The organism is Larkinella sp. VNQ87 (genome assembly GCF_049445795.1).
Classification (GTDB): Bacteria; Bacteroidota; Bacteroidia; order Cytophagales; family Spirosomataceae; genus Larkinella.
Genome location: NZ_JBMSDT010000003.1, coordinates 1 through 57,671 on the forward strand (window position 1 = coordinate 1; position 57,671 = coordinate 57,671).

Annotated in this window: 52 protein-coding genes and 1 tRNA gene (1 of these 53 running past the window's edge); 29 read left to right on the top strand and 24 right to left on the bottom strand. The window is 51.3% G+C overall.

The genetic code is table 11. The annotated features are described in order from the left end of the window. Positions 1-70: 70 nt before the first annotated feature. A complete protein-coding gene (gene rocD, locus ACO2Q8_RS05085; RefSeq protein ID WP_423343709.1) occupies positions 71-1,321 on the bottom strand; it encodes an ornithine--oxo-acid transaminase in 1,251 nt (416 codons plus the stop codon). Between the two features lie 97 nt (positions 1,322-1,418). Here rocD and ACO2Q8_RS05090 point away from each other — a divergent pair, with 97 nt between their 5' ends. Next, entirely contained in the window at positions 1,419-1,586 is a 168-nt protein-coding gene (locus tag ACO2Q8_RS05090) for a DUF5522 domain-containing protein (protein WP_423343710.1), read from the top strand. Between the two features lie 163 nt (positions 1,587-1,749). Continuing rightward, complete coding sequence (gene rpmB, locus ACO2Q8_RS05095) at positions 1,750-1,989, top strand: 50S ribosomal protein L28 (RefSeq protein WP_423343711.1); 240 nt, start codon at positions 1,750-1,752, stop codon at positions 1,987-1,989. 113 nt (positions 1,990-2,102) lie between these two features. On the opposite strand, the gene ACO2Q8_RS05100 is transcribed toward rpmB, so the two are convergent. Beyond that, positions 2,103-3,362 (bottom strand): aspartyl protease family protein, encoded by a 1,260-nt coding sequence (locus tag ACO2Q8_RS05100; protein ID WP_423343712.1) that lies wholly within the window; start codon positions 3,360-3,362, stop codon positions 2,103-2,105. A 236-nt stretch (positions 3,363-3,598) separates the two neighbouring features. Between ACO2Q8_RS05100 and tpiA the strand changes: the two genes are divergently transcribed. Then, complete coding sequence (gene tpiA, locus ACO2Q8_RS05105; RefSeq protein ID WP_423343713.1) at positions 3,599-4,363, top strand: triose-phosphate isomerase; 765 nt, start codon at positions 3,599-3,601, stop codon at positions 4,361-4,363. Between the two features lie 96 nt (positions 4,364-4,459). On the opposite strand, the gene ACO2Q8_RS05110 is transcribed toward tpiA, so the two are convergent. After that, on the bottom strand, positions 4,460-5,854 hold the full coding sequence (locus ACO2Q8_RS05110) for a DUF5723 family protein (RefSeq protein WP_423343714.1): 1,395 nt from the start codon (positions 5,852-5,854) through the stop codon (positions 4,460-4,462). Between the two features lie 7 nt (positions 5,855-5,861). Next, the gene (locus tag ACO2Q8_RS05115; RefSeq protein WP_423343715.1) at positions 5,862-7,781 is read right to left on the bottom strand and encodes a RecQ family ATP-dependent DNA helicase; all 1,920 of its coding nucleotides are present in this window, start codon (positions 7,779-7,781) and stop codon (positions 5,862-5,864) included. 116 nt (positions 7,782-7,897) lie between these two features. Between ACO2Q8_RS05115 and msrB the strand changes: the two genes are divergently transcribed. The 6 genes from msrB to ACO2Q8_RS05145 all read left to right on the top strand — a co-directional run bounded on the left by msrB (position 7,898) and on the right by ACO2Q8_RS05145 (position 13,280). Continuing rightward, positions 7,898-8,293: a peptide-methionine (R)-S-oxide reductase MsrB gene (msrB, locus tag ACO2Q8_RS05120; protein ID WP_423343716.1), complete on the top strand. Its 396-nt coding sequence runs from the start codon at positions 7,898-7,900 to the stop codon at positions 8,291-8,293. A 78-nt stretch (positions 8,294-8,371) separates the two neighbouring features. Then, positions 8,372-9,652 (top strand): D-alanyl-D-alanine carboxypeptidase/D-alanyl-D-alanine-endopeptidase, encoded by a 1,281-nt coding sequence (locus ACO2Q8_RS05125; RefSeq protein WP_423343717.1) that lies wholly within the window; start codon positions 8,372-8,374, stop codon positions 9,650-9,652. A gap of 120 nt (positions 9,653-9,772) precedes the next feature. Then, positions 9,773-10,246: a hypothetical protein gene (locus ACO2Q8_RS05130; RefSeq protein WP_423343718.1), complete on the top strand. Its 474-nt coding sequence runs from the start codon at positions 9,773-9,775 to the stop codon at positions 10,244-10,246. Positions 10,247-10,404: 158 nt separating this feature from the next. Then, a complete protein-coding gene (locus tag ACO2Q8_RS05135; protein WP_423343719.1) occupies positions 10,405-12,150 on the top strand; it encodes a GMC oxidoreductase in 1,746 nt (581 codons plus the stop codon). A 42-nt stretch (positions 12,151-12,192) separates the two neighbouring features. Next, positions 12,193-12,612 (top strand): four helix bundle protein, encoded by a 420-nt coding sequence (locus tag ACO2Q8_RS05140; protein ID WP_423343720.1) that lies wholly within the window; start codon positions 12,193-12,195, stop codon positions 12,610-12,612. 32 nt (positions 12,613-12,644) lie between these two features. Next, positions 12,645-13,280: a gluconate 2-dehydrogenase subunit 3 family protein gene (locus ACO2Q8_RS05145; RefSeq protein WP_423343721.1), complete on the top strand. Its 636-nt coding sequence runs from the start codon at positions 12,645-12,647 to the stop codon at positions 13,278-13,280. 24 nt (positions 13,281-13,304) lie between these two features. Here ACO2Q8_RS05145 and ACO2Q8_RS05150 read toward each other — a convergent pair whose 3' ends face one another. The 4 genes from ACO2Q8_RS05150 to ACO2Q8_RS05165 all read right to left on the bottom strand — a co-directional run bounded on the left by ACO2Q8_RS05150 (position 13,305) and on the right by ACO2Q8_RS05165 (position 16,041). Further along, a complete protein-coding gene (locus tag ACO2Q8_RS05150) occupies positions 13,305-13,817 on the bottom strand; it encodes a hypothetical protein (RefSeq protein WP_423343722.1) in 513 nt (170 codons plus the stop codon). Between the two features lie 587 nt (positions 13,818-14,404). After that, a complete protein-coding gene (locus tag ACO2Q8_RS05155) occupies positions 14,405-15,247 on the bottom strand; it encodes a helix-turn-helix domain-containing protein (RefSeq protein WP_423343723.1) in 843 nt (280 codons plus the stop codon). 18 nt (positions 15,248-15,265) lie between these two features. Continuing rightward, positions 15,266-15,814, bottom strand: coding sequence for a cupin domain-containing protein (locus ACO2Q8_RS05160; RefSeq protein ID WP_423343724.1), 549 nt, complete (start codon positions 15,812-15,814; stop codon positions 15,266-15,268). Between the two features lie 83 nt (positions 15,815-15,897). Beyond that, on the bottom strand, positions 15,898-16,041 hold the full coding sequence (locus tag ACO2Q8_RS05165; protein WP_423343725.1) for a hypothetical protein: 144 nt from the start codon (positions 16,039-16,041) through the stop codon (positions 15,898-15,900). 638 nt (positions 16,042-16,679) lie between these two features. On the opposite strand from ACO2Q8_RS05165, the gene ACO2Q8_RS05170 reads away from it, so the two are divergent. From ACO2Q8_RS05170 to ACO2Q8_RS05230, 13 genes are all read left to right on the top strand, one after another. Next, the gene (locus tag ACO2Q8_RS05170) at positions 16,680-17,321 is read left to right on the top strand and encodes a TetR/AcrR family transcriptional regulator (RefSeq protein ID WP_423343726.1); all 642 of its coding nucleotides are present in this window, start codon (positions 16,680-16,682) and stop codon (positions 17,319-17,321) included. Positions 17,322-17,809: 488 nt separating this feature from the next. Further along, positions 17,810-19,015 (top strand): serine palmitoyltransferase, encoded by a 1,206-nt coding sequence (gene spt / locus ACO2Q8_RS05175; RefSeq protein WP_423343727.1) that lies wholly within the window; start codon positions 17,810-17,812, stop codon positions 19,013-19,015. Beyond that, the gene (locus tag ACO2Q8_RS05180; RefSeq protein WP_423343728.1) at positions 19,012-20,133 is read left to right on the top strand and encodes a hypothetical protein; all 1,122 of its coding nucleotides are present in this window, start codon (positions 19,012-19,014) and stop codon (positions 20,131-20,133) included. The genes spt and ACO2Q8_RS05180 overlap by 4 nt, the downstream gene beginning before the upstream one ends. Next, on the top strand, positions 20,130-21,125 hold the full coding sequence (locus ACO2Q8_RS05185) for an NAD-dependent epimerase/dehydratase family protein (protein WP_423343729.1): 996 nt from the start codon (positions 20,130-20,132) through the stop codon (positions 21,123-21,125). Before ACO2Q8_RS05180 ends, ACO2Q8_RS05185 begins: the two co-directional genes overlap by 4 nt. A 59-nt stretch (positions 21,126-21,184) precedes the next feature. Further along, a complete protein-coding gene (locus ACO2Q8_RS05190) occupies positions 21,185-23,734 on the top strand; it encodes a DUF5686 family protein (protein ID WP_423343730.1) in 2,550 nt (849 codons plus the stop codon). A gap of 38 nt (positions 23,735-23,772) precedes the next feature. Then, the gene (locus ACO2Q8_RS05195; RefSeq protein WP_423343731.1) at positions 23,773-24,486 is read left to right on the top strand and encodes an NTP transferase domain-containing protein; all 714 of its coding nucleotides are present in this window, start codon (positions 23,773-23,775) and stop codon (positions 24,484-24,486) included. A gap of 15 nt (positions 24,487-24,501) precedes the next feature. Further along, entirely contained in the window at positions 24,502-25,365 is an 864-nt protein-coding gene (locus ACO2Q8_RS05200) for a hypothetical protein (RefSeq protein WP_423343732.1), read from the top strand. Continuing rightward, complete coding sequence (locus tag ACO2Q8_RS05205; RefSeq protein ID WP_423343733.1) at positions 25,362-26,336, top strand: CDP-alcohol phosphatidyltransferase family protein; 975 nt, start codon at positions 25,362-25,364, stop codon at positions 26,334-26,336. The genes ACO2Q8_RS05200 and ACO2Q8_RS05205 overlap by 4 nt, the downstream gene beginning before the upstream one ends. Continuing rightward, positions 26,317-27,342 carry a lysylphosphatidylglycerol synthase transmembrane domain-containing protein gene (locus ACO2Q8_RS05210; RefSeq protein ID WP_423343734.1) on the top strand — a complete coding sequence of 342 codons (1,026 nt, stop codon included), beginning with the start codon at positions 26,317-26,319 and terminating at the stop codon, positions 27,340-27,342. Before ACO2Q8_RS05205 ends, ACO2Q8_RS05210 begins: the two co-directional genes overlap by 20 nt. Before the next feature lie 12 nt (positions 27,343-27,354). Next, positions 27,355-28,095, top strand: a complete 741-nt coding sequence (locus tag ACO2Q8_RS05215; protein ID WP_423343735.1) for an HAD family hydrolase — start codon at positions 27,355-27,357, stop codon at positions 28,093-28,095. 38 nt (positions 28,096-28,133) lie between these two features. Next, positions 28,134-29,051, top strand: a complete 918-nt coding sequence (locus ACO2Q8_RS05220; protein WP_423343736.1) for a PfkB family carbohydrate kinase — start codon at positions 28,134-28,136, stop codon at positions 29,049-29,051. Positions 29,052-29,081: 30 nt separating this feature from the next. Then, positions 29,082-29,669 carry a DUF4833 domain-containing protein gene (locus ACO2Q8_RS05225; protein WP_423343737.1) on the top strand — a complete coding sequence of 196 codons (588 nt, stop codon included), beginning with the start codon at positions 29,082-29,084 and terminating at the stop codon, positions 29,667-29,669. A 1-nt stretch (position 29,670) separates the two neighbouring features. Continuing rightward, entirely contained in the window at positions 29,671-30,306 is a 636-nt protein-coding gene (locus ACO2Q8_RS05230) for a sterol desaturase family protein (protein ID WP_423343738.1), read from the top strand. A gap of 107 nt (positions 30,307-30,413) precedes the next feature. Here the strand turns inward: ACO2Q8_RS05230 and ACO2Q8_RS05235 are convergent, their stop codons facing one another. Then, positions 30,414-31,412: a glycoside hydrolase family 43 protein gene (locus ACO2Q8_RS05235; RefSeq protein WP_423343739.1), complete on the bottom strand. Its 999-nt coding sequence runs from the start codon at positions 31,410-31,412 to the stop codon at positions 30,414-30,416. Positions 31,413-31,555: 143 nt separating this feature from the next. Beyond that, complete coding sequence (locus tag ACO2Q8_RS05240; RefSeq protein WP_423343740.1) at positions 31,556-32,092, bottom strand: GAF domain-containing protein; 537 nt, start codon at positions 32,090-32,092, stop codon at positions 31,556-31,558. A 222-nt stretch (positions 32,093-32,314) separates the two neighbouring features. Here ACO2Q8_RS05240 and ACO2Q8_RS05245 point away from each other — a divergent pair, with 222 nt between their 5' ends. The 4 genes from ACO2Q8_RS05245 to ACO2Q8_RS05260 all read left to right on the top strand — a co-directional run bounded on the left by ACO2Q8_RS05245 (position 32,315) and on the right by ACO2Q8_RS05260 (position 36,640). Continuing rightward, the gene (locus ACO2Q8_RS05245) at positions 32,315-33,196 is read left to right on the top strand and encodes an alpha/beta fold hydrolase (protein ID WP_423343741.1); all 882 of its coding nucleotides are present in this window, start codon (positions 32,315-32,317) and stop codon (positions 33,194-33,196) included. Positions 33,197-33,765: 569 nt separating this feature from the next. Continuing rightward, complete coding sequence (locus tag ACO2Q8_RS05250; protein ID WP_423343742.1) at positions 33,766-35,112, top strand: tyrosine-type recombinase/integrase; 1,347 nt, start codon at positions 33,766-33,768, stop codon at positions 35,110-35,112. A 471-nt stretch (positions 35,113-35,583) separates the two neighbouring features. Then, the gene (locus ACO2Q8_RS05255; protein WP_423343743.1) at positions 35,584-35,907 is read left to right on the top strand and encodes a hypothetical protein; all 324 of its coding nucleotides are present in this window, start codon (positions 35,584-35,586) and stop codon (positions 35,905-35,907) included. Between the two features lie 10 nt (positions 35,908-35,917). Further along, positions 35,918-36,640 carry a J domain-containing protein gene (locus ACO2Q8_RS05260; protein WP_423343744.1) on the top strand — a complete coding sequence of 241 codons (723 nt, stop codon included), beginning with the start codon at positions 35,918-35,920 and terminating at the stop codon, positions 36,638-36,640. Positions 36,641-37,606: 966 nt separating this feature from the next. On the opposite strand, the gene ACO2Q8_RS05265 is transcribed toward ACO2Q8_RS05260, so the two are convergent. The 5 genes from ACO2Q8_RS05265 to ACO2Q8_RS05285 all read right to left on the bottom strand — a co-directional run bounded on the left by ACO2Q8_RS05265 (position 37,607) and on the right by ACO2Q8_RS05285 (position 41,705). After that, a complete protein-coding gene (locus ACO2Q8_RS05265; protein WP_423343745.1) occupies positions 37,607-38,578 on the bottom strand; it encodes a phage/plasmid replication domain-containing protein in 972 nt (323 codons plus the stop codon). A gap of 180 nt (positions 38,579-38,758) precedes the next feature. Continuing rightward, on the bottom strand, positions 38,759-39,055 hold the full coding sequence (locus ACO2Q8_RS05270) for a helix-turn-helix transcriptional regulator (protein WP_423343746.1): 297 nt from the start codon (positions 39,053-39,055) through the stop codon (positions 38,759-38,761). Between the two features lie 95 nt (positions 39,056-39,150). Further along, on the bottom strand, positions 39,151-39,972 hold the full coding sequence (locus ACO2Q8_RS05275; protein WP_423343747.1) for a hypothetical protein: 822 nt from the start codon (positions 39,970-39,972) through the stop codon (positions 39,151-39,153). Positions 39,973-40,088: 116 nt separating this feature from the next. Continuing rightward, positions 40,089-40,172, bottom strand: a tRNA-Leu gene (locus tag ACO2Q8_RS05280). 120 nt (positions 40,173-40,292) lie between these two features. Next, positions 40,293-41,705, bottom strand: coding sequence for an MBL fold metallo-hydrolase RNA specificity domain-containing protein (locus tag ACO2Q8_RS05285; protein ID WP_423343748.1), 1,413 nt, complete (start codon positions 41,703-41,705; stop codon positions 40,293-40,295). A 187-nt stretch (positions 41,706-41,892) separates the two neighbouring features. Here ACO2Q8_RS05285 and pbpC point away from each other — a divergent pair, with 187 nt between their 5' ends. Together pbpC and ACO2Q8_RS05295 are read left to right on the top strand one after the other, a co-directional pair. Continuing rightward, a complete protein-coding gene (pbpC, locus tag ACO2Q8_RS05290) occupies positions 41,893-44,157 on the top strand; it encodes a penicillin-binding protein 1C (RefSeq protein WP_423344140.1) in 2,265 nt (754 codons plus the stop codon). Between the two features lie 266 nt (positions 44,158-44,423). Beyond that, entirely contained in the window at positions 44,424-45,587 is a 1,164-nt protein-coding gene (locus ACO2Q8_RS05295) for a Gfo/Idh/MocA family protein (RefSeq protein ID WP_423343749.1), read from the top strand. 96 nt (positions 45,588-45,683) lie between these two features. On the opposite strand, the gene ACO2Q8_RS05300 is transcribed toward ACO2Q8_RS05295, so the two are convergent. Next, positions 45,684-46,412, bottom strand: coding sequence for a ThuA domain-containing protein (locus tag ACO2Q8_RS05300; RefSeq protein WP_423343750.1), 729 nt, complete (start codon positions 46,410-46,412; stop codon positions 45,684-45,686). Positions 46,413-46,494: 82 nt separating this feature from the next. Here ACO2Q8_RS05300 and ACO2Q8_RS05305 point away from each other — a divergent pair, with 82 nt between their 5' ends. Beyond that, positions 46,495-46,935 carry an NUDIX domain-containing protein gene (locus ACO2Q8_RS05305; protein WP_423343751.1) on the top strand — a complete coding sequence of 147 codons (441 nt, stop codon included), beginning with the start codon at positions 46,495-46,497 and terminating at the stop codon, positions 46,933-46,935. A 60-nt stretch (positions 46,936-46,995) separates the two neighbouring features. Here the strand turns inward: ACO2Q8_RS05305 and ACO2Q8_RS05310 are convergent, their stop codons facing one another. The 8 genes from ACO2Q8_RS05310 to ACO2Q8_RS05345 form a co-directional block, all read right to left on the bottom strand. Beyond that, on the bottom strand, positions 46,996-48,378 hold the full coding sequence (locus tag ACO2Q8_RS05310) for a sodium:solute symporter family protein (protein WP_423343752.1): 1,383 nt from the start codon (positions 48,376-48,378) through the stop codon (positions 46,996-46,998). A gap of 130 nt (positions 48,379-48,508) precedes the next feature. Next, positions 48,509-49,039: a hypothetical protein gene (locus ACO2Q8_RS05315; protein WP_423343753.1), complete on the bottom strand. Its 531-nt coding sequence runs from the start codon at positions 49,037-49,039 to the stop codon at positions 48,509-48,511. A 414-nt stretch (positions 49,040-49,453) separates the two neighbouring features. Beyond that, complete coding sequence (locus ACO2Q8_RS05320; RefSeq protein WP_423343754.1) at positions 49,454-50,329, bottom strand: AraC family transcriptional regulator; 876 nt, start codon at positions 50,327-50,329, stop codon at positions 49,454-49,456. A gap of 39 nt (positions 50,330-50,368) precedes the next feature. Further along, the gene (locus ACO2Q8_RS05325; RefSeq protein ID WP_423343755.1) at positions 50,369-52,024 is read right to left on the bottom strand and encodes a RagB/SusD family nutrient uptake outer membrane protein; all 1,656 of its coding nucleotides are present in this window, start codon (positions 52,022-52,024) and stop codon (positions 50,369-50,371) included. Positions 52,025-52,035: 11 nt separating this feature from the next. Continuing rightward, the gene (locus ACO2Q8_RS05330; protein ID WP_423343756.1) at positions 52,036-55,104 is read right to left on the bottom strand and encodes a SusC/RagA family TonB-linked outer membrane protein; all 3,069 of its coding nucleotides are present in this window, start codon (positions 55,102-55,104) and stop codon (positions 52,036-52,038) included. Positions 55,105-55,133: 29 nt separating this feature from the next. Then, positions 55,134-56,675, bottom strand: a complete 1,542-nt coding sequence (locus ACO2Q8_RS05335) for an ADP-ribosylglycohydrolase family protein (RefSeq protein ID WP_423343757.1) — start codon at positions 56,673-56,675, stop codon at positions 55,134-55,136. 247 nt (positions 56,676-56,922) lie between these two features. Next, positions 56,923-57,438: a ribose 5-phosphate isomerase B gene (gene rpiB, locus ACO2Q8_RS05340; RefSeq protein ID WP_423343758.1), complete on the bottom strand. Its 516-nt coding sequence runs from the start codon at positions 57,436-57,438 to the stop codon at positions 56,923-56,925. A 30-nt stretch (positions 57,439-57,468) separates the two neighbouring features. Next, positions 57,469-57,671: the 3' portion of a TIM barrel protein gene (locus ACO2Q8_RS05345; protein ID WP_423343759.1), read on the bottom strand. 634 nt of this gene lie beyond the right edge of the window; 203 of the gene's 837 nt are visible here — the last part of the coding sequence; its start codon lies off the right edge, out of view; its stop codon occupies positions 57,469-57,471.

The window sequence follows — 57,671 nt, forward strand, 5'->3', positions numbered from 1 at the left end:
GGAGTTGTTCTCTGATAAACTCTGATGTCCTCCGCTTAACCGCCGGGCGGCCCCGTCTGCGATACAACTTTTAAACAAACGCCAGAATTGTTTGCTCGATGATATCACAGGCTTCGTGCATCTGTTCTTCAGTAATGACCAGCGGGGGCGCAAACCGGATTTTGTCGCCGTGGGTGGGTTTGCACAACAGGCCCCGGTCTTTCAGACGCAGGCAGATTTCCCAGGCGGTTTTTTCCCCGTAAGCCGGATGTCCGCTCACCACGATGGCGTTGAGCAACCCTTTCCCGCGCACCAGCGTAACCAGGCTCTCCTTTTCGATTAGGGCCTGCATCCGGTTCCGGAACACCTCGCCCATGCGAGCGGCATTGTCGGCCAGCTTTTCGTCTTCAATCACCTTCAGGGCTGCCATTGTCACGGCGCAGGCCAGCGGGTTGCCGCCGTAGGTCGACCCGTGTTCGCCCGGTTTGATGGTGAGCATCACTTCGTCGTTGGCCAGCACGGCCGAAACCGGCATCGTACCACCCGAAAGCGCTTTACCCAGCACAAGCAGATCCGGTTTGACGTTTTCGTGATCGCAGGCCAGCCGCTTGCCGGTGCGTCCGATGCCGGTTTGTACTTCGTCGGCAATGAACAGCACGTTGTATTGTGTACACAGTTCCCGCACGCCTTTCAGGTAGCCTTCGTCGGGCACCACCACACCCGCTTCGCCCTGAATCGGCTCAACCATGAACCCGGCAATGTGCGGATCTTGCCGAAACACGGTTTCGAGCGCATTCAAGTCGTTATACGGAACGAGCAGATAACCGGGCAGGAGCGGGCCGTAGTCGTTGGTGCTTTCCGGGTCGGTCGACGACGAAATAGCCGCCAGTGTCCGGCCCCAGAAATTCCCGGTAGCATACACGGTTTTGGCCTGGTTCTGCGGAATACCTTTGACTTTATACGCCCACTTCCGAGTCAGTTTCAGAGCGGTTTCCCCCCCTTCGACGCCCGAGTTCATCATCAGCACCTTGTCGTAGCCGAAGTAGTCGCAGAGAAATTTTTCGCACACGCCGAGCTGGTCGGTATGGAAAGCCCGGGAGGTCAGCGTCAGGCGCTGAGCCTGCTCAATGAGGGCGCTGATGATACGCGGGTGGCAGTGTCCCTGGCTGACGGCGCTGTAGGCGGACAGAAAATCATAGTATTTCTTTCCTTCGACGTCCCACAGGAAAATGCCTTCGCCCCGGTTTAGGACCACCGGAACCGGTTTATAGTTGTGCGCGCCGTAGTTCCATTCCAGGTCAATGGCCTGTTGCGTCGCCGATACCGATGATAACGTGTCCATGATTGTACGGGGGAGTGAGTAATGTAAGCAGTAACGAGTAAATTTCGGCCTTAATCCGAAATTCAAAAATACAATTACTTGCTCAGTCAGACAACCCATGCCGACTTCCAATCCTAAAAAGCCGCTTGTTGATGGGCTGGACGATGAAGATTATTATTTCAATGAACAGGGATTTCTCGTTTTCACGGCCAAATACCACCTGAAGCGCGGCTACTGCTGCAAACACGGCTGCAAACACTGCCCCTGGCGGGGAGTTAAGAGTTAAAAGTTAAAAGTTAAGAGTTAAGAGTTGGCTCCGCCGTTTCCTGTAAAGTGGCGGAGCCAACTCTTAACTCTTAACTCTTAATTCTTAACTTTTAACTCTTTAGGGTTGCATTACTGGTGATTTTTTATCAACTTTGCGGGCTCATTCAGAAAAAGGTATTGTCATGGCACGAGTTTGTCAAATTACAGGAAAGCGGACGCGGGTTGGTAATAACGTATCACACGCTAACAATAGAACGAAGCGGAAATTTTATCCCAACTTGCAGAAGAAGCGGTTCTTCCTGGAATCGCAGGGCGCTTGGGTTACGTTGAAGGTTTCGACCTCCGCCATGCGCACGATCAACAAAAAAGGTCTGGAAGCGACGTTGAAAGATGCGCACCAGAAAGGTACGTTGTCGGTTTAACCAGACGACGATAGGTAGGAAGTGATACACCCGAGTGGTCCATCACTTTTAAAGACATTATGCGGCATCTGGTCAGCTAAATTCGTTTAGCTGACCAGATGCCGCGTTTTTGGTTATATCATTCGCTTCAGGGCAAATTGTGCAAAGACAATGGCGCCGTTGCGCCGAACGAGGATGCTGATTTCCTTGCCTTCCCCTTTTTGCAGCATCTTGTAGATTTCGCTGACATTCAGATCACCCGCCGGGGTGTTGTTGATAAAAAGCACCTCATCGCCATCCCGCAGGCCCGACCGGGCGGCCGGCGAATCGTCGATTACTTTTTCAATGTAGTAGTTCCGGAAATTGGTCCCCCGCGCTTTCAGTTCGAGACCGCTCATGTCGTGTTCAAACGATTGTTTCAGGATGCGCTTGATCGGTTTCAGCACCATGTACTTGTCCTGGTAATTGAACGTCACCTTAAACCGGCGCAGAATCTCACACCCTAAATTCCCGTTGCGTTCGGCGGCATGTTCCGCGATTTTTAACCCGAATGACGTACTGTCGGGAAACGAAGCCACAACGTTGTCCATTTCAAAATTTCCCAGCCGAATTTTCTCAATCCGCCCTAGGTTTCCATTGATAACACCACTCAGGCCCCGGCCCAGTTGTGCCCGGATTACTTTGTCGGGCAGCCGGATATCATCGCCGTTGCTTCGGTTGATCAGCAAGGCGTGTCCCGCTCCCGTATCGATCACAACCCGGATCGGTAGAGTCCTGCCGTTGTCGAGCAGCGCCATGACGTCCGTATACGGTTTTGTGTCCTGAATGGAAATGGGATAACGGGGACCATGCGAACGGCGATACCGGTAATTTTTTGGGCTGTTGAGTACCAGTTCCCGGCGCTGAAAGTCGATTGTGACCACAAAATTGCTGAAAATTTCGTACCCAAAAATGCCGTGAACCGGAATGCCAACGTATTCGGACAGCCGCAGAATATCGTCATCCAGCACCACAATGTTCTGATGATTGGCCTGCATATGACCCATCATCAAAAAGTTGTCGATGGCAACAGAGGCCATCAACTGCCCGCCTTCGCCCGCGCCGGTCAGCTTCACTTTGCGGGTAAAACGCAGGGGTTGTCGTCGGACAGCCGCCGGGTCAGTGATAATGACGGAGCTAACGCCCGTATCCAGAATAAAATGCAGGGTGTCCGAATTATTGATGCGAACCGGAACGATAATCAGATTGGAGTGGAGCTGAAAAGGAATTCGGGCCTGTTTACGATTACCCGTCAGGAAATAACCGTACTTATCTGCATTCTTCTGCTCGTCATTGCTCGCCAGAACCCCCTGCGAGCAGAGCAAAATTCCGAAGAAGATAACAAACAGTTTCATAAAAGTTGTCGATAAAAAGGCGTTGAAAAGTTACAACTATTTTGTCTAATAACACAATTTTTAATGAATCGTTGCTTCGCAATCCGGATACTTTTTATATGAATGGAAAATGATGTTGAAAAACCGCTAATTTCGCCCCGCGAGTGGTTGAACAAAAATTTAGATACGACGGTTTAAATCGCTCTTTTTTGGGTAGTCAGTTCGTAATCAGGGTGTAAATCATTAAATAGGTACCTATGCGTAAAAAAATTGTTGCCGGAAACTGGAAGATGAATAAGACGCTCGACGAGGCTCTCGGGCTGGTGTCGGAGGTGGTCAATATGATAAATGATGAGGTAACGGGCGATGTCCAGGTGGTGCTCTGCCCCCCGGCTTTGTACCTGACCACGCTTAAGCCGTATCTGGAAGGGCAGTCGCGGGTAGCGTTGGGTGCTCAGAATTGCCACGAAAAAGCATCGGGCGCGTACACCGGGGAGATTTCGGCACCGATGCTGAAGTCGATTGGCGTTTCGTACGTCATTCTTGGCCACAGCGAACGGCGGCAGTATTTTGCCGAAACCAACGCCCAACTGGCCGAGAAAGTGAACAGCGCGCTGGCGAATGGTTTAACGCCTATTTTCTGCTGTGGTGAATCGCTCGAACAACGGCAAACGGAAGTGCACCTGGATTTTGTCCGCACGCAGTTGACCGAGAGCCTGTTCCACCTGTCGCCGGAGCAATTTGCGAACATTGTCATTGCCTACGAACCGATCTGGGCCATCGGGACCGGTTTGACAGCCAGCTCCGCACAGGCGCAGGAAATGCACGAAATGCTGCGGCAACACATCGCCAGCCAATACGGCCCGGAAGTTGCTGATAACACAACGATTCTGTACGGCGGTAGCGCCAACGAAAAGAACGCGGCCGAGTTGTTCGCGCAACCCGACGTCGACGGTGGCCTCATCGGCGGAGCCTCCCTCAAATCCCGCGAATTCACCAACGTCGTTAAAGCAAACAAATAGAGTTAAGAGTTATGAGTGAAGAATTAAGAGTTGGCTCCGCCGTTTCCTGTAAAGTGGCGGAGCCAACTCTTAATTCTTCACTCATAACTCTTAACTCTATTTCCTCCATTTCCAGACGGAGAAGCCGAGCCAGACGAGGGAACTGCGGTTTTCGCCTTTCTTGCTGAACAGGCGGCCCATGTCGCTGAAACCGAGCGTAAGCGGTCCCAGGCGGCTAGAAAGACCAACGGCCACCCGGCTGTCGGGGCCGATAATCGAAATTGGTAGACCCAATTCCACATCTTCATCTTCAAACCGGGGCGTGACAATCAGCATGTTCGGCATCTGCGTTGCGCCGGACGACAGGTTGGTCATGGATAATCCGTTGACATAAAACGACGGCACCAGCCGCAGATCGGCTTCGAGGTGGAGCATCCGTTGCAGGGCTACTTTTCCCGGATTGTACGTCTGTGAACCGTTGTCTGCGTGCGTGTTCAGGTAATCGGCTGGGGCGTTGCCGAATTTTTCCAGTTCTTCCTGGTTGAAGGTAAACGGGCCACCGCCTGTGATCGCCTGTCCCGCCGGATACCGGATGCTGCCGCCATTGAGCAAAGCCGCCGAAAGCCGGAGCCAGTAAGCGGGTCGCGGGTCTTTCATAGGCGTATCGGAATTGTAACCCCGCCCGGTCGTTCGCTTGCCAATTTCGTAGGTAGCACCCAAATCATAGCCCCAACCGCTGCCATAGGCATTCGAAAAAACCGACGAAAGGCTGAAATCCTTCCGCGTTGTCGTTTGACCAAGGCTGTAATCTAGATTCGTGATATCCAGTCTCTTTTCGACATCGCCGTTGACCTGCCGAATGGCGTAGTTCCCCCGGGCGTTCAGATAGCTCATTTGCGCCCCCACGATCCGGCGAACCGTTGCGCCGATCTTCAACCGGTGCCATTGCCCATCAAACACCTGTAATCCGTAGGTCAGGCCCACTTCGCCGTAGCTGTTGTGTGCCAGACCAAAATCGAAGCTACCCGACGAGGGTTGCAGGTTGCGGTAAAAAAGCCGGTTTCGGTAAGCTTCCGTCAGGTTTTCGGGAAGCGATGATCCGTAGAGATAACTTTTTAGCCGGGTATGCAGGGCAATGGTCTGGTTGCCATCGACATTGATCAGAAACGACGGTCCCAGGATTTCAGAGTAAGAAGTGGTTCTTGGGGCATCGGTGATGGAGCCCACTGTCCGGAGCGGCAGACTAAGACTCTTACTATAGGGTAATTGAATGGTTTGAAAAAGACCCTTTGAAACATATTTGGTATACAGCGAATTGACCGACGAGTTTCCGGTAAACGCCACCACCTGAAATTTGTACCGCGTTCCGGCGATGGAGGAGGGGTTTTGGAGCATCCGGTGAATACCGCCATAGTTGCTGCTGACCAGACCGGGGTAATATTGTGCCCAAGCGCCCGTCGTGCTGGTGCTGACCAGTGCCGCCAGGAGCAGGCGCGAAACAGAGTTTTTCATAAAACGCTTATCGTAGATTCATTGTGTTCATGGAATGTAAATTTCCGGCGGCATCGATCCGTAACTGTTCGTCGGCCAGCATCTGGCGGACCACTTCCGCCAGCCGGTCGCCGGTCAGGTTCAATTGCTCGGCCAGTCGGCGCGGGGACAGGCCCTGACCGTGGGTGGCATCGAGTTGCTGAATGATCTCCTGACGAAGCCGTTCGGGATCAACCGGAGCCGGGTGCTGGCTCAGGCAGTGATCACAAATTCCGCACGACTCCTTCGGTTCTTCGCCGAAATAGGCCTGTAACCTTCGCGTTCGGCATTGCACCGGATTTTGCACATAATCCAGCATGGCCCGCACTTTGGCCAGATTCCGCTGCTTGCTCCGTTCCAGTTCCATCACATTGATGGGCAGATTCCGGGCGTCGAAACGCGGAGTCAGAAACGTCAGTTGCGGTTTGTCCTTCTGCTTTTCGTAGTGCAGAATCGACCGCTGCGCTAACTGTTCCAGCAAGGCTAAAACTTCCTGTTCCGGCATTCGGGCGGCTTTGGAAATGGCGCTTTCCGAAATGCTGACGTAGGTGGTAAACAACTCGCCCCCATACAGCCGGAGCAATAGTTTCAGGAAACTATCGTAATGCGGATTCATTACCTGAAACTCGTACAGCGCCCGGTTATCGACCGCCATCACCACCTTCGAGGGGCTAAAGTAGCCTTCGCTCAGCTCGATAAAGCCTTCCAGTTGCAACTGTTTCAGGGCATAATGCGTTTCCGTCACCGGCAGCTGAAACGCCTGACAAAACGCCGTCAGGTCAAAGTCAATATCGGTAAACTCGCCCCCGCCGATGGCCAGATTGGCATAATTCGCCAACGCCTGATACGTTCGTTTCAAGGCTTCAATGGGCGGATATTGCTGAATAATCCGCTGTTCGATATCGCTCAGATCCTTCTGGTTATAGAGCAAAACCGCATACGCTTTCTTCTCGTCGCGCCCGGCCCGGCCAGCTTCCTGGTAATAGGCTTCCAGGCTGTCGGGAACATCCAGGTGAACAACCGTCCGCACATCCGGTTTGTCGATGCCCATCCCGAACGCATTGGTGGCGACGATCACCCGCACCCGGTTATGAATCCAGGCATCCTGCTTATCCGAACGCTGTTTGGTCGTTAAACCGGCGTGGTAATAATCCGCCCGAATACCCTGGTGGTGTAGCCACTCGGCAATTTCCTGCGTCTGCCGCCGACTCCGCACGTAGACAATAGCCGCACCCGGCACGCCCTGCAACACTTTCAGCAGCCGAGCTTCCTTATTCTCTTCGTAGAACGCCGAATATGACAAATTCTTGCGGGCGAACGTCTGCCGGAACACCTGCGGAGCCTGCATCTCCAGCTTCTCAACAATGTCTTTCTGAACTTCGGGCGTGGCCGAAGCCGTCAGCGCCACCACCGGAACACCGGGCAGAAGCGTCCGAAATTCAGCGATTTGCAGGTAGGGTGGCCGAAAATCGTAGCCCCAGGCCGAGATACAGTGCGCTTCGTCGATGGCCAGTAAACCAACCTGCATTTGCTTGACCCGTTCGATCAGAATTTCGGTTTTTAACCGTTCGGGCGAGACATAGAGAAACCGGACGTTGCCGTAAATGCAGTTGTCGAGTGCCCGGTCGATTTCGCGCCAGTGCATACCGGAATAAATTGCCACAGCCGGAATGCCCTTCTTCCGCAACTGCTCAACCTGGTCTTTCATGAGGGCAATCAGGGGCGTCACAACGATGCAAACCCCGCCGATAGCCAGCGCCGGGAGTTGAAAGCACAGCGATTTGCCCCCGCCGGTGGGCAGCAGCACGAGCGTATCCCGGCGGTCGAGGACGGAGCGGATGATGTCCTCCTGCAAAGGCCGGAACGACTCGTAGCCCCAGAATTGTTTCAGAATTTGGTGGAGGGTCATAACCGACAGTAAAGATAAATCAATCCCAAAATAGTTTATGCCTGTAATCAAACTTTCGCCCGACGGCCTTGCCGGTTATCAGACGAAAGGATTTGCTCATTATCAATCAACCCCATATGATTACGAAAGTCATTAAAACCGACGAAGAATGGCGGCAGCAACTGACGCCGGAACAATACCGCGTGACCCGCCAGAAAGGGACAGAACGGGCCTTCACGGGCGAATATTGCGAAAGCCACGATCCGGGTACTTACCAGTGCATCTGCTGCGGTACGGACCTGTTTGAATCCAAACAAAAGTTCGATTCGGGCACGGGCTGGCCGAGTTTCACCGAACCGATTGACCCGGAGCTGATTCAGCTCGAAAACGATTACAGCTACGGTATGACGCGGGTTGAAGTGCTGTGTGCCGTTTGCGACGCGCACCTCGGTCACGTGTTCAACGATGGCCCACCGCCAACCGGCCAGCGGTATTGTCTCAATTCCGTTGCACTGAAGCTGAAACGCGCCTGAATGTTGACTCAAACCGCCCAATTCGCAGTAGATTGGGCGGTTTTGTTTTAAATACGGCAAAAAACTGTATTTTGGGCTATGCGACTAGCCTTCAATCTTTTTTGCCTGTTGGTATTCCTGAGTGGTTGCGCCACCTACCGCCCGATTCAGCGCCAGCTTCGCCAAAATCCCGAACTGACCGACCACGTTACCGGGTTTGCCCTGTACGATTGGGAAAAGCAGCAAATGGTCGTGCAGCACAATGCTGACCAGTATTTCACGCCCGCATCCAACACCAAACTGTTCAGCTTTTACGCCGGACTGGTCACGCTCGGCGATTCGATACCGGCCTTGCGCTACATCACGCGTGGTGATTCGCTGATTTTCTGGGGCACCGGCGACCCGCTGCTGCTGAATCCCAATTTACCGGACACGACGGCGTTGCGGTTTCTGCGTAACCGGCCCGAAAAACTGGTGTTTTCTCCGGCCAACTACAGCGGCCCGCGCTTCGGCCCCGGCTGGGCCTGGGACGACTACAACGACGATTATTCGGCCGAATTGGCTCCTTTGCCGCTCTACGGCAACATTGTCCGGTTCATCTCGCCCGACCGCGTGGCCCGGCTGGATGTGGAGCCCCGGTTTTTTCGGGATAGCGTCACGGCGGTTTCGATTCGGCGGTTTTCGCGGAGTGTGCAGCGCGACGAACACCGCAACCGCTTCGACCGGCCCGAAGCCGTGCGGCCGTTTAAGCAGGATGTTCCCTTCCGCTGGTCGTCCGAACTAGCCGCGCAATTGCTGACCGACACCCTGAAACGGCCGGTTTCGGTGGCTGACATCCGGTTTGACCGCTCGGCCAAAACCGTGTACAGCCAACCGGCCGATTCGCTGTACAAGCGGATGTTGCAGGTCAGCGACAACACCCTGGCCGAACACCTGATGCTGCTGTGTTCGTCGGTGCAGGATACTGTCAACAGTGCGGTCGGGATTCAGGTGGTTTTGGCGAAACACCTGGCCGATTTGCCCGACAAGCCCAGGTGGGTCGATGGGTCGGGGCTGTCGCGGTATAACCTGTTTACCCCGCGATCCATCGTTGGGTTATTGCAGAAAATCTACCGGACTGTTCCGCAGCAGCGGCTGTTTCAACTCCTGGCCGTTGGTGGGTCGACCGGCACGATTCAGCGCGTCTATAAAACCGACCGGCCGTTTGTGTTTGCTAAATCCGGTTCGATGACCGGCGTGTACAACCTGAGCGGTTATCTGGTTACCAAAAAAGGCAAGCTGCTCTTGTTCAGTATGATGAATAATAACTTCGCCGGTTCGGTGGCGGATATGCGAAACCGGACGGCGGCTTTTCTGACGAAGATCTACGAACGCTATTGATACCGCTTCCTCGAAAACCGCTTTTTTCCTGAAAAAAGAGCCTTTTTGCCGTTGGGAACCGCTCGTCGGCGGTTACTTTTGTACGACTATTTGTACCACCGTACCCGATTAACGAGCACCATGCAGGAGGAATTAAATTTGGAGCGGTTGCGCCAGAAGATTACTAATATTTCCGGCGGTGAACTGATCCGGTTACAGTCGTTTCTGGAAAATGAAATCCGGCGACGAAAGCAGATCTTGAGCGAAATTCCGGCTATTACGCTGGATCAAATTCCGCTTCGGGTGCCAACCCGGACCACATTCTACTCCATCGTTCGGCGACGGAAAATCTGCAACCTGGCCGAAGTCGGGCGGCTGTCGCTGATCGAAACGCTGGCGTTGTTGAAACCGGCCGATTTGCAAAGCCTGAAAAGCCTCAACCAGAGAGCCTACAACGAAATCGTCAATGAACTGGCCAAACTGAACGTTCCGTTTGAATCCATTGCACTTTGGGACTTAAAGATGATTGACGACCAGCCAGTTATCTCTATGCCCGTCCGGGCCATCAATCCGTTGGAAACCATCGCCAGCCGGGGACACACCGACAAAGTGTGAATCTCTGCACAAATCGGAGCCGGGGCGAATACTCACCAAAAGAATCCCTTGGGCTGCATCAGTAGTTGGTGCGGCTTTCTTGCTTTTCAAGGTATAATTTCTGGATTTGGTAGTATATTTTCCGTAAATTGATTCCTTCCTAAACCTCATCCTTCCTGATGGACCTGTTCCAGATCAAAAAAGCCCCCACGGTATACGACGCGGTTGTTGTCGGTTCCGGGGCTGGGGGCGGTATGGCGGCTTACATGCTGACCAAAGCCGGTGCCAAAGTGCTGCTGCTCGAAGCGGGCGGCTATTTCGACCCCGCCGATCCGAAGTACATGACGCAACTCAAATGGCCGTACGAGTCGCCCCGGCGCGGGGCCAGCACCACGCGGGCGGGAGGTGATTTCGATGCAGCCTGGGGCGGTTGGGAAATTGAAGGCGAACCGTATTCCTCCAAGCCGGGTGCGGATTTCCACTGGTTTCGCTCCCGGATGCTGGGCGGCCGGACCAACCACTGGGGCCGGATTTCGATGCGCTTCGGTCCCGACGATTTCCGGCGCGGCTCCCTGACGGGCGTGGGTGACGACTGGCCGATTCCCTACGAAGATTTCAAACCGTACTACGATCGGGTCGATAAACTGATCGGCGTTTTTGGCTCGGTCGAGAACCTGCCGAACGAACCGGACGGGTATTTTCTGCCGCCCCCCAAACCGCGTCTGCACGAATTGATGCTGAAAAAAGCAGCCACCAGCATCGGCATCCCGGTCATTCCGTCGCGGTTGTCGATTCTGACCAAACCCATCAACAACGAGCGCGGGCAGTGCTTTTACTGCCGCCAGTGCAACCGGGGCTGTTCGGCCTATGCGGATTTCTCGTCATCCTCAGTGCTGTGTATCCCGGCGATGAAAACCGGCAACCTGACGCTGATCAACAACGCGATGGTGCGCGAAGTGCTGACCGATGCCAAGACCGGGCTGGCCACGGGTGTTTCGTACGTCGACACGATCAGTTTGCAGGAAATTTCGGTGCGGGCCAAAACCGTCATTCTGGGGGCCAGTACCTGCGAATCAGCGCGTTTGCTGCTCAACTCCAAATCGTCGCGTTTTCCAACGGGCCTTGCCAATTCGAGCGGTGTGGTCGGAAAATACCTGAACGACTCGACGGGGGCCTCGCGCTCCGGCTTCGTGCCCGCGCTGATGGACCGCAAACGCTACAACGAAGACGGCGTCGGTGGGATGCACGTCTTTACGCCCTGGTGGCTCGACAACCGCAAGCTGGACTTTCCGCGTGGCTACCACATTGAGTACGGAGGAGGCATGGGGATGCCGGGCTACGGCTACGGCGGAGGCATCGAGAGTCTGAACGGCAAAATTCCGGGCCGCGACGGCAAACTGAAACCGGCCGGAGGCTACGGCGCGGGCCTGAAAGACGACGTTCGCCGGTTTTACGGGGCTTACGTCAGCATGTCGGGCCGGGGCGAACCGGTGCCGCTGGAGAGCAACTACTGCGAAATTGACCCCAACACCGTCGATAAATACGGGATTCCGACGCTGCGGTTTCATTACAAGTGGGCCGATGCCGAAATCAAGCAGGCCAAGCACATGCAGGACACCTTCGAGGAAATCATCCACGCGATGGGCGGCATTCCGCTGGGCAACAAACCGGGCAAGGAGCAGAACTACGGCCTGGCGGCTCCCGGCCGGATTATTCACGAAGTCGGGGCGGTCCGGATGGGTAATGATCCGGCCAAATCCGCCCTGAACAAGTACCAGCAGGCCCACGATGTCAAAAACCTCTTCGTCGTCGATGCCGCGCCCTTCGTCTCGCAGGGCGATAAAAACGTCACCTGGACCATTCTGGCCGCTTCCATGCGCACCTCGGAGTATCTGATCGACCAGGTGAAGCAGAAGAATATCTGAGCCACGTTTAAGGTTTGAGGTTTAACGTTTAACGTGATTCGGATGGCAACCATTCAGCAATTTGAGGAACTGGAAGTTTGGAAATTAGCGAGAGAGTTGGCTAAGGATGTTTATGCTTGTACTTCGACAGGAAACTTCAGCAAAGATTTCGATTTACGTAATCAAATCCGGCGTTCGTCTGGGTCTGTGATGGATAATATTGCTGAGGGCTTTGAACGAGGTAGCCGGGGTGAGTTTATCCAGTTCCTTTCGATTGCTAAAGGGTCAGCCGGTGAAGTTCGTTCGCAATTGTATCGGGCGTTGGATCAACTTTACATTGATCAACCAACTTTTGACGAATTGGCCACTAAAGCCAGAAGAGCCAGCCAAATGTTGAATGGCTTGATAACCAGGTTAAAAGAATCAGATGTAAAAGGATGGAAGTACAAAAAAACAGAAGCAAGTGACAGCAAAGCACCTTAAACGTTAAACCTCAAACCTTAAACGATTAAAAAATGAAGCGCAGAGACAGCCTTAAAGCCATTTCCATCTCCTCCCTGGGCCTGGCCGTGGGGCCGGTGGAGGCTGCGGTGCCCGAACCACCCGAACCCAAACCGGCGGTGAAACTGCTGCCCGGGCGGCAGAAATTTGAAGCAGAACGCGATATGAAGCTGCTGACAGCCACGGAGAAATTTTTCACCGCGGCCGAACTGCAAACCGTCACAATCCTGGGCGACATCATCGTTCCGGCCGATGCGCGGTCGGGGAGCGCGTCGCAGGCCGGGGTTCCGGCGTTCATCGAGTTCATGATGCGCGACCAGCCCCGCAACCAGACGCCCATACGCGGGGGCCTGCGCTGGCTCGACCGGAAATGTGTCAGCCGGTACGGCAATCCGTTTGCCAAATGCACCAAAGAGCAGCAGATCGACATGGTCGAGCAGATTGCCTATCCCGAAAAGGTGGCCCCCGACATGACGCAGGGAGCCGCGTTTTTTACGATGATGCGCAACTTTGTACTGGGCGGTTTTTACTCCAGCAAAATGGGCATCGAGGATTTGGGCTACGTCGGCAACACGCCGAACCAGTGGAACGGCGTGCCCGACGATGTACTGAAACAATACGGCCTGAGCTACGACGAACCGAAAAAGTAAGCTCATCGGCCAGTCCAGTGTCCGTTAGTTAGCGGATTCGTTGCTCTGGGGCAGGTAGTGAAAGCCCATGTAGGCGATTTTCCACTGGCCGTCGTGCTTTTCCAGAATGCGGGTTTCGACCGATCGGCCCAGCACCTTGCGGCTGCCTTTTTCGTAGGAAACCTGGTCGAAGGTGTACCAGGCCACGTTGGGGTAAATCCGGAAATTTTCGTTCGAAACTTCCTCGGTGGAGCCTTGCCACACGGTTTGGTTTCGGGCGAACTGCTGTTTTTTGTCGGCTTCCAAAGCCGCAAACCCGTTGTGAATCTGGACTTTATTCGGGTAGCCTTCCCAGTAGCCGTACCGACGGAGATACGGTGCGTGGACGTAGCAATTCCGCCAGGCCTGAAAATCCTGCCGATAATAGGCTTCGGTTTCTTTAGCAATCACAGCGCGAATGGCCGCCTGCTCGGCTTTTAGGTCAAGAACAGGCTTGGTTTCTGCAAAACGGTCGGCCATGACCAGCAGCAGGCCAACGACAACAAATAAGACTTTCATTAGCAATAAGTTGAAGATGTGAATAGAATGTCTGGGTCTAGCAACGGCTGCTGCGCGTCAGTACCGTTTGATGAACCGGAACAAAAATATCACTGTGTTGACTGGGGTTGTGAGACCGAACAAGCCGGAGGACATAAAGCAGTTTTCAGCCGTTCAAATACCGGGAAGAAGCGTTCAATGAGCAAGCGGTAGAACCTGCCTCCTGGCCATCGACGGGAGTATGAGGGATAATGGTGGGCTGAAACAGGCGCTGTGAGCAGACTGCTTATTCGCCAGTATTTGCAGGCAATCTCTAAGTGTATTTATTTTAAATATCGGTAACATGTTGATAATGAGCTAACAGTGTTAGATTGGAGATGCCGTTTAATTTTATAACCTGCTTTCATCTGTCAACGTTATTCAACAGTCCATCGACCAGGTAGTTCAGGAGAGCAGGAACGAAGGGCAGGGCAGTTGTTCGGGCTTCCTTATAGCCGGTTTTTTGGGTAAGTTCACGGCAAAGAAGATAGCTAACAGTGTTAGATTGTACACACAATTATTGATTGCGATTTTATTCATCCGATCCGGTAGCCGTAACTTTTCATCAATCAGGTTTCGGTTGCGCCAAACAACCGTTCGGGCGCTTTGGCCTCCTGCTGCGCGAAAGCGTTTGGCGTCAATTGGGTAAACTCCCGAAAGTCGCGGACCAGGTGCTGGTAATCGTAGTAACCTAATTCAAGGGCAATACTGAGCCAATCGAGGTTTGGGTGAGCATTCCGGCGCTTCATGGCATTCTCAAATCGGGCAATTCGGGCATAAAGCTTAGGGCTGACTCCTTCGCGCTCGACAAACTGCCGGTAGAACTGACGTTGAGAAAGACAAGCCTGGTCGGCCAGCCAATCCAGCGAGGTTCGTTCCGGATGCACCAGAATGAACCGGCAGACCCGATCGATCGGGCGCAGCGACCAGTGCTTCGCCCGTTGGATGAGGTGTAACAGAAAACTTTCAACGATCGGAATCATCGCAGTATAGTGCTGCGTGTCGCCCAGTCGTTCATTGACCCGGCGAACAGCCATTCCGAAGACGTCTTCAGCATCCAGAAACGTATTCGTCAGTTCGTGAGCCGGAATGCCGGTCAGTTGATGCAGCACTCCCGGCTGAAACTGCACCTGAAAAACCATGAAATCGCGCCCGACGTGCCGGTTGGTGACCATAGAATACTGACCGTTTAGGGTAGACACCGGTTTGGCAAGCCGGTGTCCGTTGAAGCCGTATTCAATTTTTTCACGATCCCGGGGATAAAACGCCAGCGAGTTTTCGGCCCGGGGCCAGTATGATTTTACGGGCAACACCGCCATGGAAGCCGGAAACGAACAGCCCACAATCTGCAACTGCCGCACATGGTTGCGCAGGGCCGGGCTGGGAAGCCGAAAGTCGAAGAATGCATCCATAAGGTTACACCGGTTGAGTTATTTGAGCGTCAGGGGTGGACCCAGAACGGACATACCGTGTTCCTGATGCAATTTCTGCAAAAGCTCGTCGGTCGGTGGTTCTTTCAGGGCGCTCAGTTTTACAAACATTTCTTCCAATTGGCCGGCCGGCTGTACCATATATACCTGCTTCCCGCGTTCGGACACTTGCAGCCAGGTATGCGGAACGCCCCGGGGAGCAAAGACAGTATCACCTGCTTTGACCGTAAACTTGGCATCACCGACCTGGAACAGATACTCGCCTTCAACAATCGAAAAGATTTCGTCCTGATCGTGGTGAACGTGCAGCACCGGACCGACTTTCTCTTTCCCAAGATATTCAAAAACCGCCAGTTGTCCGTTCGTATCCTTGCCCGATATTTTTACATCGTTCGCGTTGATGCCCCGATAAGGCGTGTGGACTCCTGAACGGGCTTCACCCGCTTTGACCACAAAGGAGTCAGAAACCGGAGCGGCTTCCCCGGTTTTGGCCGGTGCCGGAAAGGCCGAAGCGGCCAGAGATGCGGTCAGGAATGTTCGACGTTGCATAGCGGTTTGGTTAATGTGCTACGCAAGTTTGGGAATAGTGCTGATTCGCTGGTGGTAAAAATCAGCCAATATCAGGAGCCACGTTACTCCTCCTCAGCAATATCGTCGCTTGAATCAGCACCCGACTCAATAGCGGCTGCTTCGTTGTCGTTGGTCGCGCGGTCATAGTCGACGGAGTCATAATCAGTTTGATCCAACGTAGGGTCCTGGGGATTTTGATTTTCCATGATCGGGAATGGTTTGCACGGTTTGTATTAATCTACCAGGCAAAATGAGCAGCCCGGGAGAAGGTTTGGCCCCCCCTGAAAACCGTATCCGGTGAGGGTACGGTCAGCCTGCATGATAAAAACCGGTTTTACCAGATGGGTGTACAAGAGCGGGGAGGGACGGCAGATCCGGGAAATTTCCCGTTTTTACCCGCCGGTAGTTATCTTCTTCACTTAGCTCTGTAGGTTTGCACGTTAAATTTCTGTTCTGCGTCATAGTTTTATCAGTGCATGTAAATTGGAAAAGGCCCGGCTATTGAGTCCGGGCCTTTTTTGTTCAATGTACCATCAGGATGTGCCTGATTAAAAAGAAAATAAATCTGTTCTGTTGGAAATTTACAAATAGATAGCTGGGTATAAGTAACAGAAAACATGGTATGGAATTGAACGAAATAAAACCGCTGTTCGGCAATTTCTTCTCCCATGTTGCTGTTAACGATAACATATGTGATTGTATCACTTGGACTAGAAACTGTATCTTTCAATACCCTATATCCGTCTCACACCAAGAGTTGTTTCAAAAATTTAAACAATCATTTAAAATAATCGTTTTAAATGATTGTTCGTTTGTAATCTATCGTATAATTTTGAAGCGACAAATGAAAAAGAAAATGGATTGTTTCACGCTGCCATCCAAGTCAACCGAAGAGCGAATCTGGGAAGCAGCTAAACAGGTTTTCTTGGAGAAGGGTTTCGATGGGGCGACGTCGCGGGATATAGCTACGGCCGCTGGGATCAATATTGCCCTAACCAATTACTATTTCCGCAGCAAGGAAAAGCTGTTTCTGAACATCTTTGCAGAAATGTTTCAGCTATTCTTCACTGGAATGGTCGAGATCCTGAACAGGCCGATCAGTCTGCGGGAGAAAATTGCGGCCTTGATTGAGCACGATTTCCAGTTGATGAAGGAAAATCCTTGCCTGGCACTTTTTATCATGAATGAAATCCATCGCAATCCGGAACGGATTGCGGATTCATTTGGGATCATGAAACAAGTGCATCAAACCTTGTTTGAAGAGCAACTTCAGGTAGAAATTAATCGTGGTACAATTAGACCCATCAATGGCAACCAGTTGATACCTATGATTTTTTGTAACATTCAGTTTCTGTTTATCAGCAAGCCAATGCATATGAAAATGTGGCAGATGACGGAAGATCAGTTTGAGGAGTTTGCTATCAAGCAAAAAAATCTGGTCATCGACATGATCACAAACTTTTTGTATGAGCCTCAAAAGGTTTGATTTTTTTCGCCCAAGTTTAAACAAAAATTTAAATCACGCGATTAATGACAAGATTTAAACTGAATAGTACAAATTTATTAACACGGGTTCCACTGCCTTTGTTTGTCGACGCAGGTTGGTAAATGGTAACAAATTTGGAAAAGATTTTAAAAAACTGCCTGATTAAGAACTGAATAAAGCCCTTAATTGGTTCTAATGGATAAGTGCTTGACCCCGGGCTTTAACCAGGAGAGATGACATAGCCGTCTGAGTTAATCTATAAAAATGGGTGATTCACGGTTTCGATTCTCCGGTTCAGTGAAGAAAGTGGCACAAATAGAGGTTCACTTGCTTAGTTTCCGGCGAGGAAAAGTGTAAAGTGGGTTTAAGCGGGGTTATTGCAATGACTAGTTAATCCTGAGTAGAAGCCAACCAATGTATAAATAATAGTAACAAAAAGAGTCTCGCGAAGTAAAGGACCAAAAGCCGCATTCTGACACCAAAAATTCATGAGAAAAAAATTGCATATTAAAGCTGCTGCTTATCAGGACGTGGCGGTAGCTAAAGCAAAGGGGATTTACCCTTATTTCAGACCCATTGAATCCGGACAGGACACGGAGGTCATCATTCAAGGAAAACGAGTCCTGATGTTTGGCTCCAATTCGTATCTGGGATTGACCAATCACCCTGTGGTGGTGGAAGCGGCCAAAAAAGCAACCGAAAAATACGGTACGGGTTGCGCCGGGTCGCGGTTCCTGAACGGAACACTCGACATTCATGAAGAGCTGGAAAGCCGGTTGGCGGCATTTACCGGCAAGCAGGCTGCGGTGCTCTTCAGTACAGGTTATCAGGCTAACTTAGGCGCTCTTTCCTGTCTGACGGGTCGGCATGATTACCTGATTCTGGACGAAAGCAATCATGCCTCAATCATCGACGGTAGCCGGTTATCGTTCTCCAAGGTGATCAAATACGCCCATAACGACATGGACGACCTCTGGAGAAAACTAAACCAGTTGCCGGAAGAAGGCATCAAGCTGATTGCAACAGACGGTATTTTCAGTATGGAAGGCGACATCGTTAAGCTGCCCTTACTGAACCAGATTGCTGCCGAATTTGATGCCTCCGTGATGGTGGACGATGCTCACAGCCTGGGAGTTATCGGGCAAAAAGGGGCCGGAACCGCTTCTCATTTCGGGCTTACCGAGACGACCGACATCATTATGGGGACGTTCAGCAAATCACTGGCGTCTTTGGGCGGTTTTATTGCCAGCGATGCCGAAACGATCAACTACCTCCGTCACCGCGCCCGGTCGCTCATCTTTAGCGCCAGCATGACACCGGCCGCCGTGGCCAGTACGCTGGCGGCCCTGGAACTGATTCAATCGGAACCCGAGCACATCGAACGGCTGTGGACCAACACGCGGTACGCCAAACAACTGCTTTTGGAGAACTGCTTTGATTTAGGACCTACTGAAAGTCCGATTCTGCCGGTCTATATCCGTAACAACGAACACACCTTTCTGATCACCCGCATCTTGCAGGATCAGGGCGTGTTTGTCAATCCGGTGGTGTCTCCGGCTGTTCCTCCGCAAGATTCCCTGATTCGCTTTTCCATCATGGCAACGCACACCTTTGCCCAGATCGAAGAAGCGGTTGATAAACTGACCCGAGCTTTTTGGGAAGTGAAACATTTACCCCTTCCTGAACGAGTATGAAGCGTGTTGTACCTGTAACTTCGAAAAAGGAATTAGCCCAGTTTATCGATTTTCCGCATAGTTTATACCAAAACGATAAGAACTATGTGCCGGAAATTTTTATTGGTCAGCGGGATTTGCTGACCCCGGGCAAACATCCTTTTTTCGAACATTCCACGCTGCAATTATTTCTGGCTTATCAGGACAACACCATCACCGGACGGATTGCGGCCATTCACAACCGCAACCATAATGCCTTCACCGGCGAAAAAGACGGTTTTTTTGGCTTTTTCGATTGCATCGACGACCAGGAAACCGCTGATCTGCTGCTGAACAGCGCGTCGGATTGGGTGAAAAAGCAGGGACTGACCCGCCTGGTCGGTCCGACCAATCCAACGACCAACGATGTTTGTGGCGTATTGGTCAGTGGGTTTGATCGGCCTCCGATTGCCATGATGCCCTATAACGCTCCGTACTATGAGAAACTTTTGCTGAACACCGGTCTTCGGAAAAAAACCGACCTGCTGGCTTACGAACTGGAAGTTGCCTCGGCCAACGAGCGTTCCCTGCGGCTTCTGGACACCCTGCAGAACCGCCTGAAGCGGAGCGGAATCATCATTCGGAAGGTCAATCTCAAGGATTTCAAAAACGAAGTACCCCGGATTCGTGAAGTCTATAACCGCGCCTGGGATAAAAATCTGGGGTTCGTACCGATGACCGATGCCGAGTTCGATTACCTGGCGAAGGACCTGAAAATGATTCTGGACCCCAATTTTTGCCTGGTTGCCGAAAAAGATGATAAAGTGGTGGGGTTCATCATCGGTATTCCGGATATCAACCAAATTTTGATAAAAAATAAACGTGGTCGTCTGTTTCCAATAGGAATCATCCGGTTACTGACGCAGCGGAAAAGCATCACCCGCATCCGGGTTCTGACCCTGGGCGTGCTGGAAGGTTACCGGAAACTGGGTATTGAAGCGTGTCTGTATGCATCGGTGATTAAAAACACCTACGGGACCCGGATTACGGGCGGAGAATGTTCCTGGATGCTGGAAGACAATTACCTGATGAATCACGCCATCGAGCAGATCAATGGGGTGTTGTACAAACGGTATCGGTTATACGAAAAGGAGTTATGAACGAGCGGGTATTGATTACGGGAGCCAGCGGTTTTATTGGGTATCATCTGGTTCAGGCGGCTCAGGCTTCCGGGCTGGAGGTGCACGCTGCTGTCCGGCCCTCCAGTGATCTAAGCCCGTTGAAAGACCTGAATCCGGTTTTTGTTTATCCGGATTTCAGGTCGGAAGAAACGCTGCGGCCCCTGCTGGAACAGGGTGGCTACCGGTATATTATCCATGCCGCCGGGGCAACCCGGGCGAAAGACCAGTCGGCGTATAACCTCATTAATGCGGACTATACCGTTCGGCTGGCGCAGGCGGCTCAAGGGCTCCCGGTTTCGCTCAGGCGGTTTGTTTTCATGAGCAGTCTGGCGGCTCTGGGACCTTTACCGTACGAGGAAGCGGGAAGTATCACCGAAACCGCCCGGCCCCAGCCGGTCACCAGCTACGGGAAAAGTAAGCTCCTGGCCGAGCAGTACTTAGCCGGTGTCAAGGGATTGCCGATAACCATCATCCGGCCAACGGCAGTCTACGGCCCCCGGGAACGGGACCTGTTCATTCTGTTCAAAACCCTGTCCAAAGGGCTTGACCTGTACATCGGTCGGAGTCCGCAGCGGCTGAGTTTCGTGTACGTGAAGGACCTGGTTGACGTGACTATTGCCGCTCTGTTGCAAAACCACACCGAAAACCGGGTGTATAACATTTCGGATGGAGTTGCCTACAACCGGTATACCCTGGCCGATGTGTTCAACAACGTGAGTGGCACCCGTACCCGCCGTTTTCATCTGCCGGTCAGCCTCATGAAACTGGTAGCCGGTATGATGGAAGTAGGGTACACGTTTTCAAAAACGACGCCGGTATTGAACCCGGAAAAATTGCGGGAGCTGATGGCTCCCAACTGGATCTGTAGCATTGACGCTGCCCGCCAGGACCTGAATTATCAACCCCGGTATGGGTTGAAGCAGGGATTGGATGAAACGTTGCGATGGTACCGGGCCAACCAATGGCTTTAATAGAATGAATAGACAACTGGAAGTGACTGGCCAAGGCCACTGCCGAAATCAGTACAAAGATGTTACAACCAAGTAAGAAATGGGGGCTCCTGATACTCGGTCTTTTACTATTGATCAGTAGTATCTCAACGGCCCAGACAACACTGGTGAAAGGGGTGGTCACCGACGCTAAAACCGGGGAGACCCTGCCATTTGTCAGTGTCGTCGTACCCGGTACGACCGTGGGAACGGCCACGGATGCCGATGGAAAATACAACCTGACCGTACCCGCGAACAAAAACCGCATCAAGTTTACATACGTTGGTTACGTCAGCGTAGAAAAACCCGTTACCCCCGCGACGACGCAGGTGATTAACATCAAGCTGGCGGTGGATGCTACTCTCCTGAAAGAGGTAACGGTGAAGGGAAAAGCCCATTACCGAAACCGGGACAATCCGGCGGTGCAGCTTATCCGGCAGGTCATTGCCAACAAGGAGAAAAACCAGATGGGCAACTATGCCTACGTGGAATACGAGCAGTACGAGAAAATATCCCTCGCCCTGAGCAACCTGTCCGACCGCTTTCGGAATCGGCGCATTTTCCGGAACTACCAGTTTCTGTTCACTGAATCGGATTCGGCCAGCGGTAAAAACCGCCTGCCAGCCTACCTGGAAGAAAAGCTGTCGCAGGTGTTCTACCGTAGAAGTCCCGAAGCCAGGCAGCAACAGGTGAAGGCGCAGCGCCGGGCGGAGTTCGATCCTCGTTTTGTCGATAATAAAGGGCTGAGTAAATATTTTAACCGGCTCTACGAAGACATTAATATTTATAACAACAACATCTCGATTGCGACGAACCAGCTCCTGAGCCCCATTGCCAACAGTTCGCCCACATTTTATAAGTTTTTTATCCGGGATACGGTCAAAACCCAGACGCCCTGGCTGATTGAACTGGGCTTTGTCCCCCGCAATAAAACCGATCTGCTGTTTGAAGGAAAACTTTTTATCACGCTGGACGGTAACTACGGGGTTCAGAACGCCTATCTGACAGTAAATAAGGATATTAATCTCAATTATTTACAGGATCTGGAAGCCCGACTTGAGTTTGAAAAAAGCCCGGATGGTCGCTACCACCCCAGCAAGACGACCCTGGCGATGGAGTTTTCGCTGGGCAGCAATACCCCCGGCATTTACGGACAGCGCGTAGTCAATTATTCGAAATATTTGGTCGATAAAGAGGTGTCGGATGACGTATATACGTTATCGTTAGAGCCTGTGAGCAGCCCGGTTGATGCCCAGCAAAATGATGCGTATTGGGATACGATTCGGCCAGTTCCGTTGGACAAAAGCGAAGTGCGGATTTACCGGAACATCGATACGCTGCAGACCATTCCGTCTTTCCGGCGAACCATGAGTTATGCCACTATGCTCATTGCTGGCTTTAAACCGGTGGGACCGCTGGAAATTGGTCCGGTAAACACCTTCTACAGTTTTAATCCGATCGAGGGCTTTCGGCTGCGATTTGGCGGGCGCACGACCACCGATTTCAGCAAACGCATGTATCTGGAAACCTATGCCGCCTACGGTTTCAAGGACGAAAAATGGAAGTATTTTCTGAGCGGAACCTACTCTATCAACAACCAGTCGGTTTATGCCTTTCCGCTGCATTACGTTCGGGCCAGTTTTCAACGGGATACCAAAATTCCGGGTCAGGATTTGCAGTTTGTGCAGGAAGACAACTTTCTGTTGTCGTTCAAGCGCGGGGAAAACAACCGCTGGCTGTACAACGATATTTACCGACTGGAGTACATCCGGGAACTGGAAAACCATTTTTCCTATAAGATCGGCTTCAACCAGTGGACCCAGACTCCGGCCGGCATTCTCCAGTATATCCCGGTCAGCCAGGGCGAGAATTTCAGGAATACGGAACAATTGACCAATACCGAATTGAACCTTGAGTTACGGTATGCTCCGCAGGAGCAATTTTATCAGGGCAAGCTGTACCGCGTTCCCATTGTCAACAAATACCCGATTTTTACCCTGCGCTATGGTACGGGTCTGCGAATTCTGGGCGGAGAAAACCGGTATCATGCAATTTCAGGCAATGTGGAAAAAAGGTTCTATATGTCCCAGTTCGGGTACTTTGACGCTACCGTCGAAGGAGGATACATTTACGGCAAAAACATCCCGTTTCCGCTTTTGACCATTCACCGGGCCAACCAGACGTACGCGTATCAGCTGAACTCCTACAACCTGATGAACTTCCTGGAGTTTGTGAGCGACCACTACGCGAGCATCAATGTGCAGTATTATATGAACGGTTTTCTGTTCAATAAACTGCCGCTGCTCAAACACTTAAAGCTCCGGGAGGTTTTCAGCTTCAAGGCATTGGCGGGCGGCTTGCGGGACGAAAACCATCCCGATAAAGCCACGGGCGTCTACCGTTTTCCGGTCGATAACCAGGGAAACTCCATCAGCTATACCCTGGGGAAACAGCCCTACATTGAAGGCAGCGTTGGCATTGCGAACATTTTCAAGCTGCTGCGGGTCGATCTGGTAAAGCGATTCACGTATCTGAACCAACCCAATGTTTCAGAATGGGGCATTCGGGGGCGGTTTAAGTTTGATTTTTAACGGTCTGATTAACAGACGACACCAACTGTAAAGAAATGATGAATTACGCCATAATTGCCGCCGGGGAGGGGTCGCGTTTGGTGCAGGAAGGCTATCCGTACCCCAAACCGATGGTCAGCCTGCACGGCAAACGATTGATCGACCGACTGATCGACATTTTCAGCCAAAACCGCCCGGCTTCCATTCGAATCATTATCAACGGGCAATCCGCTCCGCTGGACGATCATTTGTTGGCGTTACGCGAAGTGTTTCCGATCGAAATCGTCCGGCAATCCACGCCCAGTTCGCTGCACAGTTTTCACGAATTGCTGAAAACCGCCCCCGACATGGAAGCCCTGTGCCTGACGACCACGGACACGGTTTTCAGGGAGGACGAATTCCGGGCCTTCATCGATGAGTTTGAAAACCATCCGGAAATCGATGGGCTGATGGCCGTCACGACGTTTGTCGATGACGAAAGTCCGCTGTTCATCAGCACGCGCTCCGACCAGACCATTACCGCTTTTACGGACCAGAAAACGCCCCAAACCGTCTTTGTGTCGGGCGGAATTTATTGCCTGCGCCGAAAAGCGCTGGAAGCCGTCGCAGCGGTAATCGAACAGGGAACGAGCCGAATGCGGAATTATCAACGGTTTCTGCTGGAAAGCGGGTTAACGATCAAAGCGTTTCCCTTTTCCAAAATTGTGGATGTTGACCACGTCCAGGACATCCGCACGGCGGAGCTTTTTTTGAGTGAAGTAAATGAGTTTTGATTAGCAGCGAACACCTTGGAATTAGTAGGCATACATAGAAACCGGAAGTTTTCACCGAATCACATTGGAAACGACGATGCTATTTTTTCGTTAACCGCCCAGGCACTCCGGAAACAGGGGGCGCGGATTCGCATTTGCAGCGAAGACGAGTTTCTGGCCGAGGAAGCCACTCCGGAACGAGGCATTTTTACGATGGCCCGTGAAAAGTCGGCGGTACAGAAGTTGCAGATCCTCGAATCGGCCGGGGCCGCAGTGATCAACTCGGCCTTTGGAATTGAAAACTGTTTTCGCATCAACATGCACAAAGCGCTCGAAAGCAATCAGGTACCTGTTCCCGTAAGCTGGATCGTGCCGACCACAGACGAGGGAAAGGACCGGCTGGACCAGTGGCCGGAAGCACATTTCTGGATCAAGCGGGGCGATTTCCACGCCATCCACCGGGAAGATGTAACCTTTGTCCGGAGTCGGCTGGAGGGACAGGAAATGCTGCGGGAATACGCGCTGCGGGATATTCCGGAGGTGTTGGTGTCTCAGCACCTGGCGGGCGATCTGGTCAAGTTTTACGGGGTTCGTGGTACCGATTTCTTTTTCTGGTTTTATCCCTACGAACATAATCACCACAAGTATGTTGAGTATGAGGCCATAAACGGCAAATCACACCATCATTCATTCGACGAAGCCGAACTGCAACGGGTGGCCACGGCTTCGGCAGCGGCTTGTCAGGTCGATATTTACGGAGGAGACGCCATTGTGGCCAAAGACGGCACGTTTCACATCATCGACCTGAATGACTGGCCCAGTTTTGCCCCCTGCCGGCAGGATGCCGCCAACGCCATTGCGGGCTTACTTTTTCAGAAATTTACACAAACCGGCTTATGAACACAGTGAGTAAAACGCCCGACGGGCCGAAAACCGGGACTCCGACCGACAGCGCATTTCAAAACTCCCTGAAGTCGTCGGACACCGAGGAGCAGATCGACATCTGGTTTTATCGCCCCATCGGCTATCAGATTGCCCGGTTTTGCGCCCGGGTGGGTATCACGCCCAATACCGTCACCATTATCAGCATCTTTTTCGGAGTAGCCGCCGGGATTCTCTTTTACGATCAGTCGCTGGCAATCAATGTGATCGGGATGCTGTTGCTGGTGTTTGCCAACTCGCTCGACAGCGCCGACGGCCAGCTGGCCCGGATGACCAACAACAAAAGCCGTCTGGGCCGCATTCTGGACGGAGCCGCCGGTGATTTCTGGTTTATTTCAATCCACGTCGCCATCTGTCTGCGGAGTATGGAGGAAGGCTGGACGGCGCTGATCTGGGTGCCGGGGGTGGTGGCCGGACTGTCCCACATCGTGCAGTCGGCAATGGCGGATTACTACCGGAACGTACACCTGTATTTCATCAAAGGAACCTCGGGCAGCGAACTGGACAACAGCCGCGATTTGCAGAAAGAATACGACCAGCTTTCGTGGAGTAAAAACTTCTGGATGAAACTGGTTGCCCGCAATTACCTGAACTATACCAAATTGCAGGAAAGCATTTCGCCGAATCTCCAGCAACTGCTGGCCGTTATCCGCCTGAAATTCCCGAATGGGTTACCGCCGAAACTGGTAACCGACTTCCGGGCGCAGAACAAACCCCTGATGAAGTACACGAACATTGTTCAGTTCAATACCCGGGTTTTGTTCCTGTTTCTGTGGCTGTTTATCGACCAGGCCTGGATCTATTTCTTCTTCGACATTTTTGTTCTGAACCCTATTCTGATTTACATGTGCGTGCAGCAGGAGAAGGTCAGCCGTCATTTTTACCAGCAACTCCAAACGTCCCGTGAAAATGAGTACCAGGCTTTATAAAGCGCTGTTTTTTACGCTGGGCATTGGTACGCTGGTCTACATGATGTCTGTCATGGGGTTCCGGGAGATTGGGCTCAGCATTACCAAAACCGGCATCTGGTTTGTGCCGGTGGTAGGAAGCTGGCTCGTCATTTACGTGCTGAATGCGCTGGCGTTCAGCGCCATCATTCAGGAGCCGCAGTTGCCTGAAAGCCGGTTGCCGTTCTGGCAGGTGCTGCGCATCACCATCGCCGGGTACGCCATCAACTACATCACCCCGTTTGTGGCCCTGGGTGGAGAGCCGTACCGGATTATGGAACTGAAACCGGCCCTGGGCGTGCGGAAGGCCAGTTCATCGGTTATTCTCTACAGCCTGATGCACATGTTTTCGCACATCGTTTTCTGGCTGGTGTCTATCGTGTTGATTGTCGCTTTTCTGCCGATCACCAACCTCATGCTCTGGGGCTGTGGCGTGTTGCTGCTGGTCGGGCTGGGACTAGGCTACTGGTTTATTCGTGTTTACCAGCATGGCTTTACGGTCCGTACGGTACGGCTGCTGGAAAAACTGCCGGTGGTGGGCCGGAAAGCCCGGACACTGGCCCAGGAAAAAGGAGAAACGTTGCAGGAAATTGACCACCAGATTCGGGTGTTATATGCCGACCGAAAACCGCGTTTCTACGCGTCGCTGCTGCTGGAATTTATCGGTCGGGTGGTTGGCTGTCTGGAAATTTACTTCATCGCCCGGGCGTTGAACCTGGACATGTCTGTCGTGGAATCCCTGATTGTGAGCTCGGGTTCCTCGCTGTTTGCCAATCTGATTTTCTTTTTCCCGATGCAGCTCGGAACGCGGGAAGGCGGACTGGCGCTGGCGCTCCGCTGGATTGGCTTTCCGGCTGGCAGTGGCGTCTTTATGGGGGTGATCATGCGCATCCGCGAGTTTGTCTGGATTCTGATTGGACTGGCTTTACTGAAAACCGCCCGGCCCAAACCCGTACCGCAGCCGACCGAGCTGGTCGCTGATGAATAACCCACTCGAACCATGATAAAAGGACTTTTATTTGATTACGGCGGCACCATTGATACCAACGGCCTGCATTGGGGCGGGGTGTTGTGGAGTCATTATCAACGATACGGCATACCGGTCGATCAGCCTGCTTTTGCCAGGGCCTACGCCTTTGGCGAGCGATCTCTGGCGATCAACCCGCTCGTCAAACCGACCCATTCGTTTTATGAGGTGCTGCTTCTGAAGATCGAACAACAGTTTCAGTACCTGACGGACAATGGCTTTAAGCCCGATTCGGGTGCCATTGAAACGATTGCGTTTGATTGCAGCGAGTTCGCGCGGCAAACCGTTGCGCAGGCCAAACCGGTTTTGGCTGCCCTGGCGAACCAGTACCCTTTGGTAATGGTTTCAAATTTTTACGGGAATCTAAACACGGTTCTGGATGATTTCGGAATCCGTTCGTGTTTTCAAACGGTGATCGAATCCGCCGTGGTAGGCATCCGGAAGCCTGATCCGGGCATTTATCGGCTGGGCCTGGCCGCCCTGCAACTGCCTGCCGAAAACGCGGTGGTCATTGGCGATTCCTACACCAAAGATATTCAGCCCGCCTTGACCATCGGTTGCCGAACCATCTGGCTGAACGGAGCGGGTTGGGAAGATACCCCCCGAAACAGCGAATCGATTTCGGTAGTGGATGCCGAGATAACGGATTTTGCCCGGCTGCCGGAGGTGCTTGCCCGTTTGGACGGAAAGGCGGCTCAGCCGGTTGCTCATTAATACAGAAGAAAATTACGCGACACTAACCTCCATAAATCATGTACGATATCTGCACCATTGGACATATTACGCTGGATAAAGTGGTGACCGGTCAGTCGGTCAACCACATGCCGGGCGGGACTTCTTTTTACTTTACCAAGGCCATTCGTCAGTTCGATGTTCAGTATATGTTGGTAACAGCGCTGGCGGTCACCGAGCAACACATCGTTGACGGAATTCGGCAGGATGGGATCGAGGTGTATGCACTGCCCAGCGAGCATACGGTTTTTTTCGAGAACATTTACAGCCTCGATCAGGATTACCGGGAGCAGAACGTGCACCACAAGGCCGCATCGTTCGGGGTGGACGGAATGCCCGCCATCGACGCCCGGATCTATCATTTAGGTCCGTTGCTTTCGGATGATATTTCGGTGGACCTCCTGAAAGCACTGGCGCAAAAGGGGCTGGTGTCGCTGGATATTCAGGGCTATCTGCGGTACGTGAGCAATACCAAAGTGCTGTACCGCGACTGGATCGATAAGCGCGAAGCTCTGCCGCATGTGGCCATCCTGAAGGCCAACGAGCATGAAATGGAAGTGATCACCGGCAAAGAAGACCCCCACGAAGGGGCGAAGTACCTGGCCGATCTGGGCGTCCGGGAAGTGATTATTACGCTGGGGAGCAAAGGGTCGATTGTCTACACCGACAATCGATTTCACGTCATTCCGGCTTTCGAACCCCTGGCGGTGGTGGATGCGACCGGCTGTGGCGACACCTACATGGCGGGCTATTTATGGAAAAAGGTAAAAGGCGCTTCCGTGCAGGAATCGGGTGAGTTTGGGGCGGCAATGGCCACGCTCAAAATTGAATCATCCGGCCCCTTTTCCGGAACCGCCGACGCCGTGGAAGACGTTTTAAAAAACCGCCGGGCTGGAAACCGGAAAAACAGACTGCCTTCAGGGGTGTTTACTGTTTGAGGTAATAAAGCGGAAAATTCCGATTGAACAATGATGAAATACGCAGGCAGTCTAGTAGTCATACTGATGGTGTGGCTGGGTTCGTCTATTGGTAATGGTAGTATTGCCCAAAAAGATGAACCCCGTTCCCGAACGCCCCTGAGCAACCCGGATACGTTTCCTGTTCCGAAGAAAACACCCGGTTTTATGTTTTACATTCAGCGCGATCCGAATACCAATACGATCTGCTACGAGCTGAATCTGGGTAAGGAAGGAAAGCTTGAAAAGAACAATCCAATCCATGCTTTCTGGATTCGGTACCCCGAGGGAGGGCACCGGAAAGATCTGAACTTTATTCAACGGAAATTTGCGTACGGTATTAACTCCAAATCGATTGGGGAGGACAGGTACGAATTACGTTCCGTCGCGTATTCCAAACTACCGTTGGTATTACGGAAAGATTCGAAAAATCAATACCATGTCTATGTGGATATTGATAAAACAGAATGCATTTTAAACCGGATTTTTATTCGCATCGACGGCGGCACGTTCTGGCACCCGAATGTCTTGTATATTGAGTTGAGGGGCGTTAATCCGGTCACGGGTAAAACCGTCATCCAACGCATAAAACCTTCCTGACATGGCTAAAAATTATGTCTCCAATTCACAGGAATCAACCCGAATGTTTAAGAATGACTTCCTGGAAGCTTTTTCAAAAGTCAATTTCTGGGTTCCGCTGGTGATTTATATTCCGCTGATTTTATTCTTAACCTACCAGGGGTTAGTTGTTGCCGAACTCCCGATCTGGCTCTTCCTGACGCTCTTAGCGGCCGGGCTTTTTGTCTGGACGCTGACCGAATATATGCTGCACCGGTTTGTGTTTCATTATGAGCCGAAAAGCAGACTTGGTAAGCGGCTGCACTTTATTTTCCACGGCGTACACCACGATTACCCCAACGATGCAAAGCGCCTGGTGATGCCGCCGTCGGCTAGTATTCCGTTAGCGGCTGCGTTTTATTTTTTGTTTAACTGGTTGCTGCCGCAGACTTATAACTACGGTTTTTTTACCGGGTTCATCGGAGGGTATCTGGTCTATGACATGACGCATTATGCCATTCATCATTACAACTTTAAAAGTTCGTTGATGAAGAACATTAAGAAGCACCATATGCTGCACCATTATTCCGATCCATCGCACGGCTATGGCGTCAGCTCAGACCTTTGGGACCGCATTTTTCAGTCGGGGTTCAAAAACCGTCTTAGAGCCAATGAGTAACGGGTGCCAGGGCGTAAAACCGCCTGTCGATCAGAACTTCAAAGAAGGTAACGCCTGGTGTCGTTCGGACCAGGGCTCGTGCCGTTTTGGTATTTACTCCGAAAGACCTAAGGGATAAACGGCTTGCCGACCACCAATCGGTCGCCCGAAAAATCTACCTCGAACAAACGAGGAATTCGCACATACCGGCCGTTTTGGTTTTTATGGCTATGAACCGCCATTAACCAGTTGCCAGTCAGCGTCTGAAACAACATACCATGTCCGTGATTGGGCGGGGTGATGGGCGTTTTCTCGTGTACCCACGGTCCGTCCAGCGTGCCGCTTGTCGAGTAAGCAACTCCTTGCGTGTACACATCGTCGATCCAGCTCGTCCAGATCATGCCCAGCCGACCGCTTCCGGTCCGGAAGAGATACGGTCCATCCGTTACTTTATTGGGACCGATCTTTCCCTCTTCGTTTTGACGGCTCCAGGGACTTTCGCTGGCCCGAAAAAGCAGCTTGCCTTCGCCAATGGAGCCGCTCAAATCCGGTTTCAACTCGATTTTCTCAATCGTACCATTCCCATTTTGCAGCCATTCATAACAATAGACCATATACGGTTTTCCGTCGGTATCGACCCACAGGGTACCATCCAACGTCGGTTTGCTGGCAGGTAGATAAATGGGGTCTTTCATGGGCACATAAGGCCCGGCAGCGTTGTCGCTGACCAACACATGACAGGCCCGGCGCTCGATGATATTTTTTCCGACGGTATCAATTTTTACCGCCCGGTTGGTGAAGGTGGCAAAGTAGTAGTAGTTGCCCCGATAAGGGTGTAATTCTGCCGCCCAGATCATCGGGTTGTTGCCCATCCAGGACGCCGGGTCCGTCCGGACCACTTTCTGAGGGCCTGTCCATTTTTTCAGATCGTTGCTTTTCCATATCAGTCCCCCTGTACCGGTCATGTAATAAGTGCCCGTCTTTTGGTCAGCCAGGATAAACGGGTCGCTCAAACGGATGGAATCCAGCGGTACATCCACGCGAAGCACCGGCTCCCGGTTCTGGGCAAAAACCGTAGTGAACTGAACTAGCAGGAAGACTACGATGAGGAATGCTTTTTTAAGCATGGTGGCGTCAGGGAGAAAGTTGATAATTTCAAAGCCGTAGCTATGGAAAGGCGGTTTTGTCGGTTTTCTACCGGGTGTTCGATTAAAGGAATGACTGGCAGCAGGTATCGTGGTATTGGCCGGGGAGCACCTTTCAGGACTGATTAAGCCGATGCAACGTAAGCCGCAATCACTGGCTGCAAAAGTGGTAGGATGGCTTCAATCTGCGCCTTTTCCTCATCGGTCCAATGGCGGGGACGCCCAAATAGGCAAGGTTGCAAAATCCCCCACAGCTTATTGTCCCGCTGAATGTGTGCGTGGATCAGCGCCCGATGACCGAACGTTTCCCGCTCAAACTGTCGATTGAGCACCCCGGGCCCGGCCGTGTCAACATCATCTACATAAACCGAGGGTTTCATGGCCAGTCCCGCCCGAATCAGCGGGTCCTGCGCCGGTAAGACATCGGTATCGGGTTGCCAGTTGGGCTGTATCGTATTTTTGTCGGGTATACCTTCGTGTTTCCGCCAGCAAAAAGCGGTTCGTCCCCGGTTCTGATCGGGTTGCCGTACATACAGGAAACAGCGATCGGCATTCAGGGCAGCTCCTACAACCTGCACCACCTGATTCAGCGTATCGGCGGGCGTATGGCCGGCCAGAAGGATCGCTTCAATGGTCGACGATAAGGCATGTAGAGGTATCATGGGTGTTTAACCGCTGGCTCCTGGTTCGGGTTCAGAATGTTATCCATCCGGAAGTCAAATAGTTTGGAAGTTGCGACGATACGTGCAATAGGAATGCGTTCCTGCAACTGACTCCGGAACTGGAGGGGGAGTAGATGCCGGACAGGGAGTCGTATTCTAATTAATTGACCGGTTGAAAAACAGATTTTGCCGGCACATGTCAAAGATAAAACGGGTGTCATTATGGAAGCAGGAACGATGGAGGCAGGTTGGAAAAGTACCCGACTTTCGGTCAATGGTCTGTCGCTTCATGTGGTGGAAGCCGGACCTGAAGATGGCCCTCTGCTCATCCTTTTGCACGGCTTTCCGGAGTTCTGGTGGGCCTGGCGCCATCAGATTACTCCCCTCGCTGATTGCGGCTATCGGGTGATTGTCCCGGATATGCGTGGCTACAACCGCAGCGATGCTCCGCAGGAGGTTACGGCTTATCGACTCGATACGCTGGTGGCCGATGTGATGGCGCTGGCTGATCTCTACGGGGCAGATCGCTTCCATCTGGTGGGGCACGATTGGGGCGGTCTTATAGCCTGGGGTGTAGGAACCAGCCACGCCGAACGACTGGAACGGCTGGTAATTATGGATGCGCCCCACCCGGACCGCTGGGTAGAACAGGCCCTGCGGCATCCGACCCAGGCGCTGCGCAGCACCTATGTGGCTTTATTCCAGTTGCCCTGGTTACCAGAAACTGCGTTGGGAGCACTGGACTTCGCAGCATTGCGGTCTACTCTGGAGCGTACGGCGCGGCCGCATACTTTCAGGGCGGGAGAGATGAAACACTACACGGAAGCCTGGGCTCATCCTGGCTCCCTGACGGCCATGCTGAACTACTACCGCGCGCTGCGCGAACGAAAAAAGCCTGACCAGCCCGCCCGTATTCAGACACCGACGCTCGTGCTTTGGGGTGAAAAGGACAGCTTCCTGGAACTACACCTGGCACATGCTGCGCTGGAACTATGTGACAACGGCCAACTATCAATCATCGAGGGCGCCACTCATTGGCTTCACCTGGAGGAACCTGCCCGGGTCAATGCGGAACTTATGCGGTTTTTGGATTCTGAGGGGTAAGCTCACAACGATTGAAAAGGGGCCTTCGTTGTCTGCTATACGAATCATACTCTTTTGCCGGTTGAAAAGCCAATAGGCGAGGTTGGGCAGTCGTCATGGTTTAAGACCTTGATAGTCGTCAGATTGTTACGTAAGCAAATCCTTCCCCTCTAGCAGCATCGGTGGAGTAAGTACAACTAGCACACACTATCACATTGTGCGTTTCTTCTGTGCGTTGCGCCAACGGTAGCCCGTCAGATAAATCCGACGCCTACCACAACGTTTGGATTTGCTCCCTGTTTCGGGTACAGTCTAATAGAAAAGGAAAAAAAGAAGCCTGCCAGCGGTTGCTGACAGGCTTTTGTGAAGTGCCGAAGGCGAGACTCGAACTAAGTTAATCTCTCTATTTGCAGTATTTCAGTCAAAAGCTAAAAAAATGCGTTTTTTGATCAATTAGGCGATATTTTGATGTGTTAAAGGTTAAACTCAATTAAGAGAAATTAAAGTTGATTAACAAATTCCGTCCCCGATTCCGTCCCCTGAATTGAAATTCTGCTATATTTGATGTGTGTTGTAAACTTCTTCAAGACATGGCAAGGAAAGCAGATTCTCCAATATCTTACGTCTTACGCGAACCGAATTCAAAAGTACCAACCCCGCTCATTGGGATTGTGCGGTTCAACAATGACCGGCTTAAGATAGCCACAGGCTTTAAAGTGCTTCCTAAGAATTGGAATGATGCAAAACACCGTGTTAAGAACGTTGTTGATGCTACTGACAAGGATAAGATCAATGACTTCTTGACAGAGCTTGAAGAGAAGGTAGGCAGTATCATCACAGATTTAAAGACGCGACGGCTTTCAATTACAAAGGAGGTGCTGAAGTCTCGAATTACTGAATACTTGAATCCTACCCCTGTCGAGAACAAGCCTAAAACGCTATTAGATTTCGTTCGATGGTATATTGATACCTGTCCAACTCGATTAGTGCGTAGTAAGGGAAATCGAGCCGGTCGTGTCATTTCTCCAAGTACAATTCGTCGGTACAAAACCACTTTGAACGGCCTTGTGTCTTTTGCTACCAACTACCCCAGATCATTAGAATTTGATAATATTGATAGTCATTTCTATAAAGCATTTACTGAATGGCTTACTGCTCGTAACTATGCCACGAATAATGTTAGCAAATACATTGAGAACGTGAAGGGGTTCATGAGTGCTGCTGTTGATGAGGGTTTTACGACAAACCTTGCGTTTCGTAAGTTTCCTAATCTTAGAGAGGATGCGGAAAACATATATTTGACTGAAAATGAGTTAAAACGTATCTATGAACTTGATTTATCAAAATCGGCACGACTCGAAAAAGTAAGAGATTTGTTTGTTTTCGCGGCTTGGACTGGGTTGAGGTTTTCAGATTTCTCAACTTTACAACCAGAACATATTAAATCAGATGATGGTGGAAACTTGTACTTAGACCTCAAACAACATAAAACATCAGCACGAGTGAGAGTACCAATAGAGAATGAAGCTGTTAGTGAGATACTAACAAAATACAATAACAGGCTTCCCAGTGGTATATCTAATCAGAAAACAAACGATTACTTAAAGGAAATTTGCAAATTAGCAGAAATCAACGAACGTATATTGAAACACGTAACAAAAGGGGGTAAGCAGGTAATAAAGACTTCCGAAGGTTGGGGAACGATGTCTCCAGGTGTTGAGAAATGGCAATTGGTGACTACCCACACCGCCCGGCGTTCATTTGCTACAAATATGTTTAAAAGAGGAATGCCAACATTACTGATAATGAAACTAACAGGTCATAAAAAAGAGTCCGAATTTCTAAAGTACATAAAAATAGACGCAGAGGAGACCAACGTTTTAATACGGTCGTATCTACGTTCAAAGCCAGCAGTCTTGGAAAGCTCTTTGGGGTAATTAATTGAAGATAAGGTAATTGAGAAGCTAATAATGTCTAAATCTGTTCTTTTTTAACCAAAATAGTGAAGAATCTTATTTGATAAAGTCCCTTGATTGGAAATTAAAGATATAGTGATTGATCTATATTATCAACTATTTAACATATTTATATAGGAGAGTTGATGGAAAGCTGGCAATTATTTACCTTGTTTTACACCTGTAAGAATTTCATTTATGCACTTATAAGTTCTGATGGAAAAAAGAGCGCAAGTTATAGCACTCTTGTACATATGACTAACGGTTATATATTTCCAGTTGAAATTAAGTATGGAATGATTTTCCTTATATGTATTGATCAGCTTATATGGCCCTAAACTGTAATATATCCTTATGATTATTTTCTTCTATGTATCAAATGCTGTCATAGTGTGCTTTCTACTTTATAGATTCGGAAGACAGCTTAATGAATCTCATAAATACAACATCGCTTTGTCAAATTCACAATTAAAATGTGACTTAGCTTATAAAGAGAAAGAAGCTCTCAAAAAAAACGTGTTTGAACTCATGCTTAAAGTTTATGGGGCTGAGATAACCAATAAAGTTAGCCAAAGAACAATTTGGGTAGGAATGCCTGTAGAGTTATTATTCGTTGCTAAAGGTAGACCCGCAGAAATGAAAGAAAATATTTATAAAAATAAAGTAGTTGATAAATGGTATTATGGGAAATATACAAATCGTTTAGGTAATACTAAATATGAGTTAGAGATAATCATAGAGAATGACATAATAGTAGGGTGGAAGGATTTGATTTAAAGATTAAGCTATGATAAAGAACTTTTACGACCAGTTAGGGGTAAAACCTGAAGCTACACAAGAAGATATAAAAAAAGCATACCGAAAATTATCAGTGAAATTTCATCCTGATAAAAATGATGGGGATGTTTTTTTAGCCGAGATGTTCAAAAGTATTAATGAGGCATACGAAATTCTATCAAATGTTGATAAGAGGAGAGAGTATGACTTAAGATTGAAATCAACCTACACATCTTCTAACTCATCTTCATCATATTCTCAGCAAACTAGGTCTAACTCAGACTTTGAACGACAGGAAGCAATAAAAAAAGAAATATTCAATAATAAGTATGCCTTAGTAAAAGCAATTGAAAGGTATATGGAGAAAGTATATGAGTATGATGGTGAGTTATTTGTATTAAATCAATTACAGAAAGTAAAAAAGCCGAATTATTTATCATTTAAAGTGGTTTTTCTTTGCCTGTGTTTTCTAGTCGGTATATGGATATTCGCAAACCCATATAGAAATAACTTCAATTATTCTAATAGTGGTAATGTTATTCAAGTTAAATCATTAGCAGTTGTATACAGTAAACCAAATATTAAATCAATAGAAGTAAATAATCTTATGTCTGGCTCAAGGGTGACAAAGTTGTCGGAAACAAAATACTTTTATAAAGTGAAATTTATGAGTGACAATGGGAAGGAAATAACAGGATTTATATTAAAAGATAAAGTGGAGAAAAATTTTTAATTGAAATTGTTTCTACTACACCTTAGCGAGTACTCCTGTTAACTAAAGATATAAACAAAACACAGTGTTTAAGTAGGCTTATTTAATTTGCTTCATCTCAATAACCTTGAGTGCTTATGTAAAGATTTTTTTATGTATTGAATTTAGCTTTAACCTATCATGGTATTCATTAAATTTAAGATGGTATTTTAATCATAGAGGGGGTAATGAGTACCTTACGTCTTTTCTCTAATCGCTTAACTATTTGATGTGCTAATCTAAATTATTAGGAATAAAAGCTATTTATCAATAATTAATTTAGATCAAGGTTTGTCTGGCTGCTTTAAATGCTCTTGTTGTTTTTTAGAACTAACATAGATTTAATCATCTTTAATTGCACTTTATTTAGTTTATTTAATGTACATGACATTTTTATCGCTCTTTTAGTAAGTTTCCCTTTATAAAATGCGGTAAAGCGTTTCGATAACATTTCGTTTAGTTGATTAGTGAGATTATAATGTCTATCATAAATATAATTCTGCTTCGATAAAAGTTGGGAATTATAATATAGCCTACGACTGAAAGAAGTCCTACTTTGCCAAATTCCATTGTCGAAATTGTGGAAAAGAGTACGACAATGACTATTATTTACTGGGCAGATAAAGTATAATACGTTCCCTTTTTCTAAATTGCTTTTTATTGATCTTAACTGGATTACCTCATTATGTACAGTTGCTTCCAGATTGAAAGCATTATTAATTTTGTAGACTAAATTCATGTATGGTTCGTTGTCTGGTGGGTAATATGTTGTTAGTGAGATTTTACCTCTAATATTCCCTAGTTGGTCATACCAAGATAACTCTCCTGATACCTCTTCATTTTTGATAAAGAAGCCTTGCTTAAGAAGGTAACCCAACTTAATACAAAAAGAATCAGTTGTAGAATGCGTATTTATACTTTTACGGCCCATTTGATATTGAGATGTTTCTAAGCTACTAGCTTTGATTGAGAAAATGTATTATTCTGCATGAAAGTCTTAATTTTTGAATCTAATACTTTGATTGAGTCTGTTGATGAAGCATTAGCAGATTTAAATTTCTCAATTGTAGACAAGTATTTTTTAATATTCTGCTTTGTACTCTTAGATAGCAGGTTTGCCTTATAACTTATTTCAAGAGTCTCTCTTATTGAGTCAATGCCGCATTCAATAATTGCTTTCATTTCCATTTCTCTTTGAGTTCTAAATAGACCGATAGTGGCTGTATAGTCTTTCTCAACATCACTATACATTGTATACCATATTTCAGGTAATCGGTTCACGTTGTCTAGAATAAATTCTACAGTCACGTTTTTTGTGCCGAAATGTTTCATGATTTGATACTTATTAAAAAGCTTATACTCTATACGTAAAAGATTTTCTGGAACAGTGTTTTCTAGTCCATTTTTTGCCATTTCTTTTTTTGCACATGCAGTTTGGTCATAAAATATAATTTGATGTGAGGTGTTTCCAATAACTACACTTTCTCCATTGCTTTCAAAGTTGGTTTTTTTCATTCTTTTACACCCTACTATTTTCCCAGTTATTGATGAAGGCGGTAATGGTAATTGTATACTTACTCCAATGTCAATTCTTTTGTGTATTGCTCTTGACCAGTCTATAAAGTAGTACCGTGACTGCAAGATAGAGTAGGCTTCTTGTAACTGGTTACTATTCAACAACAGGAAGTTGTTACCAAAGTATAATTTTGTTAGACTTCCCTGTAAATATATATTGTTCTGGGCAATCCATATCTTAAATCCATTATCATAGCAAGTGTGTGTTTCAAACGGTGCCTTTGAATTATCACTTGTTGATCTTGTATTTTTATCAACAGAGTAATTCTCTTTTAAGAATTGAATACAATCTTCTACTTCTTGTGGTGTACGAAACGGCTGGATTATTTGTATTGTGTCAATCATGGTGGGACAACTTTTTAGACTTTTTCTAACTTGTTATAAGTAATAAATAGGAATAAGAAAATTTAGATAAGCTAGCAAGCACGAAGCTTGAACAACTTCATGCGTTATATGGGACCCATTCAATTAGAATAAGCATCCCTTTCAGTAGCTTAAATACCTTCTTGCCTGTATGGGACCCAATCAATTAGAATTAGCCTTTCTAATGAGATTTGCAGAATCAAGTACTTCATTTCTTTTATACCTGACATGGTTACCAAGCCGGTAGGGCTTTAGTAATCCTTTCTTATCCCAATTCCAGATAGTTACTTTAGATACTTTAAGTAAGGCGGCTACCTCTTCGCGTGTTAGAAACTCGTCAGGGGCTTGATGAGTAATGCGCATCATTAATTGATTGATTGCGCTTTCTAAAGAAGAAAACTTGGTAAGAATGGTCTGAGCGTCTAACTGCTCGATCTGAAGCGTTTTTACAGTATTCATCAGCTTTAATTGGTGATACTGTAATTAAGTAAAAATCCCTGAACCGTTCAGGACACATCAAGAAAGTTCAAGACAACTGAAGACATAGAAAAGTATTACCTATTTTTGTAGTTCTCCTTGCAATATTTGTCAACCTTTTCAAATATTTCATCATATTGCTTACTCTCTTTTTTAAACCGCTTCGGCGGCAAATCCAGAATCTTACAGAAAAGCTTATGTTGATATGTGTCTTTATTCATTGGTAAAATACCATTTCTTACTAATGCTTCTATGAATGCTGCTATCTTTCCTTCGAATCTACCTTTAAGGATGCATTCCCCTTTCGGGTTAATAAACGAGAAATGTCTTAAAGCTTTAAATGTAAAATCGTGCTTTTCTTTATCAGCAAAGAAGTGTAGAAATGGTAAATGTAACGAGCTATCTGTTTTATCTTCGATTATTTGCAGTGAAGTAGGCTCTTTTTGTAAGTTGCTGGCAACTCTATTAAACCTATTTTTTTCTTCCTCCGCGTACTCAATGATTTGTTTAATTATGTTTTCCTCTTTAAACTTCTCCATTGCGCCGGGTTCAAATCCAGTCAAATCAGCATAATATTTTTCCCAGAACTCAACTATATCTATATTGATTCCATAGTCTTGATCAACTTTCGTCTTAAATTTTGCAAGAACCTTTGCTGGACTTTTTATTAATTCCGAGAACCTCATTTCCCTCTCAATATCTGGCTGTAAGTCAGTTTTAGCCATTTGATCAAGCAATGGTTTCATATCCTCGCCTAATCCGTAATCTATTTCTCCTCTTAGATAGGCTGCTTTCTCCTCCCTGAAATAGTTTTTACTTATAATCGACTTATAATAAGTATATGTACTCTCATCGCTTAACAACCATTTTAAGGTTTCTATTTTTTCTAATGGGTTCACCTCTTTTCTAATTTATTATTAGTAATAATTCATAATTCCGTCCCCGATTCCGTCCCCGAACAAAAACAAAAAACCCATAACCGACTGATTTACAGTTAGCTATGGGTTTGATGGTGTGCCGAAGGCGAGACTCGAACTCGCATGCCCGTGAAGGCACACGCCCCTGAAACGTGCGTGTCTACCAATTTCACCACTTCGGCAGCTCGTTTCCCCTGATTTGGGACTGCAAAGATGGAGCGTTTAAATTAGTTTTGCAAGCGAAAACCGCAAAAAAATGTGCGGTTTTTGTCCTTTTTAAGCGTTGGGTGAACCAAAACCGGCTACAGGTTGACCGCTTCGTACAGGGACGGAATGTAAACATTCTGAAAACCAGCGCTCTGGAGCTTTTGTCGGAACAAAATCTGGCGGTCGTACTCGCCGTGGACCAAAAACACCTGCTTCACCTGCGCCGGGTTTTGGCACGCCAGAAAATCCAGCATCTCGCGGTAATCGCCGTGCGCGCTGAACGAATCCATTACCTCGATGTCGGCTTTCACCTGAAACGTTTCACCGAAAATTTTCACTTCCGCATCGCCCCGCTTCAGCGCCCCGCCCAGCGTTTCGGGGCCGCAGTAGCCCACGATCAATACCGTGCAACGGGCATCTTCGATGTTATTTTTGATGTGGTGCTTGATGCGCCCGGCTTCGGCCATGCCCGACGACGAAATGATGATGCAGGGTTCGTCGCGGTCGTTGATGGCTTTGGAATCTTCCACGTCCGAGACGTAATGCAGGTTCGGAAAGGCAAAGGCGTCACCGTCTTTCTCGATGTACGCCAGAATTTCCGGGTTAAAACACTCCTCGTGGGCTTTCATCAGGTGCGTGGCTTTGACGGCCATCGGGCTGTCGATGTACACCGGCAGGCGCGGCAGCTCACCGGTATTCGCCAACTGGTCGAAGGCATAAATCAACTCCTGCGTCCGGTCGACGGCAAACGCCGGGATGATGAGTTTGCCCCGACGCACAACGCAGGTGTCGTGCACAATCCGGAGCAGATGGGCGCGCATGTCGGGTTCGGGCTCGTGGAGCTTGTCGCCGTAGGTCGATTCGCAAATGATGTAATCGGCCTGCGGAAACGGCTCCGGCATTTTTAGTATCTTGTCGTGCGGTCGGCCAATGTCACCACTGAAAAACAGTCGTTTTTCGACCGCTTCGCCGTTCGGACCGGTTTCGTGGACGGTCAGGCTGATGGCTGCGCTCCCGAGCAGGTGGGCGGTATCCGTAAACAGCACGCTCACTTCGTCGCGGCTGAGCCAGAACGTTTGGCCGTACTCGACCGGTTTCAGGAGTTCGAGGGCGCGCTCGACGTCGGCGGTTTCGTACAGCAGTTCGAGCAACGGCCGATTCTGGCGTTCCCGGCGTTTATTGACCCGTTCGAGGTCTTTTTCCTGGATGTGGGCGCTGTCGAGCAGCATCAGCCGACACAGATCAGCCGTTGCGGGCGTACAATAAATCGGGCCGTTAAAACCCTTCCGGACCAGACGCGGAATCAAGCCCGAATGGTCGATGTGGGCGTGTGACAGAATTAAATAATCGACGTCGGCGGCTTTAAACCGAAAATCCTGGTTCAGATCGTCCGTGTTGATGCCCTGAAACAAACCGCAGTCGAGCAGAATACGGGTGCCGCGTTGGGTCGTGATCAGGTGCTTGCTGCCCGTAACGGTGCGGGCGGCCCCAAAAAATTGAATTTTCATGGCTGGATTGTCTATGTAAGTACCCCCAACCCCCTGAAGGGGGCTTAAATATCCGGATTCCAAAGCCCCCTTCAGGGATTGGGGGTTTAAGCTAAGCGATCGCATATTGGAAAAATTACGGTACATCACCAAAAAATTCTGGAAACAACGCTGGGTAAAAGCCCTGCTGGTGCTGCTTGCGGTTTTCATGGTGCTGAATCTGGCGTTTCCGCTGAAGGTCCGGCCCCGGTATTCGACCGTCATCAGGGCGGCCGACGGCACCATTCTCCACGCCTTTCTGAGCGACGACGACAAGTGGCGGCTGGCGACGGAACTGGACGAAATCACGCCGGTTTTGCGGAAAACGATTCTCTACAAGGAAGACAAGTACTTCTATTACCACCCCGGTTTTAACCCGGTTGCCATGGCGCGGGCGGCTTTCCGGAACCTCGTCACGGGTCGCCGGACGTCGGGGGCGTCGACGATCACGATGCAGGTGGTCCGGCTGCTCGAACCGCGGGAACGAACCTACGGCAGCAAGCTCATCGAATGGTTTCGGGCCATGCAACTCGAAATGCGGTTTTCGAAAGACGAGATTTTGCAACTTTACCTTAACCTCGTTCCGTACGGCAGCAACATCGAAGGCATTAAATCGGCCTCAATGATCTACTTCGGAAAACCGCCCCAGTTGCTGAGCCTGGCCGAAATCACGACGTTGACGATCATTCCCAACCGCCCATCTACGCTATGGCTCGGGCGAACGAACCCGCTGATCGTGCAGGAGCGAAATCGCTGGCTGAACCGGTTTCGAAAAACCGACCTGTTTACGCCCGAAACCATCCGGGACGCCCTGGCCGAACCGCTGAACACCCACCGCCGGGCCTTGCCCAAACAGGCGCCCCATCTGGCTTTGCGGCTGAAAAAGCAGCATCCCGACCAGCCCATCATTCACAGCTTGTTGCGGCCGAATCGCCAGGCGCAAACTGAGCAACTGGTCGCCAGCTATGTTGGGCGGGTGAGGGCGATGAACATCCACAATGCAGCCGTTTTGGTCGTGAATAACCAGACGCTGGCCGTGGAAGCCTACGTCGGCTCGGCGGATTTTGCCAATCGCTTCGATGGGGGGCAGGTGGATGGCGTTCGGGCGGTGCGGTCGCCGGGCAGTACGCTCAAACCGCTGCTCTACGCGGTGGCTTTCGACAAAGGGCTGATGACGCCAAAAACCGTGCTGAACGACGTGCCGACCAATTTTTCGGGCTACGAACCCGAAAACTACGACCGCCAGTTTTACGGCCCCATCACGGTTGAATCGGCGCTGGCAAATTCGCTGAACGTTCCGGCCGTGAAGGCCTTGCAGCAGGTTCGCACGTCAACGTTTGTGGATTACCTGAAAAAAGCCGGGTTTGAAACCATCAAAAAACAGTCGAAAGACCTGGGGTTATCGGTTATTCTGGGCGGTTGTGGTGTAACACTGGAAGAACTCACGCGGCTGTTTGCGGCTTTTGCCAACGGCGGGAAAGTCGGTGCGTTAAACCTCGTAACTCCGGAAGCCGACGAAAAACCGGCGAAAAAAAGCCAGCTCATTTCGGAAGAAGCGGCTTTTCTGATCACGAACACGCTCACGCAAATCACGCGCCCGGACCTGCCCAACAATTTCGACAACAGCTACCACCTGCCACGCATTGCCTGGAAAACCGGCACCTCGTATGGTCGGCGGGATGCCTGGAGCATCGGCTACAACAAGCGCTACACGGTAGGCGTCTGGGTCGGTAATTTTTCGGGCGAGGGCGTGCCCGAACTGAGCGGGGCCAACATCGCCACGCCTTTGCTGTTCAGCATTTTCAACGCCATTGACTACAATTCGGGCAGCGGCTGGTTCCGGATGCCGAAAAGCCTGTCGATGCGGCAAGTCTGCGCCGAAACCGGCGACGTGCCGGGCGAATTTTGCGAACACAAACTCGTCGATTATGCCATCATGGGCGTCTCGCCCTACCGCCGTTGCCAGCACCGCAAAGCCGTCTGGACCAACGCAGCCCGGACGATTTCGTACTGCGCCCATTGCCTGCCCGCAGCGGCCGACGGCGAAACCGGTGGTGCGGTGCAGACGTTGTACCCGAATCTGGCCCCGGAACTGATCGCGTTTTACGAAAGTCGCCGGATTCCGTACGGGAAAATTCCGCCCCACAATCCGGCCTGTACGCGGGTGTTTGCGCAGCGGGGGCCGCAGATTGTCAGCCCGACCGACGGCAGCGAGTATTTCATCAGCGCCCGCCAGCCGCAGCAGTTGCAACTGAGTTGCCAGGCCGACAACGAGGTGAAGGAGGTGTATTGGTACCTCAACGACAAACTCTACCGTAAAGCCGCGCCAACGGAAGGCGTTTTCTTCAGCCCGGAGCCGGGTCCGCTGAAAATTTCCTGCGCCGACGACAAAGGCCGCAACACCAACATCCGGATTCTGGTCCGGCTGGAATAATTTTAAGGCAAGAGACGTAAGACAAAAGAGTAGAGACGTCATGTATCGGCTGTCAGGATCTTCGGCCGTCTCGACGCTGACAGGAATTTATATTCAAAACGCCTAAATTTTAGTAAACCGCCTTTCAAAACTGCGTTACTTCCTTAGCTTTGTGCCACTTATGATGGTATGAAAGCGGCTGGGCAAACGATGGACGAAAACCGTCTTTTCTCTCCTGTCCCACCGCTTTTGTCGGTAAACTAGTATTCTCCTAAAACCCCTTTTTCATGAATACCAATCGACGGGATTTTCTCCAAAAACTTTCCAAAGGGCTGGGCGCATCGGCGCTTTCGTTGCCCCTGGCGGGCTATGCGTCCACGCTGAATCAGCAGGACCAGTTTGCCCGGATCAACACGCTGGTGTCGCACCTGGGCGAACCGTTGCAACCGGGTCGCAAACTCGGGATGGCGCTGGTCGGTTTAGGAGGCTACGCCAAAAACCAATTGGCTCCGGCCTTGCAACAGACCCAGCACGTCCGGCTGGCCGGGATCGTGACCGGAACACCCGCCAAAGCCGAAGAGTGGACGGCCAAATACAACATTCCGAAAGCGAACGTCTACGATTACAAAACGTTCGACCGGATTATCGACAACAAAGACATCGACATCGTGTACGTGGTGCTGCCCAACTCGATGCACGCCGAGTACGTCATCCGGGCGGCTAAAGCCGGAAAGCACGTCATTTGCGAAAAACCGATGGCGGTGACGGTGAAGGAATGCCAGGAAATGATCGATGCCTGCAAGAAGGCAAACCGGCAACTGGCGATCGGCTACCGACTTCATTACGAACCGTTTACGCAGGAAATGATGCGACTGGGCCGGGAAAAGGTGTTTGGGAATATCAAGTTTCTGGAAGCCAGCGACGGGTTCAAAGCCGGTGATCCGAACCAGTGGCGGCTCAAAAAAGCGCTGGCGGGCGGTGGTCCGATGATGGATGTGGGCATCTACGCCATTCAGGGTGTGCGGCTGGTGACGGGCCTGGAACCGATTTCGGTGACGGCTCAGTTTGCCCCCAAAACCAATCCGGAGAAGTTCAAGGATGTGGAAGAAGGTATGTACTGGCAGTTCGAATTTCCGGGGGGCATCACGTCGACCTCAACCACGAGCTACGCGGCTGGCGTGGAGCGGCTGTACGCGTCGGCCGAAAACGGCTGGTTCGAGCTGCGCCCGGCGTTTGGCTACGGCCCGCTGAAAGGCATGACGAGCAAAGGGCCGATTGAAAAACCGGTCGTCAATCACCAGGCCATGCACATGGACGGGATTTGCAAGGATTTGATCGACGGCAAGCAACTGCCGAAGCACATCACGGGCGAGGAAGGGATGCAGGATATGAAAATCATCACCGCCACCTACCAGGCCGCCGAAACCGGGCGGAAGATCAAGATCGGGTAGGGTGAGTTGGGTTGTTACACAGGGTTAATCAGAGAGAATCAGAGAAATACTCCGATAAACCCTGATCCTCTCTGATTAACCCTGTGTAATAATCAATTACTTCTTTTTCCCCATTGCGTACTTAATCCCGCCGAGGATGTGTTGCAGGAACTGCGGGTCGCTGTAGGATTCGTCGGTGTGGCCCCCGCCCGTGTAGAACGACCGCCCGCCGTCGAATTCGCGGTACCAGATGAACGGGTGATTGTCGCCGTTTTTACCGCCTTCGTACGTCTTCTCATCCAGTTTTCCAATCACCTTGATGCCTTCGACGATGCTTTTGTAGTTGTACCACTCATCGTAGCGTTTCCAGCGGTCGGGCAGCATCTTGGTCGAGAGGTGTTTCTTGTCGACAATCTCGATTTCGGCGTTCTGCTGTTTCGGGTGGCTCAGGAAGTACGCGCCGACGAGCTGGTTGTACCAGGGCCAGTCGTACTCGGTATCGGCAGCCGCGTGAATGCCGACAAAACCGCCCCCTTTTTTGATGTATTGCTCAAAAGCCGCCTGTTGTTCGTTGTTTAAAATGTCGCCGGTGGTGCTCAGAAAGACTACGGCTTTGTATTTCTTCAGGTTGTCGGGCGTAAACAGGGCCGCATTTTCGGTGGTGTCGACGTTGAATCCGTTCTCCTGGCCGAGTTTATAAATACTGGCTTTGCCGACTTCGATGGATTTGTGCCGGAAGCCTTTTGTTTTTGAAAAAACCAGGATAGCGTCTTTGGCTTCGGCCGGACCCGTTGATAAGCAGGAGAATAAGCCCAGAAAGCTCAGAAATGTCAGAATCGTTTTCATACCGGGGTTTAGTAGTACATTGCCAAAAGTATCCATTTTGTCGTATTTTACCTTCGGTATTCCCGCAAATTCTTTCCTGTGTATGAAAGTTCGGCCCGCTGTGCTGCTCATCGAAAATAACCACGTACTGCTGATGCACTACCGCTACGGCGAAACCGACGTGTATGCCTTACCGGGCGGCAATCCCGACAAAGGCGAAACGCTCGAACAAACCGTCGTGCGCGAGTTGCAGGAAGAACTGGGCGTGGACGTGGAAGTGGGGCCGCTGGCGCTGGCGGGCGAGGTCATTTTGCCCGAAACCGGCAAAGACGATGTGTTACACGTGGTGTTTACGGGGCAACTGATCGGCGGTCTGCCGGTGCTGAACCCGGCCGAAACCTCGGCGCTGGCCGTGGTCTGGAAACCGGTTCGGGCGCTGGATTCGCTGAATCTGTATCCGAATGTCGGGCCGCAGATTCAGGATTTGCTCTTGTCACAAAAAAGTCCGGGCTATATTGGGAAGATCAATCAGACGTTTTTTTGAGCCGGTTTGCCCCCCACCCCCTAAAGGGGGCTATAAACATCCGGGTGCTGAAAGCCCCCTTCAGGGGGTTGGGGGTGATTTTGGGCCAATTAGTACCCCGACAACCATCCCCGCCGTGCTGGCCAAGAGGCCGTAAATCATGGCCGAATACTCCGTTTCCAGCGCCAGACAGACGAACCAGACCAGAATCCCGCCGATCATCGAGAGCAGGCAGCCGAGCGTGTTGGCCCGTTTCCAGTACAAACCGGCCGTGAGGGGCACAAATAGCGACACGAGACTGAACGCCGACGATTCGCCGACCAGCTCGAAAATGTTGACATCGCGGGCGGCTGTCATCCAGACGCAGATGAGCGTGATCACGACGACGGCCAGCCGGATTGTGAGCAACAAGGTTTTGTCGCTGATGTCGGGCCGGAAAAACCGGAAGATGTTTTCCCCAAAAACCGTCGCCGGTGCCAGAATCGCCCCGCTCGACACGCTCAGAATGGCCGACAGTAACGCACCGAAGAACAGAATTTGCAGCGGCATACTGCCCTGTTGCAGCACCATGTTCGGAATCAGCATCTGGTTGTCCTGGCCCAGATTCGGGTAGAGTTGTTTCCCGGCCAGCCCGATGAACAGCGGCAGCATGGCGATGGTCAGGTACAGACCCGACGCCAGGTACGAGGCCCGGACGGTGGTTCGCTCGTCTTTCGCCGACATCACGCGCTGAAAAATGTCCTGCTGCGGAATCGACCCCAGCCCGATGGTCATCCAGGCGGCAATCCAGCTAAGGCTGTCTTTCATCGTCGGCGGGGGCAGAAACCGGAAAAAACCGGGTTTGGTCTTCTGCACGATGGATTCGATCCCGCCGGTCTGGTTATACAGAATCACGGCGATGATAATCAGGGCAATAATGATAATGATGTTGTGCAAAAAGTCGGTGATGGACAGCGACCACATCCCGCCCATCATGGTATAAATCATCACAATCAGCGCGCTGGAGGCAATGCACCAGAAAATCGGAATGCCCGTCACCAGGTTCAGCACAATGCCGATGGCGATAAATTGGGCGGCAATCCAGCTAAAGTAGGAGGGAATGACCAAAACCGCCGAAATGAATTCCGCTGAGCGCCCAAACCGTAAACTGAAATAATCGGAAAACGTGGTGATTCCCAGCCGGTAGAGCGGACGGGCGTAGAACGCCCCCACCAGAAACAGACACAAGGCCGACCCGAACGGTTCTTCAATGATCGCTAAAACCCCGCCCTCGACAAAGGTCGCCGGGGCACCCATGATGGTTTCGGAGCCAAACCAGGTTGCAAAGGTCGCCGAAGCCGCCAGCGCCAGCGGCAACCGCCGACCAGCCAGCACAAAATCCTGGCTATTGGTCACTTTTCGGGCCGCCCAGGCCCCGATGGCCAGGTTAGAGAGGAGATAGAGCGCGATAAACGTGAGGAGCATTACAGGAGTGGGCTAATCCAAAACCAGAGACGGTTATTTGGCGGTAATAATCGTCAAAGTTCCGCTGACTTTCAAGGAAAAGCGGGTTAACGCCTGCAAAACGGCGTCTGGCGCGTTTTGATCTCCCGGTTTAGGGCGTCACAGTATACTGATACAGGCCGAAGCTGTTTTTCTGCGGTAACTCAAACGGAACGCTCTTCCTTGCTGAGACCCCTGCCCGGAACGTTTTTCCACTACCGGCTACCCGGGTAAAGGTGACCTGTTTACCCGGTGGTATCAGTAACGGTACGGCCATTCGGGTCGCCGGATTATCCTCCCGGAATACGAGCATATACCCGGTTTTTTCATCGGCAATCGATTGAAAACCGGTCCACTGCCGTCCATCCGGTTCGTTGCCGATCGGGAAGATGTTGCCCGCGTGAATTCGGCTGCTATGCTGCCGGTAGGTCCTGATCAAGGCGCTGGTGGCAAAGGCTTCTGATGGTAAACCGGTGCCTTCGAACCACGCCAGCGGCTGGGCGAACATCGTAATGGCAAACAGGTAGTCGAAGGAATAGTTGCGGGGGGCAAAGATGTCATCGGACGGGTACTTGTCCTGGTTGCGCCATTTGTTCAGAAATTCGATTTGCAGATTTTGGGCGGGTAGGTAGCGGGACAACATCCAGAGGTTGCGCAGGGTCGTGTACGGGTAATAGTTTGTCCAGTCCGTATAGCGGTTTTCCAGGAAAATAGTATCGTATCCTGCCCGCGATCCCCGCAGCCGGGCCTGGTACTCCCGCAGGGCGCGGTGGCCGTTTTGCTGCTCCCCGGCGAATACGCCCGTTACAAAACTGTATCCCTACCGAATGGCGGTAGGGTGTAAGTCCTGGGGCATGATCCCCGCGCCAATAACCCGAAAGTTGCCGTATTCAACCAGAAAATCACCGCCCGGGTAGGCTCTACTTTTTCAATCACCGGGGTGTTGTTGCCCGCCGTGCTGGCCGTCAGCTTTTCGAGGTTGACCAGATTCGCCAGATTCGTACCCGGTCGTAGCCCGGTCGCAGCCAATTCGCCCCATTCACGGGTTCTGCACGACTTATCCGTGGTAGGCGTGGGCGTGCTGGTACTGCTTCGGCGTAATGCCCGTGATCCGCTTAAACTGGCTGTTAAAGTGCGTAAAATTGTTAAAACCGGTTTCAAAACAAATTTGGGAGATGTTCAGCTTGCTGTCAATCAGCATTTTGCAGGCATTTCCGATTTTGATTTCGTTTAAAAACTGCGTGTAAGTTTTGTTCGTGTGCGATTTGAAATACCGGCAAAAAGCCGTCAGGCTCATGCAGGCAATGGTCGAGACTTCTTCGAGCGTCGGGTTTTCGGCGTAATGGTCGATGATGTACTGGTAAACCCGGTTGATCCGCTCACATTCCTCCTCCTTGCTGTATTTTGTAAAGACGCGGCTGGACAGCACCTCGTACTCCTTCGCGTCGGCCATCGTTTTCAGGATACCGAGCAGATCGATGATCTTGCTCAGCCCGTCGGTGGCCTGGTCGAGTTGCTGAAGTTGTGTGATGAGCTTTTCACGGTGAGCGCCTTTAAACAAAATACCACGTCGGGATTGCGACATCAACCGGACCAGGGGGCTCACGTGCGGTAACTGGTAGAACGAATCGCCCAGAAAATCCTCCCGAAAATACACGACCAGGGCTTTCGACCGGAGCTTCGAATCTTTGTGATAATAGTCGATATCGCTGCGGTAGAGGTGCGGAATGTTGCTGCCGAACAAAACGACATCGCCCGGCTGAAACCGCTCCATGCTGTCGCCGACAAACCGGATGCCGGTGCCTTCCTCGACATACATGATCTCGAATTCCGGGTGAAAATGCCAGGACGGAAAGAAGAACGGTTCTTCGACTTTCATGATCTGAAAAGCCTCGTGCTGCTGCGTATCAACGATTTTCAGAATGGGTTTCATGGGGTAATGTCGTTGCTCAATAGACGGTTAAAACCGCTGTTAGTAGCCCGGATTCTGTCGGAACTCGCCCTCCGTCCGGTCGATCTGCTGCTGCGGAATCGGGCGCAGGACGTGGTGGTCCTTGATGTTGGCAGCCGCCAAGGGGTTGTACTTTTTGACCCGCTCAATGAGTTTCCCGGTGCGGGCCAGATCGATCCAGCGGTTGCCTTCTCCCAAAAGCTCGCGGGCGCGTTCATCTAATATAAAATCGAGGGTCAATTGATTGGGCGTCACTTCCATCGCCGTCCGGTTGGCCTGGGTTTCGGCGGGGGTACTGCCCAGGGTGGCAGCCCGGCGCCGGACCACGTTGAGGTACGTGGCGGCTTCGGCGGCATTTCCGCTCATGAGAAGAGCTTCGGCGGCAATCAGGTATGTTTCGGCCAGCCGGTAAAACAGCAGATCCCGCGAACCGGGCTGGTCGTTGACGCCCGGGCGCTCGGGGTCCAGAAATTTATTGAGCGTAGGAAAAACGCGCTCATTTTGTCGGCTGGGCGTCCAGACGTTGTACTTCGCCCGGTTTATCTCGGCGGTAGTCCATTCGCGGTCGGTCAGATACAGGGCGGTGTCGCCCGCAGCCAGCATCACCGATCGGCCGTTGATGGTGTAAGTGCCGGGCCGGTTGCAGTAGAAAACCCGTTTGAAGCTTTTGGTGTAGCGACTGTCCCGCTGCCGGTCAAAAAGTGTATTGAGCACAAAGTCAGTGGGTTTGTAACGGGCATACGGCCGACCGTTGGCGATGTCGCGCTGCATCCCAGGCAAGTCGTCGTACTTCATGATGAAATACAGGTGCATAGTGTTGCCGGGGCCGTTGGCGATCACATCTTTTGTGTTTTGAATAGCCCACACCACCTCCGAATTCTTTTCGCCCGAGCCCTGCTCAAATACTTTCCCGAAATCATCCAGCAGTTTGAACGAATAGTTGTTGATGACGTTTTTGGCGAGTGTGGCGGCTTTCGGGTAATCGTCGGGCTGCTTGGCTTCGGACGTAGCCCGGGCCAGGTACACCAGCGCGAGGGCGTGTTCGGCCGCCGGTTTGCTCACCCGGCCGTAGTTGGCCTGCGTCGCTGGCAGGTTCTGAACGGCAAACTCCAGGTCTTTGATGATCGTGTCGTAGACATCCCTGACCGGCGAACGGGTGGCCGTGGTCTGAATACCGGTCGTTTCGGTCAAAGCCAGCTGTACGGGGCCGAAAAGCTGGACCAGCATGTAGTAGTACTGCGCCCGGATGAACCGAACTTCGGCCACGCGCCCGGTCTTGACCGCATCCGTCAGGCCCGTTACCTGCGGGGCGCGGCTAATAACCGTGTTGCAGGTGTTGATGGCCGTGTACAGGTTGTTCCAGTTGTTGGTCACCGCTGTCGTGCGGGGGTTCAGGTCGCTGTTGTAAAAATTCAGCATTTTATTACCGCCGTCGAAACCGTTGGTAAACGTGTCCGTGCCGAAAACCGTGAGAATAGGAACGATGCCGTTGTCTTCAATGGCGCAAAAGACGGTTTTCAGCGAGGCATAGGCCGCATTGACCGCATCCTGAAAACCGGATGCCGTGTTGAGGTAACTGTCGGTTACCTGCGTCCGAACATCTTCTTCGAGTTCGTTCTGGCACGCAGAAAGAAACAGGCAAAAGCCCAGCATACTGACAATCAGTGTCTTTTTCATGGGGCGCTGGTTTAAAATTTGACGTTTAAGCCCGCCAGAAACGTCCGGACCGGGGGCGTGTTGTTGGTGGGAAATTCGGGGTCGATGCCGTTGTGTTTGGCGGTGTAGGTCGAGAAAACAAACGGATTCTGAACGCTGACGTACAGCCGCAGCGATTGCATTCGTAGTTTCTGAGCCAGTCCGGCCGGGACGTTGTAGCCCAGGTTGATATTCCTGATTTTGGTAAAAGAACCGTCGAAGTAAGAAAGCGTCGAGCCAAAGGTCGGCTGCTCCTGATTGACATTGGGCCGTGGGTAGGCGTTCGTCGGGTTGGTGGGCGTCCAGTAATCGACGTTGTACATATTGACGCGACCCGACAGGTAGCGCGAGGACCCGTGAAAAGGACTTTGAATCAGGCTCCCGAAGCGGGCGAACGTCAGAACGGACAAGTCGAAGCCTTTGTACTCAAACCGGTGCGTCATGCCACCCACCAGCCGGGGAACATCGGAACCCAGAATCTGCCGGTCGGCCGGGTCGATGACCCCGTTGCCGTTGACATCCTGCACCTTGATGCCGCCCACGAATGAGCCAAGCTGCCTGGCCTGCGATTCCTCGCCCAGTTGCCAGATGCCGGTTTTGACGAAATCATAATACACCACGGCCGGTTGCCCGATAAACCGCAGGTTCCCGATGTCGTCGACCTTGCCCTGCGATAGTTCCAGGATTTCTTCCCGGTTTGTGAACAGATTCAGGTCGGTACTCCACTCAAAACCGCCTGCCTGTTTCGAGGCCACGTTGAGGGTCGATACTGAAAACTCGACGCCCCGGTTGCGCTTGGAACCGACGTTGGACAGCACCGAGGCAAAACCGCTCGTGATGGGCAGTAATTTCGGCAGCAGCAAATCCGTGGTTTTCGACTGATACACTTCCAGCGCACCCGTGATGCGGTTGTTCAGGATGCCGAAATCGATTCCGGCGTTGAAAGTCGCGGTGGTTTCCCAGCGGAGGTCGCTGTTTCGGATGCTCGAAGGCCGGTAGCCGAACGCCGGGGAACCGTCGAAATCATACTGGCTACGGACCAGCAGCCCGTTGGTCTGGTAGGGCGGGATGCCTTCGTTGCCGGTGGCCCCGTAACTGACCCGGAATTTAAGGCTGGTAAAAACCGGATTGCCCGTCATAAACCGTTCGTTGGTGACGTTCCAGGCGAGGGCCGCCGAGGGGAAATACCCCCACTTTTTCCCTTCCGCAAACTTGGACGAACCGTCGGCCCGGCCGGTCAGTGTCAGCAGGAAGCGGTTGTCAAAGGCGTAGTTGATGCGGGCCATGTACGACAGGATGCTCCACTTTTCGTAGCCGCTGCTGACGCCGTTGATCACCGAAGCGGCCCCCACGTTGAAATACTCGAACGATTCGACCGGCAAACCTGATACATTCACGAATGACTGCTCAAACCGGCGGGTTTGCAGGCTGTACAGGCCCGTAAAATCCAGGCTGTGTTTGGCTCCGAACTGCTTTTTGTACGTCAGGATATTTTCCCAGGTATATGCCAGCGTGAAATCCTCGCGGGAAGAAGCCGCCGGATCACCCAGCCGCCGGACGTTGGTATAGCGGCCCCGGAAGTCGCCTTTTTTGTTGTAGGTCAGGTCGGGGGCAAAATTCATCCGAAACCGCAGGCCGTCGATGAGTTCGGCCTCGCCGTACAGATTGCTCAACAACCGAAACCGTTTGCTCTTGTTAATCACCGCGCCAGGGACAAGTTCCGACAGCGGATTGCTCCGCAGGCCGTCGCTCGTCGGCAGAAAAATGAGTTCGCCGTTGTCGTCGTAGGCCCGCCCGAGCGGATTTTCGCTCAACGCGCCGAAATCAGCACCCTGCCCGTATGGATTGACATCTTCGCCGTTGCGTTCGCTGTACGAACCCAGGGTTGACGTCCCGGCTTTGAACCGCTTACTCAGGGTCTGATCGAGGTTGATGCGGGTCGTGTAGCGGGTGAAATCCTGACCCGGAATGATGCCAATGTCTTTGAAATAACCGACGGCAACGTTATAACGGGTGTTGTCGGAACCGCCCGAAATGCCCAGTTCGTGGTTTTGCAGGCTACCGTTTTTGACCATTAGCCGCTGCCAGTCGGTGGAGCGGCCCTGGGCGATGGATTCCAGTTCAACGGCTTCGAAGAGTTTGGCATCGGCCTGCGGATCGGCATCGTCGTAGAGCGGTCGGCCGGTGGCGGTGTTGATCACGGCCCGGCGCGACTCGCGTTTGTATTCGGCAAATTGCGCGCCGTTCATGACATCGGCATAGCGCAGAATCCGCGAGGTGCCCAGGTAGGTGTCGTAGCTGACGGTCGGTTTGCCTACTTTCCCGCGCCGGGTCGTAATGATGATGACGCCGTTGGCACCCCGCGAGCCGTAGATGGCTGTGGCCGAGGCATCTTTCAAAATCTCCATCGACTCAATATCGCCCGGATTGATGTCGTTAAAACCGCCACTGATCGGGATGCCGTCCACGACGTACAGCGGATCGTTGCCCGCGTTGAACGACCGGCGACCCCGGATTTGCACCGAGACACCCCCGCCCGGTTTGTTGCTGTTGGTCAGCACGTAAGCCCCCGCTACCCGGCCCTGGAGCATCTGGGGCGCGTTCGTCACCGGAACTTCTTTCAGCGCTTTGGTGGTGATGGACGAGATCGCGCCGGTAATGTCGCTCTTTTTCTGGCTACCGTAGCCCACTACGATAATTTCATCCAGTTTGCGGTCGTCGGCGGTCAGCTTCACGTCGATGACAGTGTTGCTACTCACCGGTATTTTTTCGAGCTTGTAGCCGACATACGAAAAAATCAGGACGGCATCCGGTTTGGAAACATCGATGGAATATTGGCCTTCGGCGTTGGTCACGGTTCCCTGGGTGGTTCCTTCCACCACGATGTTGACGCCCGGCAGCGGTTCGCTGCTGCCGCTATCGGTTACTTTTCCGGTAATGACCCGTTTGGGCGTGAGCGAATTACCGGCAAAAGCCGTACTCCAGAGGGCCAGACAAAGCGCCAGAACCGACCATTTGGGCAAGGCGCTCCCGGCCAACGCTACAATAGAGTTGGTAGTCATAGAAAATGAGCGTAGGAGTGGGTGAAGAATTAGTTTGTGTAGAGCTGTCCGGGGTCTTTCCAGACGGTTACGTTGCCGTAAACTTCCTGGTCGGTGTACGGCCGCAGCGGTTTTTTGAAACCGGCACCGACGAATTTGTCTTTCAATTTATGCAGGCTCGTGAAATCGCCGAAGAAGATGTTGTTCATCACGCGCCAGTAACCGCTTAGTTCATAGCGGGCCTGTTCCCATTCTTTGGGATGTTTGCTGCGCAGCGTTTTGTCCATGTCGAGGCAAACGGCCAGGTAAGCCGCCCGGGCGCGTTGTTCTTTCGTGCCCGACAGCAGCGCATTGGTGATTTCCTTTTCATACTGTTTTTGCAGCATCGCTTTCTGCGTTTCCAGCGAAGCCAGCGGCTGAACGGGCGCCGGAGTCTCGGCAGGAATTTCGTACACCACCACTTGATCGACGACGGTTTTCCGGCCGCCGTTGGTTTCATTGACGAGTTCGAAAAGCTCGATCAGGCGGTCGGCAAAACTGGTGATCGTTTCGTCCATCGGCATCTTGTCCCGCGTGGTATTCTTGTAGCGGTCGACGATCTGCCAGCCTTCGTTCAGCATCTTGCGATAACCGTGCATCGCGCCGAGGATGGTTCCCAGCGTGGCCGCGTTGCAGTCGGCATCCCAACCCAGATTGAACGATAGCTTCAGGGTTTCGGCAAAATCGCCTTCGCCGTAGAGCAGGGCCATGATGATGGCACCGGTATTCAGTTCAGTGCCGTTGCGGTCGCGGGTGCGGTGGTCTTCACGGGTGTATTTTTCCAGCAGTAGACGCCGGGCTTCGGGCCAGTTGGTCGGGTGTTGGCGGTGCCAGCCCTGCACGTCGCGGATGATGCGGAGCGTATTGCTGGCCGGATCAATGGAGGCAATACCGGCGTCCAGAATTTTTTGAATGTCATTTTCCACAAAGGCCGTGGCAATCATGGCCGTGAATAGCTGCGTGGTCTGGGCCGGTTCGTTGTCGATGGCTACTTTGGTATAATGCAACCCGATTTTCGATGCGGTTTGGGGCATAGCCGGAGCCAGCAACCCGAAGGTTTCGCACAAAAACTGACCTGAAACATTAAACTCGGCCCAGGGATTCAGGGAGATGAAACCGGTCATGGGCGGTTTTACGTCAATGTCCATCAGGTGCCGGGCATACCGGTTCGAGCACCAGATGTTGCGGTTGATGCGCTCTTTCCACAAGGCGGTCACCTCGTCGTAGGGCAGAAAAACCGTTCGTTTTTTCTGCATGGTGTAGATATAGACCCATTCAAAATCGGTGTCGTCGTCGGTAACCGCGCCGTTTGGTAGCGAAGGAATGTAGTTTTTCAGGTTGCCCGCTTCCCGGATATACTTGAATTCGTACGGAAGCCCGTTGAGGTTGCCCAGCATTTGCCCCAGCAAACCGCCCCGGATTTTATCCCGGATGATTTCCGTGGGTATTTGTGTGGGCTTGGGACCCGGCGCTCCGCTGGCCCGAATCAGCGAGAACAGAAGCAGCAACGGGAGACTGACACTAGAAGGAATAAAGCGGTTCAGGGCTTTCATTTTTCCAATTTATATTAGATTTAAGAAAGAAATTTTTGCATTAGATGTATGTCAAAAGTAAAGAAATCAATCCCATTCAGGCATAAGTGATTTAGCCAATCCCTAAAGTATTTTAGCAAGTATTTCGGGAAAGACTCCGGTTGTGGGTTAATATACCCGAATAAAAAGCCTGCCGATGGCTTGCAACCATCAGAATGGGGTCTGCCAGCAGGTTTGCCGGTTTATATTTTTGAATAGATGAAAACCGTCAGTTTGCCGAACGGATGGAGGGGGGCGTTTCCGGCGTCGATTCCGGGAGGGGCCATTGCTCGGCGGAGAAATTAACTTGCTCGGCTTCTTCGATCAATCCCAGCGAGATGGCGTGCCGCCCCCCTTCGTAGGGTGTTTTGAGCCAGTTTTCCACCATATCGATGGCTTCAAATACACCGATGCACCGACCACCGAGGCACAAAACGTTCGAGTTGTTATGGGCGGCCGTCATTTTGGCCTGGTAGCTGCTGTAGCACAAAGCGGCCCGGATGCCTTTGTATTTGTTGGCGATAATGCTCATGCCGATACCCGTCGAGCAGATCAGAATGCCCCGGCTGTTGGGTTCCTGAAGTACGGCCTTGACCACCTTCGCTGCGTAGTACGGATACCGCACAATGTCTTCGGAATCCGATCCCAGGTCGGTGATTTCGTAACCCTGCGCTTGCAGGTGGGCGACCAGCGCCACTTTCAGCGCAAAACCGCCGTGGTCGTTTCCAATGAATAGCTTCGTCATGTTGGGGTTTAGCGGGTTAAGAAGTGGCGATTAGTTTGTAAATAGGACTTGCTCATTGTAGGCTCTGACGAGCGGCAGCAAATACTCGGCCGCCTGTTGTGCTGCTACATCGGGCGTCGGCAAGGGCAGAATTTCGACGGAAACCCAGCCGTCGTAACCGGCGTGTTGAATTTCCCGAAAAATAGCCAGAAAATCCAGGTGCCCCTGGCCCGGTGCCAGCCGGTTTGAATCGG

Coding starts and splice junctions, on each gene's coding strand:
- rocD (WP_423343709.1), bottom strand. CDS start 1,321: ATGGACACGTTATCATCGGTATCGGCGACGCAACAGGCCATTGACCTG.
- ACO2Q8_RS05090 (WP_423343710.1), top strand. CDS start 1,419: ATGCCGACTTCCAATCCTAAAAAGCCGCTTGTTGATGGGCTGGACGAT.
- rpmB (WP_423343711.1), top strand. CDS start 1,750: ATGGCACGAGTTTGTCAAATTACAGGAAAGCGGACGCGGGTTGGTAAT.
- ACO2Q8_RS05100 (WP_423343712.1), bottom strand. CDS start 3,362: ATGAAACTGTTTGTTATCTTCTTCGGAATTTTGCTCTGCTCGCAGGGG.
- tpiA (WP_423343713.1), top strand. CDS start 3,599: ATGCGTAAAAAAATTGTTGCCGGAAACTGGAAGATGAATAAGACGCTC.
- ACO2Q8_RS05110 (WP_423343714.1), bottom strand. CDS start 5,854: ATGAAAAACTCTGTTTCGCGCCTGCTCCTGGCGGCACTGGTCAGCACC.
- ACO2Q8_RS05115 (WP_423343715.1), bottom strand. CDS start 7,781: ATGACCCTCCACCAAATTCTGAAACAATTCTGGGGCTACGAGTCGTTC.
- msrB (WP_423343716.1), top strand. CDS start 7,898: ATGATTACGAAAGTCATTAAAACCGACGAAGAATGGCGGCAGCAACTG.
- ACO2Q8_RS05125 (WP_423343717.1), top strand. CDS start 8,372: ATGCGACTAGCCTTCAATCTTTTTTGCCTGTTGGTATTCCTGAGTGGT.
- ACO2Q8_RS05130 (WP_423343718.1), top strand. CDS start 9,773: ATGCAGGAGGAATTAAATTTGGAGCGGTTGCGCCAGAAGATTACTAAT.
- ACO2Q8_RS05135 (WP_423343719.1), top strand. CDS start 10,405: ATGGACCTGTTCCAGATCAAAAAAGCCCCCACGGTATACGACGCGGTT.
- ACO2Q8_RS05140 (WP_423343720.1), top strand. CDS start 12,193: ATGGCAACCATTCAGCAATTTGAGGAACTGGAAGTTTGGAAATTAGCG.
- ACO2Q8_RS05145 (WP_423343721.1), top strand. CDS start 12,645: ATGAAGCGCAGAGACAGCCTTAAAGCCATTTCCATCTCCTCCCTGGGC.
- ACO2Q8_RS05150 (WP_423343722.1), bottom strand. CDS start 13,817: ATGAAAGTCTTATTTGTTGTCGTTGGCCTGCTGCTGGTCATGGCCGAC.
- ACO2Q8_RS05155 (WP_423343723.1), bottom strand. CDS start 15,247: ATGGATGCATTCTTCGACTTTCGGCTTCCCAGCCCGGCCCTGCGCAAC.
- ACO2Q8_RS05160 (WP_423343724.1), bottom strand. CDS start 15,814: ATGCAACGTCGAACATTCCTGACCGCATCTCTGGCCGCTTCGGCCTTT.
- ACO2Q8_RS05165 (WP_423343725.1), bottom strand. CDS start 16,041: ATGGAAAATCAAAATCCCCAGGACCCTACGTTGGATCAAACTGATTAT.
- ACO2Q8_RS05170 (WP_423343726.1), top strand. CDS start 16,680: ATGAAAAAGAAAATGGATTGTTTCACGCTGCCATCCAAGTCAACCGAA.
- spt (WP_423343727.1), top strand. CDS start 17,810: ATGAGAAAAAAATTGCATATTAAAGCTGCTGCTTATCAGGACGTGGCG.
- ACO2Q8_RS05180 (WP_423343728.1), top strand. CDS start 19,012: ATGAAGCGTGTTGTACCTGTAACTTCGAAAAAGGAATTAGCCCAGTTT.
- ACO2Q8_RS05185 (WP_423343729.1), top strand. CDS start 20,130: ATGAACGAGCGGGTATTGATTACGGGAGCCAGCGGTTTTATTGGGTAT.
- ACO2Q8_RS05190 (WP_423343730.1), top strand. CDS start 21,185: ATGTTACAACCAAGTAAGAAATGGGGGCTCCTGATACTCGGTCTTTTA.
- ACO2Q8_RS05195 (WP_423343731.1), top strand. CDS start 23,773: ATGAATTACGCCATAATTGCCGCCGGGGAGGGGTCGCGTTTGGTGCAG.
- ACO2Q8_RS05205 (WP_423343733.1), top strand. CDS start 25,362: ATGAACACAGTGAGTAAAACGCCCGACGGGCCGAAAACCGGGACTCCG.
- ACO2Q8_RS05210 (WP_423343734.1), top strand. CDS start 26,317: ATGAGTACCAGGCTTTATAAAGCGCTGTTTTTTACGCTGGGCATTGGT.
- ACO2Q8_RS05215 (WP_423343735.1), top strand. CDS start 27,355: ATGATAAAAGGACTTTTATTTGATTACGGCGGCACCATTGATACCAAC.
- ACO2Q8_RS05220 (WP_423343736.1), top strand. CDS start 28,134: ATGTACGATATCTGCACCATTGGACATATTACGCTGGATAAAGTGGTG.
- ACO2Q8_RS05225 (WP_423343737.1), top strand. CDS start 29,082: ATGATGAAATACGCAGGCAGTCTAGTAGTCATACTGATGGTGTGGCTG.
- ACO2Q8_RS05230 (WP_423343738.1), top strand. CDS start 29,671: ATGGCTAAAAATTATGTCTCCAATTCACAGGAATCAACCCGAATGTTT.
- ACO2Q8_RS05235 (WP_423343739.1), bottom strand. CDS start 31,412: ATGCTTAAAAAAGCATTCCTCATCGTAGTCTTCCTGCTAGTTCAGTTC.
- ACO2Q8_RS05240 (WP_423343740.1), bottom strand. CDS start 32,092: ATGATACCTCTACATGCCTTATCGTCGACCATTGAAGCGATCCTTCTG.
- ACO2Q8_RS05245 (WP_423343741.1), top strand. CDS start 32,315: ATGGAAGCAGGAACGATGGAGGCAGGTTGGAAAAGTACCCGACTTTCG.
- ACO2Q8_RS05250 (WP_423343742.1), top strand. CDS start 33,766: ATGGCAAGGAAAGCAGATTCTCCAATATCTTACGTCTTACGCGAACCG.
- ACO2Q8_RS05260 (WP_423343744.1), top strand. CDS start 35,918: ATGATAAAGAACTTTTACGACCAGTTAGGGGTAAAACCTGAAGCTACA.
- ACO2Q8_RS05265 (WP_423343745.1), bottom strand. CDS start 38,578: ATGATTGACACAATACAAATAATCCAGCCGTTTCGTACACCACAAGAA.
- ACO2Q8_RS05270 (WP_423343746.1), bottom strand. CDS start 39,055: ATGAATACTGTAAAAACGCTTCAGATCGAGCAGTTAGACGCTCAGACC.
- ACO2Q8_RS05285 (WP_423343748.1), bottom strand. CDS start 41,705: ATGAAAATTCAATTTTTTGGGGCCGCCCGCACCGTTACGGGCAGCAAG.
- pbpC (WP_423344140.1), top strand. CDS start 41,893: ATGGTGCTGAATCTGGCGTTTCCGCTGAAGGTCCGGCCCCGGTATTCG.
- ACO2Q8_RS05295 (WP_423343749.1), top strand. CDS start 44,424: ATGAATACCAATCGACGGGATTTTCTCCAAAAACTTTCCAAAGGGCTG.
- ACO2Q8_RS05300 (WP_423343750.1), bottom strand. CDS start 46,412: ATGAAAACGATTCTGACATTTCTGAGCTTTCTGGGCTTATTCTCCTGC.
- ACO2Q8_RS05305 (WP_423343751.1), top strand. CDS start 46,495: ATGAAAGTTCGGCCCGCTGTGCTGCTCATCGAAAATAACCACGTACTG.
- ACO2Q8_RS05310 (WP_423343752.1), bottom strand. CDS start 48,378: ATGCTCCTCACGTTTATCGCGCTCTATCTCCTCTCTAACCTGGCCATC.
- ACO2Q8_RS05315 (WP_423343753.1), bottom strand. CDS start 49,039: ATGTTGTCCCGCTACCTACCCGCCCAAAATCTGCAAATCGAATTTCTG.
- ACO2Q8_RS05320 (WP_423343754.1), bottom strand. CDS start 50,329: ATGAAACCCATTCTGAAAATCGTTGATACGCAGCAGCACGAGGCTTTT.
- ACO2Q8_RS05325 (WP_423343755.1), bottom strand. CDS start 52,024: ATGAAAAAGACACTGATTGTCAGTATGCTGGGCTTTTGCCTGTTTCTT.
- ACO2Q8_RS05330 (WP_423343756.1), bottom strand. CDS start 55,104: ATGACTACCAACTCTATTGTAGCGTTGGCCGGGAGCGCCTTGCCCAAA.
- ACO2Q8_RS05335 (WP_423343757.1), bottom strand. CDS start 56,675: ATGAAAGCCCTGAACCGCTTTATTCCTTCTAGTGTCAGTCTCCCGTTG.
- rpiB (WP_423343758.1), bottom strand. CDS start 57,438: ATGACGAAGCTATTCATTGGAAACGACCACGGCGGTTTTGCGCTGAAA.